Annotated in this window: 48 protein-coding genes, 1 other RNA gene and 1 pseudogene; 24 read left to right on the forward strand and 26 right to left on the reverse strand. The window is 54.1% G+C overall.

The features are described 5' to 3' along the window. The coding region (locus QJQ48_RS24390) for an IS1 family transposase (RefSeq protein WP_346293857.1) at positions 1-310 on the forward strand (310 nt) is incomplete at its 5' end. Here the strand turns inward: QJQ48_RS24390 and QJQ48_RS24395 are convergent. Beyond that, on the reverse strand, positions 254-1,192 hold the full coding sequence (locus tag QJQ48_RS24395) for a P-loop NTPase fold protein (protein ID WP_346293858.1): 939 nt from the start codon (positions 1,190-1,192) through the stop codon (positions 254-256). The two genes, QJQ48_RS24390 and QJQ48_RS24395, sit on opposite strands and share 57 nt — an antisense overlap. A gap of 163 nt (positions 1,193-1,355) precedes the next feature. Continuing rightward, positions 1,356-2,543, reverse strand: a complete 1,188-nt coding sequence (locus tag QJQ48_RS24400) for an NAD(P)H-quinone oxidoreductase subunit H (protein WP_346293859.1) — start codon at positions 2,541-2,543, stop codon at positions 1,356-1,358. 500 nt (positions 2,544-3,043) lie between these two features. Between QJQ48_RS24400 and QJQ48_RS24405 the strand changes: the two genes are divergently transcribed. The 4 genes from QJQ48_RS24405 to QJQ48_RS24420 all read left to right on the forward strand — a co-directional run bounded on the left by QJQ48_RS24405 (position 3,044) and on the right by QJQ48_RS24420 (position 9,327). Continuing rightward, on the forward strand, positions 3,044-5,575 hold the full coding sequence (locus QJQ48_RS24405) for a beta strand repeat-containing protein (RefSeq protein WP_346293860.1): 2,532 nt from the start codon (positions 3,044-3,046) through the stop codon (positions 5,573-5,575). A gap of 99 nt (positions 5,576-5,674) precedes the next feature. After that, positions 5,675-6,241, forward strand: a complete 567-nt coding sequence (locus QJQ48_RS24410) for a hypothetical protein (RefSeq protein ID WP_346293861.1) — start codon at positions 5,675-5,677, stop codon at positions 6,239-6,241. A 191-nt stretch (positions 6,242-6,432) separates the two neighbouring features. Continuing rightward, positions 6,433-7,080 carry a Crp/Fnr family transcriptional regulator gene (locus tag QJQ48_RS24415; RefSeq protein ID WP_346293862.1) on the forward strand — a complete coding sequence of 216 codons (648 nt, stop codon included), beginning with the start codon at positions 6,433-6,435 and terminating at the stop codon, positions 7,078-7,080. Between the two features lie 456 nt (positions 7,081-7,536). After that, entirely contained in the window at positions 7,537-9,327 is a 1,791-nt protein-coding gene (locus QJQ48_RS24420) for a sugar phosphorylase (protein ID WP_346293901.1), read from the forward strand. On the opposite strand, the gene QJQ48_RS24425 is transcribed toward QJQ48_RS24420, so the two are convergent. Then, positions 9,315-9,875 carry a pyridoxamine 5'-phosphate oxidase family protein gene (locus QJQ48_RS24425; RefSeq protein ID WP_346293863.1) on the reverse strand — a complete coding sequence of 187 codons (561 nt, stop codon included), beginning with the start codon at positions 9,873-9,875 and terminating at the stop codon, positions 9,315-9,317. The genes QJQ48_RS24420 and QJQ48_RS24425 overlap by 13 nt on opposite strands. 122 nt (positions 9,876-9,997) lie before the next feature. Here QJQ48_RS24425 and leuD point away from each other — a divergent pair, with 122 nt between their 5' ends. Then, the gene (leuD, locus tag QJQ48_RS24430) at positions 9,998-10,597 is read left to right on the forward strand and encodes a 3-isopropylmalate dehydratase small subunit (protein WP_428843088.1); all 600 of its coding nucleotides are present in this window, start codon (positions 9,998-10,000) and stop codon (positions 10,595-10,597) included. 3 nt (positions 10,598-10,600) lie between these two features. On the opposite strand, the gene QJQ48_RS24435 is transcribed toward leuD, so the two are convergent. From QJQ48_RS24435 to QJQ48_RS24450, 4 genes are all read right to left on the reverse strand, one after another. Continuing rightward, positions 10,601-11,053, reverse strand: coding sequence for a TIGR02588 family protein (locus QJQ48_RS24435; RefSeq protein WP_346293864.1), 453 nt, complete (start codon positions 11,051-11,053; stop codon positions 10,601-10,603). 17 nt (positions 11,054-11,070) lie between these two features. After that, the gene (locus tag QJQ48_RS24440) at positions 11,071-11,982 is read right to left on the reverse strand and encodes a TIGR02587 family membrane protein (RefSeq protein ID WP_346293865.1); all 912 of its coding nucleotides are present in this window, start codon (positions 11,980-11,982) and stop codon (positions 11,071-11,073) included. Positions 11,983-12,083: 101 nt separating this feature from the next. Then, entirely contained in the window at positions 12,084-12,899 is an 816-nt protein-coding gene (locus QJQ48_RS24445) for a 3'-5' exonuclease (RefSeq protein ID WP_346293866.1), read from the reverse strand. A gap of 2 nt (positions 12,900-12,901) precedes the next feature. Beyond that, complete coding sequence (locus QJQ48_RS24450) at positions 12,902-13,432, reverse strand: GAF domain-containing protein (RefSeq protein ID WP_428843091.1); 531 nt, start codon at positions 13,430-13,432, stop codon at positions 12,902-12,904. Positions 13,433-13,595: 163 nt separating this feature from the next. On the opposite strand from QJQ48_RS24450, the gene msrA reads away from it, so the two are divergent. Then, complete coding sequence (gene msrA, locus QJQ48_RS24455; RefSeq protein ID WP_346293868.1) at positions 13,596-14,075, forward strand: peptide-methionine (S)-S-oxide reductase MsrA; 480 nt, start codon at positions 13,596-13,598, stop codon at positions 14,073-14,075. On the opposite strand, the gene hemC is transcribed toward msrA, so the two are convergent. Further along, positions 14,072-15,037 carry a hydroxymethylbilane synthase gene (gene hemC, locus QJQ48_RS24460; RefSeq protein WP_346293869.1) on the reverse strand — a complete coding sequence of 322 codons (966 nt, stop codon included), beginning with the start codon at positions 15,035-15,037 and terminating at the stop codon, positions 14,072-14,074. The two genes, msrA and hemC, sit on opposite strands and share 4 nt — an antisense overlap. A 194-nt stretch (positions 15,038-15,231) precedes the next feature. Between hemC and QJQ48_RS24465 the strand changes: the two genes are divergently transcribed. Continuing rightward, a complete protein-coding gene (locus QJQ48_RS24465; RefSeq protein ID WP_346293870.1) occupies positions 15,232-16,506 on the forward strand; it encodes a tetratricopeptide repeat protein in 1,275 nt (424 codons plus the stop codon). Between the two features lie 85 nt (positions 16,507-16,591). Here QJQ48_RS24465 and QJQ48_RS24470 read toward each other — a convergent pair whose 3' ends face one another. The 4 genes from QJQ48_RS24470 to ndhM all read right to left on the reverse strand — a co-directional run bounded on the left by QJQ48_RS24470 (position 16,592) and on the right by ndhM (position 21,773). Next, positions 16,592-17,185, reverse strand: a complete 594-nt coding sequence (locus tag QJQ48_RS24470) for a hypothetical protein (RefSeq protein WP_346293871.1) — start codon at positions 17,183-17,185, stop codon at positions 16,592-16,594. Positions 17,186-17,287: 102 nt separating this feature from the next. After that, positions 17,288-18,976 carry a CHAT domain-containing protein gene (locus tag QJQ48_RS24475; RefSeq protein WP_346293872.1) on the reverse strand — a complete coding sequence of 563 codons (1,689 nt, stop codon included), beginning with the start codon at positions 18,974-18,976 and terminating at the stop codon, positions 17,288-17,290. 67 nt (positions 18,977-19,043) lie between these two features. Further along, the gene (locus QJQ48_RS24480; protein ID WP_346293873.1) at positions 19,044-21,398 is read right to left on the reverse strand and encodes a PP2C family protein-serine/threonine phosphatase; all 2,355 of its coding nucleotides are present in this window, start codon (positions 21,396-21,398) and stop codon (positions 19,044-19,046) included. A gap of 30 nt (positions 21,399-21,428) precedes the next feature. Continuing rightward, positions 21,429-21,773 (reverse strand): NAD(P)H-quinone oxidoreductase subunit M, encoded by a 345-nt coding sequence (gene ndhM / locus QJQ48_RS24485; RefSeq protein WP_346293874.1) that lies wholly within the window; start codon positions 21,771-21,773, stop codon positions 21,429-21,431. Positions 21,774-21,904: 131 nt separating this feature from the next. Here ndhM and QJQ48_RS24490 point away from each other — a divergent pair, with 131 nt between their 5' ends. Both QJQ48_RS24490 and QJQ48_RS24495 read left to right on the forward strand, forming a co-directional pair. After that, complete coding sequence (locus QJQ48_RS24490) at positions 21,905-22,612, forward strand: histidine phosphatase family protein (RefSeq protein WP_346293875.1); 708 nt, start codon at positions 21,905-21,907, stop codon at positions 22,610-22,612. A 60-nt stretch (positions 22,613-22,672) separates the two neighbouring features. After that, the gene (locus tag QJQ48_RS24495; protein ID WP_346293876.1) at positions 22,673-23,551 is read left to right on the forward strand and encodes a hypothetical protein; all 879 of its coding nucleotides are present in this window, start codon (positions 22,673-22,675) and stop codon (positions 23,549-23,551) included. 44 nt (positions 23,552-23,595) lie between these two features. Here the strand turns inward: QJQ48_RS24495 and QJQ48_RS24500 are convergent, their stop codons facing one another. After that, entirely contained in the window at positions 23,596-24,552 is a 957-nt protein-coding gene (locus tag QJQ48_RS24500; RefSeq protein ID WP_346293877.1) for an RsmB/NOP family class I SAM-dependent RNA methyltransferase, read from the reverse strand. Between the two features lie 3 nt (positions 24,553-24,555). Beyond that, on the reverse strand, positions 24,556-26,235 hold the full coding sequence (locus QJQ48_RS24505; RefSeq protein WP_346293878.1) for an ATP-binding protein: 1,680 nt from the start codon (positions 26,233-26,235) through the stop codon (positions 24,556-24,558). 64 nt (positions 26,236-26,299) lie between these two features. Here QJQ48_RS24505 and QJQ48_RS24510 point away from each other — a divergent pair, with 64 nt between their 5' ends. Next, positions 26,300-26,443: a hypothetical protein gene (locus QJQ48_RS24510; RefSeq protein ID WP_346293879.1), complete on the forward strand. Its 144-nt coding sequence runs from the start codon at positions 26,300-26,302 to the stop codon at positions 26,441-26,443. A gap of 74 nt (positions 26,444-26,517) precedes the next feature. Further along, complete coding sequence (locus QJQ48_RS24515) at positions 26,518-27,087, forward strand: SRPBCC family protein (protein ID WP_428843089.1); 570 nt, start codon at positions 26,518-26,520, stop codon at positions 27,085-27,087. A 77-nt stretch (positions 27,088-27,164) separates the two neighbouring features. Here the strand turns inward: QJQ48_RS24515 and QJQ48_RS24520 are convergent, their stop codons facing one another. Together QJQ48_RS24520 and QJQ48_RS24525 are read right to left on the reverse strand one after the other, a co-directional pair. Further along, on the reverse strand, positions 27,165-27,503 hold the full coding sequence (locus tag QJQ48_RS24520) for a P-II family nitrogen regulator (protein ID WP_346293881.1): 339 nt from the start codon (positions 27,501-27,503) through the stop codon (positions 27,165-27,167). A 172-nt stretch (positions 27,504-27,675) separates the two neighbouring features. After that, entirely contained in the window at positions 27,676-28,299 is a 624-nt protein-coding gene (locus QJQ48_RS24525) for a hypothetical protein (protein ID WP_346293882.1), read from the reverse strand. Positions 28,300-28,473: 174 nt separating this feature from the next. On the opposite strand from QJQ48_RS24525, the gene queF reads away from it, so the two are divergent. Continuing rightward, complete coding sequence (queF, locus tag QJQ48_RS24530) at positions 28,474-28,902, forward strand: preQ(1) synthase (RefSeq protein WP_346293883.1); 429 nt, start codon at positions 28,474-28,476, stop codon at positions 28,900-28,902. A 3-nt stretch (positions 28,903-28,905) separates the two neighbouring features. On the opposite strand, the gene QJQ48_RS24535 is transcribed toward queF, so the two are convergent. Then, a complete protein-coding gene (locus QJQ48_RS24535) occupies positions 28,906-29,775 on the reverse strand; it encodes an aldose epimerase family protein (protein ID WP_346293884.1) in 870 nt (289 codons plus the stop codon). Positions 29,776-29,898: 123 nt separating this feature from the next. Further along, on the reverse strand, positions 29,899-32,241 hold the full coding sequence (locus QJQ48_RS24540) for a CapA family protein (protein WP_346293885.1): 2,343 nt from the start codon (positions 32,239-32,241) through the stop codon (positions 29,899-29,901). A 321-nt stretch (positions 32,242-32,562) separates the two neighbouring features. On the opposite strand from QJQ48_RS24540, the gene QJQ48_RS24545 reads away from it, so the two are divergent. Next, positions 32,563-34,092, forward strand: coding sequence for a YifB family Mg chelatase-like AAA ATPase (locus QJQ48_RS24545; RefSeq protein ID WP_346293886.1), 1,530 nt, complete (start codon positions 32,563-32,565; stop codon positions 34,090-34,092). On the opposite strand, the gene QJQ48_RS24550 is transcribed toward QJQ48_RS24545, so the two are convergent. After that, positions 34,089-34,679, reverse strand: a complete 591-nt coding sequence (locus QJQ48_RS24550) for an HD domain-containing protein (protein ID WP_346293887.1) — start codon at positions 34,677-34,679, stop codon at positions 34,089-34,091. The genes QJQ48_RS24545 and QJQ48_RS24550 overlap by 4 nt on opposite strands. A 51-nt stretch (positions 34,680-34,730) precedes the next feature. Here QJQ48_RS24550 and ffs point away from each other — a divergent pair. The 3 genes from ffs to QJQ48_RS24565 all read left to right on the forward strand — a co-directional run bounded on the left by ffs (position 34,731) and on the right by QJQ48_RS24565 (position 35,823). After that, positions 34,731-34,827: signal recognition particle sRNA small type (ffs, locus tag QJQ48_RS24555), an RNA gene on the forward strand. 103 nt (positions 34,828-34,930) lie between these two features. Next, complete coding sequence (locus QJQ48_RS24560) at positions 34,931-35,308, forward strand: phasin family protein (RefSeq protein ID WP_346293888.1); 378 nt, start codon at positions 34,931-34,933, stop codon at positions 35,306-35,308. 2 nt (positions 35,309-35,310) lie between these two features. Then, a complete protein-coding gene (locus tag QJQ48_RS24565; protein WP_346293889.1) occupies positions 35,311-35,823 on the forward strand; it encodes a hypothetical protein in 513 nt (170 codons plus the stop codon). On the opposite strand, the gene thiD is transcribed toward QJQ48_RS24565, so the two are convergent. From thiD to QJQ48_RS24585, 4 genes are all read right to left on the reverse strand, one after another. Further along, complete coding sequence (gene thiD, locus QJQ48_RS24570) at positions 35,820-36,629, reverse strand: bifunctional hydroxymethylpyrimidine kinase/phosphomethylpyrimidine kinase (protein ID WP_346293890.1); 810 nt, start codon at positions 36,627-36,629, stop codon at positions 35,820-35,822. The two genes, QJQ48_RS24565 and thiD, sit on opposite strands and share 4 nt — an antisense overlap. A 240-nt stretch (positions 36,630-36,869) precedes the next feature. Continuing rightward, a complete protein-coding gene (gene ftsZ / locus QJQ48_RS24575) occupies positions 36,870-38,177 on the reverse strand; it encodes a cell division protein FtsZ (protein WP_428843090.1) in 1,308 nt (435 codons plus the stop codon). Between the two features lie 255 nt (positions 38,178-38,432). Further along, on the reverse strand, positions 38,433-39,293 hold the full coding sequence (locus QJQ48_RS24580) for a cell division protein FtsQ/DivIB (protein WP_346293891.1): 861 nt from the start codon (positions 39,291-39,293) through the stop codon (positions 38,433-38,435). 73 nt (positions 39,294-39,366) lie between these two features. Then, positions 39,367-39,789 (reverse strand): hypothetical protein, encoded by a 423-nt coding sequence (locus tag QJQ48_RS24585; protein ID WP_346293892.1) that lies wholly within the window; start codon positions 39,787-39,789, stop codon positions 39,367-39,369. A gap of 174 nt (positions 39,790-39,963) precedes the next feature. Between QJQ48_RS24585 and QJQ48_RS24590 the strand changes: the two genes are divergently transcribed. The 3 genes from QJQ48_RS24590 to psaK all read left to right on the forward strand — a co-directional run bounded on the left by QJQ48_RS24590 (position 39,964) and on the right by psaK (position 42,383). After that, the gene (locus QJQ48_RS24590) at positions 39,964-41,745 is read left to right on the forward strand and encodes a DUF5942 domain-containing protein (RefSeq protein WP_346293893.1); all 1,782 of its coding nucleotides are present in this window, start codon (positions 39,964-39,966) and stop codon (positions 41,743-41,745) included. After that, complete coding sequence (locus QJQ48_RS24595; protein WP_346293894.1) at positions 41,742-41,966, forward strand: hypothetical protein; 225 nt, start codon at positions 41,742-41,744, stop codon at positions 41,964-41,966. The genes QJQ48_RS24590 and QJQ48_RS24595 overlap by 4 nt, the downstream gene beginning before the upstream one ends. 156 nt (positions 41,967-42,122) lie before the next feature. Further along, a complete protein-coding gene (psaK, locus tag QJQ48_RS24600) occupies positions 42,123-42,383 on the forward strand; it encodes a photosystem I reaction center subunit PsaK (protein ID WP_346293895.1) in 261 nt (86 codons plus the stop codon). A gap of 39 nt (positions 42,384-42,422) precedes the next feature. Here the strand turns inward: psaK and QJQ48_RS24605 are convergent, their stop codons facing one another. From QJQ48_RS24605 to leuB, 3 genes are all read right to left on the reverse strand, one after another. Continuing rightward, a complete protein-coding gene (locus QJQ48_RS24605) occupies positions 42,423-43,247 on the reverse strand; it encodes a prepilin peptidase (RefSeq protein WP_346293896.1) in 825 nt (274 codons plus the stop codon). Between the two features lie 12 nt (positions 43,248-43,259). Continuing rightward, positions 43,260-43,481, reverse strand: a complete 222-nt coding sequence (locus QJQ48_RS24610; protein ID WP_346293904.1) for a hypothetical protein — start codon at positions 43,479-43,481, stop codon at positions 43,260-43,262. Positions 43,482-43,640: 159 nt separating this feature from the next. After that, complete coding sequence (gene leuB, locus QJQ48_RS24615; RefSeq protein WP_346293897.1) at positions 43,641-44,723, reverse strand: 3-isopropylmalate dehydrogenase; 1,083 nt, start codon at positions 44,721-44,723, stop codon at positions 43,641-43,643. Positions 44,724-44,911: 188 nt separating this feature from the next. Between leuB and QJQ48_RS24620 the strand changes: the two genes are divergently transcribed. The 4 genes and pseudogenes from QJQ48_RS24620 to QJQ48_RS24635 all read left to right on the forward strand — a co-directional run. Next, complete coding sequence (locus tag QJQ48_RS24620; RefSeq protein WP_346293898.1) at positions 44,912-45,859, forward strand: ABC transporter ATP-binding protein; 948 nt, start codon at positions 44,912-44,914, stop codon at positions 45,857-45,859. A gap of 78 nt (positions 45,860-45,937) precedes the next feature. Beyond that, positions 45,938-47,989, forward strand: a complete 2,052-nt coding sequence (locus tag QJQ48_RS24625; protein ID WP_346293899.1) for a S41 family peptidase — start codon at positions 45,938-45,940, stop codon at positions 47,987-47,989. Between the two features lie 3 nt (positions 47,990-47,992). After that, positions 47,993-48,664: a YqiA/YcfP family alpha/beta fold hydrolase gene (locus QJQ48_RS24630; protein ID WP_346293900.1), complete on the forward strand. Its 672-nt coding sequence runs from the start codon at positions 47,993-47,995 to the stop codon at positions 48,662-48,664. An 81-nt stretch (positions 48,665-48,745) separates the two neighbouring features. Then, positions 48,746-48,856: pseudogene (locus tag QJQ48_RS24635) on the forward strand (IS701 family transposase); the annotation flags it as partial.

Raw genomic sequence — 48,856 nt, forward strand, 5'->3', positions numbered from 1 at the left:
GGGTGACCATAGTGCTGAAACCTTTGCTCCACTCTGGCAAATCGTGGCTGGCTGGAACTGCTATTTCTACGTCACTGATGGCTGGTCAGTCTATCCAACCTTCATTCCTGATGGCGATCAGATTGTCTGCAAGACCTACATGACTCGAGTGGAAGGCGAAAACACCCGATTGCGGCACTATCTGGCTCGGCTGCATCGCAAAACGCTTTGTTACTCGAAGTCCGTAGACATGCTGGCTCACTCTGTCCGATTGTTACTTCACTACCTCAAGTTTGACGATGTTCCAGTGCCTCCAAGATTCATCTCTTGATTCAGCAACGCCGACTTTCTCGTTAGGTTCGGCTTCAGAATTATGGCGATCGCTCTTACCGTAAAACTTAGCCACCGGAAACAGTCGGGGCCGCACCACTCCGGCTGAGTTCAGCGCTCCTGTCACCTGCGGTTCACGGGTAGCGGCAATCGGGATGGTGAAGACAATACGAAACTGGGGCGAAAATAGCGATTTGATATTGTCTCGATAGATAGTTTCAACTCTCGAAAGATCTAGCTTGTCGAGATCGTCGATAATCACCAAAACGGGCTGCTTCGTGGCGGTTTGAATTGCGGCAGCGAGGCGATCGCACTTGCCAACCAGATCAGAGATTTTCTTTTTAAAGGTTTTCTCTAGCTCTTCCCGAAAAACCCTTTCTTGCTGTAGCTTGGCCGTCAGCAACTTGAATATCTCGAGCCCCAGGCCCAAATTACCTTTAGTCGCCTCGGTCTCCACCTGCTTGCGCAGCGTTGTATTCCAGCCCAAGAGCGTCTCTTGAATCGTCTGAGGCACCGCAATTTGCTTCTTGCTGGCATAGCTCAGCAGCATAATCGCGATCGTATACAGGATGTTGACATGGCTGACGTCGGACATCTCGATCTGATCGGCAATTGAGAAAAAGATGACCGAGTGGTTGGGGTACATCTCTACCGCTAGCCGCTTCAGCAAAGTAGACTTGCCACAGCCCCGGTGTCCAGCAAAGACAAACTTGCCGTTCTTGACAGAGGCATTGATTTCCTGCCTCAGACGCACCAGCACATCCAGGCCATAATCAATCCGAAATTTCTCAATATCGCTTGCTTCGATCAGCGGAAACAGATCGAGGTCCTGATAAGCCTGTTGAAATTGCCGAAGACGCACTTCATCCATACCAGCGGACAAGAAATCAGCCCCTTTATGCTATCTGATTGCTGCCACTGTAACTGAGCCGTTCTCACTAACTCCTAGCCGATCCAGAAACCGAGGTTCTGTCGGGCTAGCTAGAGAGACTTGGGTTGAGCCAAGAACCCCGTTTTTTCAGGTCGGAGTGCGATCGCCCCTACCGCTAACGATCCACTGACCCCATCACCACATCAAAACTCGCTAAAATCGCCACTACATCCGCCAGCTTCACCCCCTTCAGCAAATAGGGCAAAATCTGCAGGTTATTAAAATCTGCCGGACGGATCTTCCAGCGCCAGGGAAACATGCCCCCCTCGCTAATGATGAAAATGCCCAACTCTCCCCGGCCCGACTCCAACCGCACGTAGTGCTCCCCCGCCGGAATCTTAAACGTCGGCGGCAGCTTCTTCGCCAAAAACTGATAGTCAAACTCATTCCACTGCGACTTTGGCCCCTCGGTCACACGCCGCGCCTCCAGGTTTTCGTAAGGGCCACCCGGTAGTCGCTCACAGGCTTGACGAATGATCTTAAGCGACTCCGCCATCTCCTGCATCCGCACCCGGTAGCGAGCTAAGCAATCCCCCGCCGTATCCCAGGCGATCTGCCAGTCAAACTCGTCATAGCACTCATAGTGATCCACCTTGCGCAGATCCCACTTCACCCCTGCCGATCGCAGCATTGGCCCAGAGAGTCCCCAAGCGATCGCCGCCTCCCGGCTCACCGTACCAATCCCCTCGGTGCGGTGAACAAAGATGGGGTTGTCAGTCATGAGGCGATCGTATTCCACCAGGCGATCGCTCAAATAGCCGCAATAGTCCAGGCACTTCTCCACCCAGCCGTAGGGCAGATCCGCCGCCACGCCGCCCACCCGAAAATAATTGTTGTTGATTAGCCGCATCCCGGTCGCGGCTTCCCACAGATCTAGAATCGCCTCGCGATCGCGCATAGCGTAGAAAAAGAGGGCATGGTTGCCTAGATCTGAGATGAAAGACGGCCCCAGCCAGAGCAAGTGATTGGAAATGCGGGTCAGCTCCAGCATGATCACGCGGATATAGCTGGCTCGCTTGGGTACTTCAATATCTGCCAGCTTTTCCACCGCATTGACGGTAATTGCCTCGTTGAACATGCCGCCGTAGTAGTCCCAGCGGCTAACGTAGGGGATATACATCGTCGGCGTGCGGCTTTCGGCAATCTTTTCCATGCCGCGATGCAGATAGCCAATCACGGGTTCGCAGTCAATTACATCTTCCCCATCCAGGGTCAAAATCAGGCGAAAGCAGCCGTGGGCAGAAGGATGGTGCGGCCCCAAGTTGAGAATCATGGGGTCGGTTCGAGTTTGCACGAGTGTCATAGCGTTCTCCTGTAGCGAGGGATTTAGCTATCACTGCAAACTTAAGCCAGAAAAGAGAAGATTTCGAGAAGACCAATCATTTCTCGTCGTTAGACAGCTTAATGGCTCCAAAGTTCTAAAAAGTTTTATCCGCTGCTGTGCAGCCTGAAACTGTCATCAGTAATTTTGGTTATTTTCAAATTTGCGCTTAGTACTGAGATTTTAAAGTTACTTCTACGGCTTTTCCAATTGTTTCAATTGAGACCTGGCCCACTAATCTTCAGCCACGTTTTATAGGTTGTTGAGCTACACGGCTCTGAAATGGCTGAATAGCTTGAGCTTTCACAAATCCGAGTATATTAAGGCTTAACTCTCAAGAATTACCAAGAGTGACTAAAAGCAGCGTCACAAAGTCTATTTGGCTTCAGCAATTCAGAACTAGCAAAAACACTGAGAGCCCTGAAAAATATTTACGGGAACTATCTAGGAGCCTTTGCATCTAAAAGCCCAGAAAAATCCTCATGAAAAGCAAATCGAAGCATCAAAGCTTTAAAAGAATCTTTCTTGCCAAATTTTTAATTGCTGCTGGCCTACTGCAGTCAGCACTGCCTGTACTCGCTCAGTCCACTGCTGTTGGTACCCAAATTACGAACCAAGCAACTGCTCAGTTCAACTATGTCAACAATCTGGGCGTCAATGTGCTCAATAATGCCACCTCCAATACTGTCACAGTGGAGGTAGCGGAGGTTGCCGGTATTACGGTTACCGAGCAGGGTGTCACTGACAATAGCGGTGGCACTGTGGCTCCTGGAGACACCTTAGTTTATGAGTTTGAAGTGGCGAATACAGGGAATGACGCCACTCGCTTTTTCATCCCAGGACAGGTTGCAGTCACGGGAGCCGCAACGCTGACTTCAGTAGCAGTTGACTTAGATGGCGATGGTAATTTTGAAACTAACGTACCGAGTGCGGGTTTGACCACCAATGTCGTAGCGCCTGGTGATACCATTAGCGCCAATGTGACGGTAGAGGTATCGTCGGCTGCTGTCTCAGGTGACACCATTTCTGTTCAGTTTGGTAATACTGCGCCTAACGACAACAGCTCCGATACCCAAAACCAGCCGGACTCTCCTGATAGTGCTGGCTTGGACGAAGTTCGCACTGTCGATGGAGCCAATGGCGCTCTGGGAGAAACCGACGGGGCACCTATTAACGGCGAGCGAGAGGCTAGCGCCGTGCAAACTTCAACCGTTGATGCGGCTCCCCAGGCTTTTGCCACCGTGCTGAATGAGCGCACCAACTACAACAATGGAGGAACTGCTAACACTATCAATGATGACGAAGTGACCTACGGTCTCACCCTAAATGTTGAAACTTCGGCTCCGGCGGGCAGCAGTGGTTTGAATGCTGCCGATTTGGAAGGCACGCCCATCAACTTAGTTGGAGAACTGTTGCCGGTTGATCGCATCTTGATTTCTGCGGCTATTCCTGAGCAGACCAACCTAGAAAGCGTAGCAACCCCTCCCACAGACTGGACAACCGTTTACACAACCGTCCCGACCAGCGTTGATGCAGACGATGCTTTATGGACAACAGTGCCACCGGCTGATCTATCTTTGGTGACTCGTATTGGTTTTATTTACGATGGCACGCTGCCGACAGGAACCAATGAAACGGGCTTTGCCTACACCGTTGAGACGGATAACATTCTCTCTTCCAGCGCCAATATTGAAAATATTGCTCAAGTCTTTGGTGAAACGGTAGGAGAGCCTACCAATCGCCTGGTTTATGACGAGTCCGGTGACCGCAATCCGAGCAACTTCAATGACGATGGTTCGGTTGGCTCGAATACGCCTACCAGCGGTGTTGCCGACGCGGCCACCCAGGGAGAAGACACCAACAACGACAACACGGGAACTGGCCCCGGTGGTGAGGTCAATGTTCTAGAGCTGGTGGGACAAAGCCAAATTCTCAACGGCCCCAATCTCGCCCCTAGCGCTGTTGGTCCTACCGATAATAATGACGACTTTACCAATCAGGTCGCCTTTGTACCGCCCAACACCGATCCAGGAGACACCACAAATCCGCTGCCTGTTGCCTTCACTAATACGATGCGCAACCCCAACACCTCACTGCTCACCAATGTACGAGTAGAACCTACCATTACAGCTAGCACTGCTAATTTACCTGCGGGTACAGAGGTGCTTGTGGCCGATCTCAATGGTGGCCTCGCCGCTTATCGCTGGAATGGTAGCTCTTTTGATGAACTCAGCGTCCTGGGTGATTTGGCGTCTGACTTAGATTCAGCCGTGCTGACAACCTTAGATGCTTCTCTCGGTGGACTTTTAGGTAACGTACTTGGAGCGCTGACCCCGCTTCCTGGCGTTGGCTTTACCCTGGGGGCGGGTCTGCCTGTTAACTATGGCGTTGTGGTGAATCTTCCAGATGGTACTTCTCTCTCAACCGATACGAACACGGCTTTTCCGGTAACGCTACGGGCCTATGAAGATGCCAACAGTAACAATGCCTTTGATACGGGTGAAACTTACAACGATACGATTGATCGGGTTTATAACGGTGTTTTGAGACTGGTCAAGGAGTCTCGTATATTGCAGGGAGACGGGCCAGCTGTAAGCGCTGCCGACGGTGTCTTTAGCACAACGGCTAAGACGCCAGCAACTGGCAACATTATTGAGTATCGGATTACCTATACCAATATCTCTTCGCCTGATCTCGGCAGCAGCAACTCCACCTTAAATCTGACGGGAGTTATCATCACTGATGATGGGACCACCGCTGACAGCAACTGGGGTCTTGATAACGATAGCAACGGCGTGATTGATACCAGTAACGTCGTTGGCTCGGCCTCGGATAATTCTGGTGGACTGGGTTCAGTGATTACCTACTTCAGCGGTAGTGCGGGATTGACTGCCTCGACAGATATTGCTGGTCTCACCGTCGATCTCGATGTGACTCGTTATGTAGACACCGTTCTAGAACCGTTAGAGCCGGGTGAATCTCGTACCTTCACCTTCCAACGTCGCTTGAACTAGTCACCTGTAGCGTAGAGATGCCCTTCTCTGCATCTCTACGCTTGAAATTAGCTTAGAAACTCAAGGTTCAAAACTATTACCCTTTAGAGAGGTCAGTTCATGAAACGGTTTTTGATTGGTTTAAGTGCTTGTGCTGCAGTATTAGCCGCTCCCATCGCAATGGAGCTACCAGTGTGGGCGCAGGTGCAGCGGCTCGGCGGCACGATCGCTCAAAATTTACAGGCAGAAGAAAACCCCATCGTCATGCAGCTAGCCGTCGAGAAAAAAGTGGTTGAGCTAGATGCTCAAGGAGAGCCAGTTACTCAATGGCAGGTTCTCAGCGGCGAGCAGACGCAGGTACAGCCTGGGGATGTTCTACGCTACTGGCTCGATATTCAAAATATCAGCGATCGCCCTGTAGAAGACTTGGTGATTGCGCAGCCCATTCCGGCCAATACAGTGTTCGTGCTGAATTCGGTAGTAGCAGACGAGGCCGTTGCTGTCACATACAGCATTGATGGCGGCTCTCAGTTCGTGGCTGAACCGATGATTGAAGTTACACTCGCAGACGGTTCCGTCGAGATGGAGCCAGCCCCGGCTGACGCCTATACCCATATCAGCTGGGATTTTGGTGACGCTGAGCCGGAAACAGAGCTAACAGCTAACTATCAGGTTGAAGTCCGCTAGAGATAGCGTCTTCCAGCTTCTAGGCCATGAATTGGCGGTCAGTCAGGGCAAATTTCCTTGCCTGACCGCCAGCAGTATTGGCGTCCTCAAGTAATTAGCAACACATTTATTTTCATCGAATCTTAACCTCTACATTTCTTACTTTTAAGCTTGTTCATCGATCATGTCTGCTAAGTATGTGGAACTGACCGATGACAATCAGCCAAACGCAGCCTCGTCCGGACTTTGTTGAAGTGCTTGAGCAGCTGTATCGGGAGCGATCGCTCACCTCGTATGGCGCTGGTCAGTCAATTCCACTGCGTCCCCACGAAGTTCTAGTAGTTTGTCGGGGCGTGATTCAGCTTTTTACCCTGCAGCCTGACGGCAGTGAGACTTTGCTGGGATTAGCAGGTCCCTCATCTCCCATTGGCTTGCCTTTGACCACAGTTGATCCCTACTGGGCTACAGCACTGACCGACATCGATGTTCTGCCGCTTTCAATGACCGAGATTGAATCCTCGCCAGTGCTGATGGCCGGTTTGTTTCGGCAGATGACCCGCCGCCTGCAGCAGTCAGAAGCCTGGCTCGCGCTCTCCGGTAAGCGCTTAGTGGGCGATCGCCTGCGCCACTTGCTGATGATGATTGCGGATGAATTTGGTCAAATCGATGAGTCGGGGATTCGCATCAATATTCGCCTCACCCACCACCAGCTCGCCACCGCCATTGGCACCACCCGCGTCACCGTGACCCGCCTGCTGAAAGATTTTAAGGCTGAGGGCTGGCTGACTACGCGCCAGCGCTTTTTGATTTTGTCCCCTCCCATTTCAGGGTTCAATACCCTCTCACGACTCGTTGGTTAGGTAACAAAACCCAGGGCGATCGCCACAAAAATTAAAACGACGGTGAAGACTGGTTAATACTCACCGCAATTGTCTGCTACTGAGCTAGGGTAGTCGGAATTGATACTGGCACGATCTGTTGCGCAGACCGTGAATGGAGTAAACCGATACGCTTTAGACAAAAATTGCGCCCTATACTGCCTGTAATTCCTGCAATTAAGATTTACGCAGCAAGCTATTTTTAGATAGCTGTCGAGTTTCAGTTCTACCGATTGCTGCTATCTTTAGCCTGTTTACACTCGCTAGATGGCTTCGAGGCGGCTAGCCTGACGACTCGGCCCTCATCTAACATTTTTCCATCGCCCTATGTGTCGCCCATCAGGTGAAGCAGATTACTGTTTCAGACGGTGGGCATTGTCCTCGCAGCAGTCTGCGATCGCGCCGCTCAAGCTTGTCCAGCCAGGAGAAGATGCAACCGTGCTCACCTCTGTCAATAAATACGAAAAGTTTTCGTCTCACATCAAGCCCCTACTGACAATTATTTACGGTTCAGAGGTGACTGAGGCGATCGCCCCTCGCCTGTTTTCACTGCTTGAAGAACACTTTGGCGATTCTATCGACGAGGACTTTCGCAAATGGAGCCAGGATAATGTGTTGCTCATTGCCTATGGCGACAACATCTACAGCCAGGAAGATGAAAAACCTCTAGTCACCCTCGATCGCTTCTTAGAAAAATACCTTAAAGACACGATCACCGGCGTCCATATCCTGCCGTTTTTTCCCTACAGCTCCGACGACGGCTTTGCGGTGATCGACTATCTGCAGGTCAACCCTGAGCTAGGGGAATGGCAAGATATTAAGCGCATTTCCAGCCAGTTCAATCTCATGGTCGATTTTGTGGTCAACCATGTTTCTAGCGAGTGCAAGTGGTTCAAGCAGTTTAAGCAAGGTAAAAAACCGGGCTGCGACTATTTTGTCGAAGTCGATCCCAGAGAAGATCTTTCAGCGGTTGTGCGGCCTCGCAGCACGCCGGTGCTGGTCAAGGTCGATACGGTCAACGGGGAAAAACACGTTTGGGCCACCTTCAGCGAAGACCAAATTGACGTTAACTTCGCCAATCCCGACGTTCTAATCGAGTATCTGGCTATTCTGCTGTTCTATATTCAGGCAGGCGCTCGCTATGTGCGCCTAGATGCGGTTGGCTTTCTCTGGAAAGAGATTGGCACCCCCTGTATCCATCTGCGCCAGACCCACGCCATTATTCGCCTGATGCGGGAAGTGCTGCAGATGATTGATCCGGGCATTGCCATCATCACTGAAACCAATGTGCCCAACCGGGAAAATCTGAGCTACTTCGGCAACCGCAACGAAGCCCACATGATCTACAACTTCAGCTTGCCGCCGCTGCTGCTGAACGCGCTGCTGCAGGGCAAGTCTGAGCACCTGAAGACCTGGATGATGAGTATGCCCCCAGCGCCTCTGGGCTGCGCCTACTTCAATTTCACTGCGTCCCATGACGGTATTGGCCTGCGTCCAGCGGAGGGACTTTTGGCCGAGGACGAATACCATGCGCTGCTGGAAACGATGCAGAAGTTTGGCGGCAAAATCAGTATGCGCAAGCAGCCCGATGGCTCTGAAAGCCCTTATGAGGTAAATATTTCACTGTTTGACGCGCTCAAGGGCACAGTCGCAGGCGAGGACGAGTGGCAGATCGAGCGTTTTATCTGTTCTCAAACGCTGATGATGTCTTTAGAAGGGATTCCGGCGTTCTATATCCACAGCCTGCTCGCAACCCCCAACGACCACGACCACGTCCAGCGCACCGGGCGCAATCGCTCCATTAACCGTCGTCGCTGGGAATATGAGGAATTGGAGGCCCAACTCCAAAATCCCGACTCGACCCATGCCATCGTGCTCAAAGAGCTGTGCCGTCTGATTAAGATTCGGCGCCAGCAGGGCGCTTTCCATCCCAACGCCACCCAGTACACCCTGCACCCGCTTAATCCGGCCCTGTTTGCCTTCTGGCGACAAAGCGTCACCCGCGATCAGAGCATTTTTTCAATTCACAACCTCAGCAAAGAACCCCAGGAGCTACAGCTAGGGCACCTAAACTTAGTCAGTACCGATACCTGGTGCGATCTGATCAGCGGCGATCGCTTTGAGGATTTTGAAGCCGTTCACGTTCTGCAGCCCTACCAGTCGCTGTGGATTACCAATAAGGTAGACACCCAAGAAGAGGTAGATGGCTGGTCGGTCTATTTGTCTTGAATCTGACTCAGCGGCGTCGGCAAGCCGTCAATACTCTGGCTGCCCTTGGCAAGCTGATACTCTTGCAGGCCGCGATCGCCTTTTTTCCTAGCCCAGTTTACGAGAGTGTCTCGCTGCCCTTCATAGGCGTAGAGCGGTACGCCAAAGCCGCAGGAGGTTTGGACGCGGTGAATGTCGGCCAGGATGAGCTGGCGGCCTCCCGGCAGATGGGGAAACTGGGGGGCGATTGCCTGCCAGTCGGCATCGCTGGGTAAAACCACCCGGCCCTGACCGTAGAGCCGCAAAATTTGCGGCGGGCCAGCAAAGGCACAGAACATGAGCGTGATCCGGCCATTTTCCTGAAGATGGGCCGAAGTTTCATTGCCGCTGCCCGTGAGATCCAAATAGCCTACCTGCAAGGGCGATAGCACCCGAAAAGTTTCTAAGCCCTTAGGGGAGAGATTGACGTGTCCCTCAGCAGCAAGCGGGGCAGTGCCGACAAAGAAAAGGTGCTGGCTGGCAATGAACTGCTGTAATTCTGGGGTGATAGTGGGGAAGAGTTTAGCCATTGGAGAGGAGGGTGAGTGATGAGTAGGGGGTGATGGGTAGAGAATCACCATTAGTGAATAACATAGTCGAAGGCGCTAAGATGGGGAAGTTTCGGCAGCAGTTGAGTCAAGCAGTAGTCATTATGAACGAAGTTCAAGCAATCACCGGACGAGCCATTCCCCTCCCAGGCGACGACATCGACACCGATCGCATCATTCCGGCTCGGTTTCTGCGCTGCGTTACGTTTGATGGTCTAGGGGAGCAGGTTTTTGCTGACGATCGGGCTCAGACCAACGGTGAGCATCCCTTCGATCAGCCCCAGTATCAGGGAGCCGAGATTTTGTTGGTCAACCGCAACTTTGGCTGCGGATCCTCGCGGGAACACGCCCCCCAGGCGATCGCTCGCTGGGGCATCAAGACGCTGATTGGCGAAAGCTTTGCCGAAATCTTCTTTGGTAACTGTGTGGCAATGGGCATTCCCTGCGTCACCGCCGATACTGAAACGCTCAAGCAGCTTCAAACTAAGGTTCAGGCCAATCCTCAACAATGCCTAACCTTGGATCTTCAGGAAATGCAGGTCCGCTGCGGCGACTTCACAGCGCCAGTAACGATGAATGAGGGGGCGCGTCAGATGTTTCTCAGCGGTACCTGGGATGCCTGTAGTCAGCTAGTGGCGAATGCCACCGAGATTAAGGCTGCTGCCGCCAAGCTGCCCTACATGAACTGGCAGCAGGCTGGATAAATTTTACGGTAAGCGATAGCTGGCGACGCGGATAATCAGCTCCCCAGCTTGGGGATTGTGGTTAAACACAAAGCTGCCCCGCTTGCGCTCATTGCCAGAGAGGAAGTCAATTTGCTGCTCTCCGGTTTCATCGTCGATGCCGTCGATGTGCAGCTCAGCCGTTACCTGAACTGTCCGCGCAATCCGCCCGCCGGTATTGATTATTTCAAAGGGTACATAGTAGTGACTATCGGTTACCCGCGCCGTCTCGGTGATCTCAACCTGAAAAGCCGGGGGACGATTCTGATTCACCCGCCAGTCATAAACCACTAGACCGACCAAAATTGCCAAAATCAGCGTCGTAACGCCCAGGGTAATCCACTCTGCTAGGGTGCGAGGCGGATCGGCCAGAGCGATAGTATTTTCATGTTCAGAGACGGGCGCTGGCGCTTTTGTAGAATCGGGCGAGTTGGGCATACGCTCAAAACAAAGGCTTAAATCAGAATTCGCCCTGCCGCTCCACCGATGGCCGCTGGCAGCGCTAGAACAATCGTATCGCCTAGCCATTCCTGCCAGGGATCTTGCAGCGTCAACTGCTGGAAGAAAATCAGCATGATGACGGCGGCGAGAAGGGCGACCAGGTAAGCCACCAGGGTTTCTGTGATCGGGCTAATCAGCAGTCCTCGCTGTCGCCGCTCGCTGCGATCGCTAAAGCCTGAAGCAAAGACAATGCCGTAGGAACAGACCAGGGAAGCGGCCATGATGAGTAGCAGCCACAGCGGCGGAATGTCGGCGGCTAGGATGGGGATTTCTTCAGTCGGGGCGATGCTGAAGGCAATCAGCAGCGCTCCAATCAGGGTAGCATCTAGGTCAACTAGGGTGTCCCGTAAGCTTGCCAGGGAGGGATCGGCTAGCAAGCGCGGACGATTGACTTTACGACGAGTTCGATTGTTGAGGCGATCGCGGTTAAGCGTCGAGCGGGCCAAAGCCACGCCGATAGAAAAAGGTACCCCTTCAAAAATTAGCTTGCCCAACGCTTCTGAAAGCGGCGTTTCTAGCGTGATGCGGCGGAGCAGCACCAGGGCGATCGCGGCGCAGACCAGTCCAATTCCCAGGGCTTCGATACTTTCTAAAATTGCCTCTAGCGGATGCAGGGTCAGCGTCCGCCGGAAGCCCTCAATCTCAGTTAGCAGCAGCACGATGATAAAGGTAGTACCGAGAACGCCCAGCAGCAGAGGCGACTGGGCCGCTGAGCCAATTGACCAAACCTCAACCGTATACAGCAGCGGAATACCAAACAAAAAGCTACCGGAAGCTCCTCGCAGTACCGCTTGGAGTTCTTCACGCCAAATATTAATCTGACTGTTTGAGTTGCCTACTTTTGAAGTGTCGCTATCAGCTTTCACACTGCCTATTGGTTTAAGGACATGAGTCAGGTTTGCCGCTCTAATCTTGACATGCTGGCTCACTCAACGTCGATCCGCTACAACTTTGGGTTTGAAGAAACTTACAGCAAAGAAAGCTGCTGCCCCTGCTGACTCCAAAAGACCTGCTCCACGTCGCGGCGGCGATAGAGGGGCTTTTGGCTACGAGACATGCGGTTTTCGGCACCGGCTTGTTCTAGTAGGCTTTGGGTTTCTGATCTGGGGCGCTGCAGCAGCTTGGCCGCATCCTTGAGTCGCATCCACTGCTGGCCAAACTGCCGGAGGATAACCGCCTCTGGCTCCTGCTGAATTTGTCGTAGCAGATAGGCTGCTAAGTACCAGCAGGCCAGCGTGTCTGCTGCCGCTCGGTGCGACTCATCCACCTGAAAGCCAAAATGTTCCACCAGTCTTGGCAGGCTGCGCGAAGGCAAATCCGCCAGCATGAGCCGCGAGAGCAAAACCGTGCAGAGCCTTTCATCCGGCGATCGCTCAAACGTCTGGCCTAGCCGCTCGTACTCGGCCTGTAAGAAGCGATAGTCAAAAGCTAAGTTATGGGCCGTAAGAATGCCCGTGTTGAGGCGAGTATGATATTGCGGCCAAACTTTCTCAGGGGCGATCGCCTGATCTACCATTGCCTGAGTGATACCCGTGACGCGGGTGATCACTTCTGGAATCGGTACGCCAGGGTTGATTAAGTGGGTTTGCTGATCTTGGATGCCCTCTGCCAAACTGGCCTGCAGCACCGATACTTCAATTGCTCTTGCTTTCTCCGGCCGTGATCCGGTCGTTTCTAAATCGACGACGCTGAAATTGGCCTGGCTGAGCTGTCGGTAGTGAGCGAGCAGTTCAGTTGACAGCAGAGAAGATTGCCACCTGGAAGATTGCGAAATTTCAGTCATGCTCAGCCGTCACGCACTGCTGGCGATTGAGCAAGCTGATGAGCGGCCTGTCGAATCGCGTCAAGATCGGCTGCCGTCCAGTGGCGAGGAGAGCGGCAGTGATGGGCAATCAGCAAGCCCCATAGTCCTTTATCCACGAGAATGGGCGCCGCCAAGTTAGCCTTTACCTGTAAGCTACGCAGAAAATCCAGATGACAGGGATGAATACCTGCTTGCTCAATGTCATCAATGGCGCGAATACGCCCTTGGAGATACAGCTCGGCATACTCATCGTTGAAGCATTCATCTGCGCCGGTTGAGCCGTAGATGGAGAGTTCTGGAGCGCTCAGAGACTCAAAAGTGACCTGCCCTTCCCATTGCCGGTAAAAATAGTAAAGCACAACGCGATCGGCGCGATAAAAAGTCTTGAGCCGATCGACCGTTGTTTGTACTAGCTGATCGCGCTTCAGAGTCGTAGACAGACGCTCGACAACCCTTTGTAAGCCTCCGGCCTGTGATGAGTTTTTAACCTGTGGATTTAACACGTGCGGCAGTGATGAGGCAACAGAGAACTAACAGCAGCTTGCTAACTTGCGATTACTGCAAATCTTACTATTCAATTTAAAGGAGTAAAGTCAGCTTTGCCCACCCTTTTAGAAAGTATTAAACTTTCACAAGAGAATATTGTCAATCAATTAGGAATTAGAGTCAAAATTTATGCCAGAACTGCAGAAAGCCACATTCGGAGCAGGCTGTTTTTGGGGAGTTGAAGCTGCTTTTAGGCGACTGAAAGGCGTCGTCTCCACCTCAGTGGGATATATGGGCGGACATTTCGACAATCCTTGCTATTTGGACGTGCTTTCTCGGATTACCGGACATGCAGAAGTGGCTCAGATAGAATTCGATCCGCAGCAGGTCACCTACAGCGAGCTACTAGAGATGTTTTGGCAGATGCACGATCCTACTAGCCTCAACCGCCAGGGAGCCGATCGCGGCGAGCAGTATCGCTCAGCCATTTTCTACCATACGCCAGAGCAGGCGGCGATCGCTCGTCAGTCTAAGCAGCAGCTTCAGGCTTCTAATCGATACGATAAGCCCATCGTCACCCAGATTGAATCCGCTTCAGCCTACTGGCTGGCCTCTGAAGAACATCAGCAGTATTTTGCCAAGCAGAAAGCCATCAGCAAAGATAGCTAGCGATTCAGGGCCGTAATCTCATCTAGAATTTCCTGCGCTCCGTCTTGGCGGAGCTGCTGGGCAAGCTGGGTGCCTAACGCCTCTGCGGTTTCAGCCGGGCCTTGCACCGTGCCGCGAATCATGCGCTGCCCGTCTAGACTGGCCACAATTCCCGATAGCGTCAGCGTTTCAGCTTCTAAAGTGGTATTGACGCCAATGGGAACCTGGCAGCCTCCTTCTAGCTCCCGCAGAAAAGCCCGCTCTGCGTAGCAGCGATGGGCCGTAGGCAAATGCTCCAATGCCTTCAGCAGGGCCAAAATCTCTTCATCCCCCTCACGGCACTCAATGCCTAAAGCCCCCTGCCCGACCGCATGGAGGGAAACATCTGCCGGTAGAACCTGATGAACGCGATCGCCCATGCCCAGCCGCTCCAGTCCGGCCACGGCTAAAATAATGCCGTCATACTGGCCTTCATCTAGCTTGCGCAGCCGGGTGTTGAGATTGCCGCGAATGTCCTTGAAGCTGAGGTGAGGGTAGTGGTGGCGAAGCTGAGCCAGCCGCCGCAGCGAAGAAGTGCCGATGACGGCTCCCGCTGGTAGAGTATCAATTTTCTTGTCTTTATTTTTCTGGTGCACCACGAGAGCATCAGCCGGATCTTCGCGCTCAGTGACGCAGCCCAGCATGAGTCCTGTCGGCAGGCGCGTCGGCAAATCTTTGAGGGAGTGGACGGCAAAGTCAATTTCGCCGTCAATCATGCAGTTTTCTAGCTCTTGGGTGAACAGTCCTTTGTCGCCAATTTTAGAGAGGGAAACATCCAGCACCTTATCGCCCTGGGTGTCCATCGTCTTGACTTCAAAGCTCAGCTCCGGAAAGTGCTTTTGCAGCTCATCTCGAACCCAGTGAGTTTGCACTAAGGCGAGCTGGCTTTTACGAGAGCCGATACGGATGGTGCGAGTAGGCGTGGCAACGGCAGACGTGGACATAGGACTATGGTGATAGGTTCAGGCGAATAAAAAACAGTATCTCAACCAACAAGATCTATAAGGTTACCGTAATTAGGGACAGACCGTGAGCGCTTTCAGCCGCAGAAGCCGCAGAAGCCGAAACTTGGCTACTATCGCCAACGTCGTAGCTAGGTGCTAGATAATAGTTGAGCGATCGCCACTGTAAGGAAACTATGGGTAGACGAGAACACGGGCTGAGAAAAATTCGCCGCGCTTTGCTGGGCGGACTGGCGGGGGGATTACTGGCGATCGCTCCGGCCTGGTCACAGCAGCTAGCTCCAGAGGTGATTGAGCAGTTTCTTGCCGATCCAACCCAGGATCAAGTCCGCGATCCGCTGCTGCCCCAGCCCCCCATTCGTCGCCCCCTCAGTCCGCTAGAAAAGCTGGCCCTAGAGCAGCAGCTTGACCGCCTCAACCAGGAAGCGCAGCGGTTGCTGGCCGCCGGACAGGCAGATGCCGCCTTTGATCTGTGGATGCGAGAAGTGCGACTGCGCCGGACAATCAGCCTGTCTCAAGAGCTAGCGGCGCTGCGCCGCGTTTCGCAGAATATCTGGGAGCAGGGACGCACTTACGAAAATCAGCTTGTTCGCGCTCGCCTGCAACAGCTTCAGGCAGAGGCACTGGCAGCCGAGCCGGTCAATCTACCCTTGCTGGAGACGATCGGCGCGATTTATCTGACTCTGCGCGATCAGCCAGGGGCCGTAGAGCTGTACCGCCAGATTGCAGCCGTTCAGGTGGAGCGCGGCAACCGCCAGGGACAAGTGGCCGCGCTAGAGCGAGTGGGACAGCTCCAGCTTGACTGGTTTGAGCACGTAGCGGCGGCTGAAACCTATCAGGAATTGCTGGCGATCGCCCCGCCGCAAAACGTCAGCGCTATTGAAGCTTACCTAGAGAACATAGTCTACGGCTACAGCCAAGCTGAAGCTGCTGCTGAAGCCATCCCCTACCAGCAGCAACTGATTGAGGTGTACCAGGCTCAGGGCAAGCTGACCGCAGTGCCGCAGGTGCAGCTAGCGATCGCCCGCCACTACCAGGCTTTAGGTCAGCGCAATCAGGCTCTCAGGGCTTATCAGGCGGCCTACGCGACAGCACAGGCCACCCAGCAGTATGACTATGGCAGCCAGGTGCTAAGGGAGCTAGCGACGCTCTACCAGAGTTTAGACCAGTTTGAGGCAGCCTTAGATATCTATCGCATTTTGCTGCAGGTAGAGCGGCAAACCTACAATGCCTACGGCATTATGGAAACCTACGATCGCATCGGCCAGGTTTATCGAACCCAAGGTAAAACCGCCGAAGCGAGAACGGCCTTTCAAGAAGCGCTGATCTTAGCCACCCAGCTTTCTCATCAGGAAAGCTATTTTCAGGCGCAGTTGCGATCGCTGACCCAGGCGCCGCCAGCCGCCGACCCCGCTGCTGAGACTGACTGGCGCTCTGGTTCGACCCTCTAGCCAAAAGCAAAGGCACGACGAATCGCGCCTCCCGTGTAGCTGATATGGCTGAATAGCACCCTGCGGTGTCACCGCTGGTCAAGGATTAGGCCGCGTTATCGAGCTGGCCTAGGGCATAGCGGGCGATCGCCAAGCTCAGGCGAGCCTGCTCCATTTCTGAGAGCGACTGCCAGTCTTCCTGGCGGACTGAGCGCAGCGTTACCTCGACGACTTCACCATGACCGTCTCGCATGGCTAGCGCTAGAGGGCGGGCCATGACCTGTAAATCGGCCTGATCCCAAGCTGCCAGAATGTCCTGTACGCAGTAAATTAGCTGGTTCAGCAAAGACTGCTGCTCTTCTACTGCCTGATGGGCTCGCTGGGCAATCTGCTGCAGGAAAGACAGAGGCACGCGATCGCAGAAACGTCGCTGCAGATCGGTTTCCAGCGAGCCAGCAGCAGGCTCCCAAAGCTCGTCTAGGGCATTAGCTAGCCGCTGCCAGCCAATGTTGCTAATGGTGGCGTCTAGCTCCAGCTGCTGCGCCTCGGCATCGGCCTCTGAATAGTAAGGCTCGACGTCTATCCCGTAGGGATTCCAGGGATAGCTGCGCTGACTATCTAGAACGGTATGGAGCATTTCTAGCTCAGCCTGGGTTTGAGCAGAGAAGGAATTGGGGTTTTGTGATGAGTCCTTAACCATGACGGAATCCATAGAGAACACTGATGGAATAGCGGTGACAGAATCAAACTACACGGTCAATTCAATCAGTTCCGTAACTATGGCTAATTTAAGCCATATAGCTTATGTCTGAGGAGAGGGGGATGTACCTTCAACCACAAATTCCAGCAGTCGCCCTTTGGAGCTACCAAAACGGAGCTGAGTGCCAGGACTTAAAGGAACTTCCTGACGCTGTACCTGTCGCCAGCCGTCGTCACTGCGGTAGAAAGTGCCATTACGCGAAAAATCCCTCAGGAAATAAGCTGTATTTTTAGTTTGGCGCTGTCCGTCCGCTGGCGTGACCGTCCGACGACAGAAAATTTCGGCATGTTTGCTAGAAACCCAGGGTTCTGGAATCACCAAATCATTGTCAGGCAGACGACCGACCCGCATCAGCCCGCCATAGATAGGCCAAACATCTTCGGGGCCGTCCATTGCCCGTAGACTGGCCTGGGGGCGATGGCTGAGGTCAAGATTGGTGTCGCTGGGCAGCCGGGTAATCTCTTCTCGCACCGGATTGAGCAAGTCGCCGTTGAACTCTGGATGCATGTAGAGGACAGGGAGGGTCCAGGCAGGCTGATTAAACTTGTACAGCGTTAAGAGATGCTGACGGGCGATCGCGACTGCCTGATCTACAGGTAATCGCTCCATGAGAGATTGGGCAAAGGCTTGAATGAAGCTGAGCGCCTCCTCATCGGCAATAGAATCTCGCATTGCCACCACTGCCGGAACGCCGTGGTGCAGCAGCACCTCAGCTAGGCTACTGCGCGGAATCGTCTGTTGCAGACTCTGATCGGGCTGAGCGCCCCAGCAGGTATTGAAGACTGCCAGCTTGACATGGCAGCGGGTAAGGACCTGAGCCAGCTCAGTGCCATTGAGCGTCGCCGTGGGCTGCAGAAATAGCAGGCCACCGTCGGCGGCGGGTACGCCATGTCCGGCATAGAAGAAAACGTTGTAGATACCGTTATCTAAGGCTTTGATTAGCTGTCCCGGATCCGGCTGTAGCAGCGTATCCACCTGACAAACCACCGGAGCAGCCGGGCCTACAGGCGTATTCCGAATGCCGGAAGTCCCTCGCTCCAGCAGATCTTTGAGGGCTGCGGCCTCTTCCTGCAGTTTTAGGGTAGGTTTCTGTTCTGGCTGGGGGGCCGTGACATCATTTGCCACCCGCTCATCTTGACCCAAGACCAGCAGCACTCGCAGCGAAGAATCTAGCTCCACTTCCGGCAGCGGATCGACGTCACTAGTGGTACGACTGAAGAAAACCTGCTGGCTGAGTGAGAGAGCCTGTCGTCCGGCCTGCTGCTGCATGATTTCCCAGGGCAGCGCAATTAGGTCAGGATCACGAATCTCTAGCCGCAAGCGCAACGGTCTGTTTTGCCCCATCGCAATGCCTAAGCTTTGGTCAAGGCTACGCTGAATTGGGCCTTCAAACAGCCATTGCCAGAGATTTACACCCAGATGCTGCATCAGGCGGCTGCTGTAGCTACGGGGCTGCCCTGCTGATTCATCTTCTTCCCCCTCCAAAGGTTCAAGCACGAAGCTGGGCACGTAGAGAGAAGGCACGTGGGGCACATCCGGGAGGCCCCGTAGGGAAAACATCTGCTGCCAGCTATTCCAAGCCTGGGTCAGGGCTGCGCTCCAAACACAGTCGTGATGAAAATATCCCCCCGGATGGGGAGACTCTACGACCCAGATGGCATAGTGCTCAGGATCCGCCGTCGTCAGGCGGGCGATCGCGAGTCTAAGGCAAAGGTTGTCGGACGAAGGCATCAAAGCTACCAGCCTGATTGTTCGGTCTAAATATCTAAGATAAGACGCTTAAGCTAACTTTAAGCCATCAGTTGATGCAAACCCCTTGCTGCGACACGTCCAGATTCACCAGCGGGCGAACGGTTGCGGCGATCGCAGAAACCTGAATCCATCCCTCTTCTCCAGGTTGCAGCAAGTCAAGCAGTTCAGCCGGAGCCGGAGGCGCAGGCTGTTCTGGTGCGCCTGTAGACTCACTTGGGCGATCGCCCAGCGTTGCCCCTGAAGGAATAGAACACACTCTCAGGCGCACCCACTCGGTTTGATCGCCCATTACCTGAGCGCCAAGGACTCGAAAAATGCCGCCTGCCGGAATCACTCCCTCTATATTCTCAGGATTAGCAGAAGTGGGTAAAGCGGAATTGCCAGCATTTCCCGGCTGATTCTGTAGCACTAGCGAACTTGGGCCACCAGCTCGGTTACCTGGGTTGATTTGTAAAAAGGTACCTACTTCTATCTCCGCCGCCGCCGGGGGCACATCAGGACTTAGCAGCGACTGTCCGGTCAGGGCGGCTGACCAGTTGGCGCTCTCAAAGGCTGTCACTGGCTCTCTGACTCCAGGCCGCCTAAACGCTGGTACCAGAAATAGGGCCAGTGTCCCAGCGATCGCGCTGACCGCCAGCAGACTAGCCACCAAGCAGCCCATTGACTGACCAGGTGAAGCCTTAGTCGGTTGGGGGGCTTTTGACTCACTGACAGCGGGGGCGGCAGGCGATTTCAAGGGCGCTGTAGTCTCAGCCGTCAACCGCTCAGAGAGGGGATGAGGCGCAGCCAGCGCTGCATCAACGGCAATTTCGGCTTTCTGAGAAACCCCAATCCGCATTAGCCCTACCGTTACATTGTCATGGCCGTTGCGGGTATTGGCGAGCTGGATTAGCTGCCGCCCTGCCTCAGCCACCGAGCGCTGTTCGGTCAGAACGGGCAGCAGTTCAGTTGTCCAAAGCGCCTCAACCTGATCGTTATCGCTGAGGCCGTCTGAGCACAGCAGCAAAACGGCGGCTTCATCTAGCACCCATCGCTGCACGGCCGGATAGAGGCTTTTAGAGGAGGTCATACCCAGGGCTTGCACCAGGGAGCCAGTGCCCGGATGGGCAAGTGCCTGTCGGTAGAGACTATAGCCAAGCCGAGTTTCACGGGCCGCCACGTCATCATCTAGGGTAAGCTGACGACAGCTTAGAGGACTGACGTGATAGGCGCGGCTGTCCCCCACGTGGGCAATATAGAGGTCGTGACCATAGATCAAGGCCATCACCAGCGTTGTGCCCATGCGCTCTTGGGCCTGACGCCCTTCGTTGTCATTGCGACGGGCAATAGCGTCATTGGCTTGGCAAATAGCTTTTTCGATCTCTAGGGCGATCGCCGCCGGAGATTGCTCAGCCGCCTGCGCTAAAAAACTGGTCAGGGTTTGTTCAATCGTGGCGATCGCTAGCTTCGAGGCTACATCCCCCCCCTGATGTCCACCAATGCCATCGCAGACAATAATTAGCGCCGAGGACGGCTTGCCCCCAGCCCCGACAGGCGAAATCACCAACCGATCGACGCTGCCGCTGGCGGGATAACAGGCATCTTCATTCCGCTGACGGGTGGGACCTTTATCGGTGTAAGTAGCCCAGTCAAGGATGATTTGTCGTCCCTGACTGCTTTGCTGAATTGCCTGATTGAGACAGTCAACTAGCTGTTCTGGACTGTGAAAAATACCCTGCTGCAGCTGCTGGCAAAGCTGAGCTAAAAAAGGGGCGATCGCCCCTTGGGCTTGGTTAGTCAGAGGCTGCCAAACTTCACCCAGATCGACTAAAGCAGCGGCACTGGACTGGTTTTCCACGTCATATCGCAATTCTAGAATGCGGAGACTAGCCCCTTCCACCCGCAGCACTGCTGGCAGCATGAGCGTACTTAAAACCCGCTCAGCATGAAACGGCTGCCAAAGCTGAGCAATTTGCCGCAGCCAGTCAAGCTGAACTAAAGCATCTGCTGTTGCCCAAGCGTCAGCTAAAGCTGGCAGCAGCCTAGGAGTCTGGCCTGGCAAATGACCCGCGATCGCAGCTTCTTCTAGCAGCAAAACCGTACGCAGTTCTGACCCCAGGGTCACCGTCTGTAGACTATAAGGCCGTGGAATATGACGCGGATAGATAGAAAGATGCAGGTAGGGAATGACCCAGTCCGGCATCTGCTCACTGACCTCTGGCGGCAATCCCGGTTGAGTATCTAGAAAAATTTGAGCCTGTTTATGCTGGTAGCGATCGCCCAGTAGATCTCCGGCAGGCAGTGATAAATCTGCGCCCACTGCCCATAGATAGCGATGCGGCAGAGGCGTGCGGCAGACCTGACAAAACTGGTTAGCTTCTGGATTAGCGGTCTGACAACTGTGATTAGGGCAGTAAATCACCGGAGCCTACAGATAACGGTTAAAAATTGACTATTCGGCAGCATCAGCGACTACCTGAGGCAGTCCCATACTGTAATTCACGGCGCGGCTTTTAAGGTTATAGCTGATCTGTCCGCCCTGCAACAGTCCGCGAATAAAGTGCTCTAGATCGGAACCAATGCGGCGTAGATTGTAGTCGGTCAGCTCAGCCCCATTGTAGGCTTCAACTAGTCGATCAAACTCCCGATAGACCTGCTGCAGAGACTCTTCCGACCAGTTAAACTCATTGTCGGGATCAATATCTAACGTCAGAACGCTATCACTCGGAATCAGCTCGTTATCTTGAACCTCTGCCGTGTAAATATGGATGTGCCGAGTCGTCGATTTCAGCAGCATTCGTCACCTAATATAAACAGCTACAGTAGTAGAAATTGCCAGCTACAGGCTCAACTAAGCTAAAAGTTACGCTTAAATTGAAACGCCAACTGTCTGTAATTCTAGCGGTAAGCGGCAAAATTCGACCTGCAATGCCCTTTTTGCAACTGCTTTTTATCCGCCACGCCCAGTCTCTAGGGAATCAGACTCAGCAGATGGAAGGACAGGCAGATTCAGCCCTGTCGCCGCTGGGTCAAACCCAGGCCCAGCAGCTTGGCGCCTACTTACTGGCTCACACCGAGCCAGCCACTCATATCTATACCAGCCCGCTGCAGCGGGCCCATCAAACGGCGACAATTCTGCGCTCTCACCTGGTTCAGCCTGCCGTGACGGGCAACGGCGCAGTTTTGCCCATTAGCGCCTCGGCGCTGCAAGAAGGCCATCAGGGGATTTTGCAGGGCTTGACCTGGGTCGAAGCTACAAGTCGCTATCCTGAACTAGCCCAGCGGCTGCTAAATTCGCTAGACTGGCTGCCTATTCCCGGTGCCGAATCCCCGGCGCAGGTAAGGCGACGGGCCCAGGATTTTCTTGACTACTTATTAGAACACCACCAGAATGGCGATCGCCTCTGGATTGTCAGCCATAGCTGGCTCCTGCAGCATCTGGTGGCCTGTGTCCTGGGCTGCGATCGCAGCTGGCAGATTAATATTCCTAACACCAGCCTGTTTGAGTTTTGGATTGATTGCGATCGCTGGGATCGAACCGACCAGACTCGATATAATACTGAACTCTGGCAAATTCACCGTTTCAATGATTGCTTGCATCTCAATCAGTCTTGGTCTAGCTCTCAGACTGACTGATAAAATCAAGCCAATTCTCAAGGGGGGTATCTAACCTCTCTAGCTGCTATAGAGCGGATTATGACTCAATCAATTGACGATATTACTCGGCAGGCCCGCCAAGGGAGTGTAGCCGCCATTATCCAGATTCTCAACGAGCGGCTAGCAGATGACGGCCTTCGGACCAGGGCGATGCTGGCCAATGGTGCCCTCCAGCTCCTCTGTGAAGCCCAAACTGAAGCCCAGCTAGAACAAAGCTCAACTGTCGAGCGGATCCGGCAAATCCTAGAGTCTCTCAGCCCGCGCAATATCAGTAAGGTCAATATCAACGCTCGTATTGTCCGAGAGCAGCAGCTTTTGTGGCTGGAAGAAATTAACCGCGACCCGGATAATCATCTGCTCTGGTCAGAGCTAATTACGCTCAAAAAGCCGCATCTGGTTCAGCGCTGGCTCGAAGATCGGCAGGCCCCTAAGCCGCGATCGCCCCTGCCCCATACGCCTTCCTCCCGCAAAAGCGTTAAGCGCCTGTATTTTTGGCGCGGCTTGCTGGGGGGAGCCAGTCTGTGCCTGTTCTTACTGCTATTGGGCTGGGTTACAAAGGACTGGCTGGGCGATCGCTTCGGCAGCGAGGTAGCTGAGGAAACGCCGACAGTAGCAGTCGATGTTCCCGAAAATTTGCCAGAACCGACTATTGCAGCCGTTGCAGAACCCGCCCCGGATGACAGCGATCCGTTTGTGCAGGCGGTGCGGTTAGCCGAAGCCGCCGCTCTAGACGGCCAGGAGGCTGAAACTGCTGCCGATTGGCTGGATTTGGCAAGTCGCTGGCAGCGGGCTTCTGACTTAATGGCCCAAGTGGCTACCGATGACAGCCGCTACCCTACCGCGAGGGATCGGGTCAATGCCTATCGGCAAAACAGCGAAGCCGCCCTACAGCGGGTCGAGCAGCTCCAAGCCGAATAATTTTCGGCGGGGTATAACCCTGTCCTATCTGTATCCGTCTATCGCTAAGCCGGGTAGATGATTCGTCCTTGCTGAGACAGAAAGTCTGAGGCCACAGGTCGTGCTGCACCCGATTCAGTATTCTGCAGCAGCAGTGTGAAAGCGCCAGCGCCTAACCCCCGCTGAGGCCAAAGGCGGTAGCAGGGCAGCGAGGTCAATTTAGACTGGTAGGCGGCTAGAGGGGGCACCGCAACAGGCTGAAACTGAGGAAATCGCTCCAACAGCCATTCACCCACCCGCTCGTTTTCCGCCGCCGCATAGGTGCAGGTCATGTAAGCCAGATAGCCCTGGGGAGCAACGGTTTTGGCCGCTTCAGCTAGAATCCGCTTTTGCCGATTGGCGTTTTTGTTAATGGTTACCGGATGGAAGCAGCCCAGGGCTTTATCGCCCTTAGCCAGGAGAGATTGACCACTACAGGGAGCATCTACGAGGACTAAATCAGCCGCCTGTGGCATTTCCTGGGCCAACTTTGCCGGATCGAGGCTGAGAGCGATCGCCCCTACGGCTCCGCAGCGTTTGAGATTGGCAATCAGGATACGGACTCGCTTATGAATCACCTCATTGCTGAGTAATTGCTGCGGCTGCAGAGCCACCCAGCCAAACAGGCTCTTGCCGCCAGGGGCAGCGCAGACATCTAGAACGGTGCGAACTGGAGTTGCGATCGCCAACAGCACTGAAGCCGCAAAGACGGAAGAAAAATCGAGGCAGTAGAAAGCTCCTGCCTGATGCAGCGGGTGGCGACCGGGCTGAGACTCAGGCGCGAGCCGATCTACAAACGGTGGCTGCCAGGTTAACGGCGTCAAAGCCTCAAACGGCGAGGACTGAGGCCGCGATCGCGCCCAGAGAATGGCCGCTGGATAAGGCTGAGGCGCAGTCAGGGCAGCCATAAACTTACTTTGCTCCGCCGAATCGGCAAAGAGCTGACGGCTGAGCTTGCGCAGCAGTTTTGACGGCTCCGACATACCCTACTCGATGCTGATACCCTCGAAGGTTTCAGCGACCGGGCGGCGGGCAACGGGCGCTTTTTCGATCTGGCGCGATCGCTGTCGGTGCTTTTGAAAATGGCCCTGCCACGCCTGCGGCGCATTCAGGGTTTCGCCGCCGTGGGTAGTCAGCCGCTGTCGCACCTGACATAAAACGGGGGTATTGATGCAGGCACCTGAAATAATCACCTGTCCCTTGGTCAGAGCGGGCAGTTCCTGGAGCAGATCGCGTCCGGCAGCTTCCACTCCATACTTGAGGCTTTCCTGATCCACTGGGTTGACAATCCGCATCAAAAACTGGCTCATACATTGGGACAGGACATCGGAATCTAGCTTGCCAGGGCGCTGGGTAATCAGCCCCACGCCCATACCGAACTTGCGGCCCTCACTCAAAATGGTGCGCAGGATTTGCTTACAGCGAGACGGTTCATGGGCCGGAGCAAAGCGATGGGCTTCTTCAATCAGAATAAACACGGGATAGGGCAGATAGTTCTCATCTTCGGCACTGAGCTGCTCTTTGGCCGTCCCCAGCCGGGCCTGATAGCACTGCCGCAGCACTGCCGCGCAGATGACCTGCTGCTCCTCCTGGCTAATTTCGCTCATCTGCAGCACCGTCACCTGCCCCGGTTCAAATAAATCTTTGGGCGCTAGGTGATCAACCCGGTGAAAATACTGCGATCGCGATAGTTTTTCTAGCTTCCACTCAATCGCCGGAGCCGAGGATCCCACCTTTTCGTTGCCTTCTTCATCCACGCTGCGATCGGCTTCGTAGACCGCAGAAATCAGATCTTGTACGTCCCAGCGGTACTGGCCACTGCGATGCTTATGCAAGATACTAAAAGCTTTATTTAAGATCGACTGCTGGCGATCGCTCATATCGGGCAGCAGCGTTAGCACGTCGTAGTAGTCCAGTGACGACATGCGAATCCGAATGTCATCCGGCAGCAACACCTGAACTTCCGGGCTGTAGTCGTCATCTGCCTTGAAGCGATCGTGGCCGCGCATATCTGCCAGGGTGCCGTACTCCCCATGCGGGTCAAAAATCAGTACCGCTGCCCGGTTATAGGGACGCAGCAGCTCCTCAATTAGCACGCCAGCGGTGTAGGACTTGCCCGAACCCGTACCCGCCAGAATCGCCATGTGGGTGCTGACCAGCTCTTTAACGTCCAAAGCCACCGGCACCGCATCCCCCGGACGCAGCAGCAGCGAACCGACATGGGCCGCTCCGACTTCTCCCGGCTGGCGCTTGTTAATTACCTGGCGCAGGGCGGCGTCATCACAGAGATAGACCTTTGCCCCTGGATCAGGCGTGATGCGGGGATTGATAAAGCCTAAAGCCCGATGAAAGTAGCCAATCACATCCACCGTAATTTCGTAAATTTCAGGGTTGGGATAGGCAAAGCCCACCAGCGCGGCAATGGTCTCTGGGCTAATTTCGGTATCGGCAAAGATGCGATCAGGCAGATGATCAATCAGACGGCGGGCTGAGATTTTGCCCAGAATGTGTAATGACTCCTCGGTCGCAGCCTCAGCCTGGTAGTAAACAAACTCGCCAATCTTGACCTGACGGTTATTGGCAGTGATAAAAACATACTGATTGCTATTGTCACCGGGGCCTTTCACAGTGCCAATTACAGGGGCGGTGGTGGATAGATCAGCCATAACTTTTACTTGGGTTCTACCCTCAGGCGTCTGAGCGTCATCAAAAATCTAAATTTAGACTGTGATGGTTATCCTAGCTGAGATCAGCGGCGATCGCTGCAAGAAAGGACTGAGTAACCTGACCAATCTAGATCTGATTACTCTGCCGCTAAAGCGGGCACGCTACGCCCAGAACGATATTCATGTTTTTCAGCGCGGTTCGCGCTAAGATGTCTAGCTGACATCTGGATTTGGATCATTCTGCTGGGTATGTATACTTATACAGAGGAGAACGGCTGAGGGATGACCGTGACACAGCAACCAGATCAGCCCGCTAAAGACTTATTGCCGGCATCAAACGCGATCGCCGCCTTGGAAGATGCCGACAGCATAGACATCTTCACTGAGAAACTGCAGGGTCGGCAGCGACGCATTTGCGCCAAAATTTGTATTCCCCAGTCTTTAGAACAGGTATGGCAAGTCCTGACCGACTACGAGCACCTAGCAGACTTCATCCCTAATCTTTCCAAGAGCGTACGGCTGGCGGCTCCGGCTGGCAAAATTTTGCTAGAACAAATTGGCACTCAGTGCTTCCTCAACATCCAGTTTTGCGCCAGAGTCGTTCTTGCTATGGAAGAACACTATCCCAATGAGCTGGGCTTTTCTATGGTGGAAGGCGACTTCAAAACATTTTGTGGCCGCTGGCGGCTGCTGCCGACCGCAGAAGGCGATACAGCCAGCACCTATCTGTGCTACGAGGTGACGGTACAGCCGCCGCTCGCCATGCCAGTAGGGCTGATTGAAAAGCACATGCGGCAAAATTTGATTCAAAATCTAACTGCGATTCGCCAGCAGGTCATGGCTATGGCCTAAAGGTGCGATCGCATTTTGCCAAAGTTCACTGTAGTTAGAGGGAGGACGGCAGCAACCGCCCTCCCTCTAGGTCGTGTCTAAACAGCTTCTAGATTCTTTTCGCCAGTCCGGATACGAACAATTTCGTCAACCGCAGTCACAAAGATTTTGCCGTCGCCAATTTCGCCAGTCCGGGCCGCTGAAATTACTTTCTCGACCACCATATCCACCTGAGCATCCTCGACCACGATCTCTATTTTCAGCTTTTGTAAGAATTCCACCGTGTATTCAGACCCCCGGTAGCGCTCTGTCTGCCCCTTCTGGCGACCAAATCCGCGCACCTCGGAAACGGTCATGCCCACAATGCCTGCATTGACTAAGGCAATTTTGACCTCGTCCAGCTTGAACGGACGGATAATAGCTTCAATCTTCTTCATCGTTAACTCAGAATCTCCTATATCCTGCCGATAGATTGTCCGGCAGCCTTATGTGTAGCGAGGCAGACAAGGTAAAAACAGTATCTTCTGATACGATTTTGCCGCGACTCGATTTCTTCATTGTGACACCTGGCTCAGGCGGTGCCGAGTTCAACCGCTACACAAGCGAGGTTTAGCGCTGGTTGAGCAGCGGTTTCATAATTAAAAAACCTGCTCCAAAAGCTGTGGTGACGATAAAAATAATGGAAACGGCTAGCCACAAACCACTGAGTTCTCGGGGAGAACTCTCCAGATTTCCAGGAGCCGCTGGCCGGGACGGCTGTTCTGTGTAAAGTTTTTCCAGAGCGGCCTGTTTAAGCGGCTGCAGCGCTGATGAGAGAGGCTTAGCTGGAGGCCGTTCCTTAGGAGCCTTTTGAGGCGCTTTCTGGGGCATTTCTGAGGATTTAGCCACTGTCCCCTGAGGTTCTAGCGGCGGCGACCCTGGGGCGGGCAGAGGGGCATTAGGAGCCATCTCTGGCATTGAAGAGGAAGTCTGAGGTGAGACGCCGGCAAACTGCCCCAACTGCAGCGTCGCTTGCACAAAATGCTGTACTTCTTGCTGTAGCTGCTGATTTTGTCTGACTAGCTGCTCATTTCGAGTCCGTAGAGTATCAATCATGGCCTTGGTCGCCTGTAGCTCCGTAGCCAGCTCTCTGTAAACCGAGATGGGCACTGAGGGAGTGTGCCCAGCCGCATGGGCAGGTTCTAAACGAGCGGATGATTGAGAAGACGGATCAGAATAGAGGGGTGGATTCATATTGGTGAGTAGGTAGCGTTGGAAAACTAGAGGCAGTTAAAGGCGTTTCCCAGATTCCATCAGGTAGTTCAAATTAGAACAACCCCGGAACGATTCGTCAAGAAGAAACACAAATCTGTAAAGATATGAAGGATAGTCCTTTTTAGCTGTATTTCTTATTCCAGTCGCAATTTCATGACGCATCCTTCCACTGAACACCCTTTAGCGCCCACAGAATCGAGTTCTGCTTCAGAGGCGAAATATGGTGAGCGCGAGATTCAGGTCGGGAAGCTGATCACTTTCCCGAATCCTCGCGTTGGTCGCCGCTATCATATCAACATTACGCTGCCAGAATTTACCTGTAAGTGTCCTTTTTCTGGATATCCGGATTTTGCCACTATCTATGTAACGTACGTCCCCGACCAGCGCGTGGTTGAACTGAAGGCGCTGAAGCTCTACATCAATAGCTACCGCGATCGCTATATTTCTCACGAAGAATCCGCCAACCAGATCTTAGATGACCTGATTGCCGCCTGCGACCCGCTAGAAGTCACGGTCAAAGCAGACTTTACGCCCCGAGGCAATGTCCATACCGTAATCGAAGCGACCCATGCTAAGGGCTGAAGTCTAGATGATTTCTACCGTCAGCTTCACCTGAAAGGTACGAGTTTCATGGGGGGCTAGCGTCAGTAAGTGGTTGCCCGTGTTCAGCGCGTTGCGGGGGCCAGTCCACGGCTCTAGGCAGTAATAGTCTTTGCCTTTGACCGTCCAAAAAACTAGGACAGGATACGCTTCGCTCCACTCCAGGGTGAGGCGTATTTCCTGTTCGTGATTGGTGACGGTAGCCACCTGGCGCTTGAGATCGAGAAAAGCGATGTCAAGCTCCTCGGCTTCCCAGTCAAACTGGCCGTCAAAGTCGTGAATTTCCTGGGTGTTTTGATCCTGGTAACGGCTAGAGGGGATATCAAACTGGAGCTGAGACTTATCGGTAGTGAGAAAGTAGGGATGTAGGCCGACGCTGAACGGCATCGGCTGGTCAGAACTGTTGGTGACGCGCTGTTCTAAGGTGAGGGTGTTGCCCCGCAGGTGGTAGGTAAAGGCAAGCTGAAAGTTAAACGGATAGTGCTGTAGCGTTTCCTCACTGCTGTTGAGAATGAGAGTGAGATGGGCGCTTTGATCGGTGCCGCGATCGCCAATGCCCCAGGCCAAATCACGAGCAAAGCCATGCTGCTTCAGCGTATAGTCTTGGCCGTTGAGCGTATAGGTATTGCCGGGTAGGTTGCCACAGATAGGAAAGAGCAGCGGGATACCGCCCCGGACTGATTTACTGGCATCGGCGAAGCGCTCGGCATCAAAGTACAGAATATCGCGGCCCTGAAGCTGCCAGTGGGTAGCCAGGCCGCCCCGTTCCGCCACAATCTCTAAGCGGGCGTCTGCAGCCTGATCTCGCAGAACGTAAGTTGGATATTGGGCCTGTTTAAGGGCGATCGCGTACACAGTTGACTCCCTAAATTCAAACGCATCAGTGCTAACTTAGCAGCAATCCCAGAGGAGGGCGGCAAAATTACCAAGTGTTTGCGAATTTTGGGCAAAGTCCTGCTTGACTAGGCCAGCGCTCAGCTACTGGGGGGCCGCCGCCGCTTCATCCGGTAGCTCTGTAACAGGCGGCGGACTGCTGGCTGTCGGCAGGGCTAATACCTGGGTGATTTTGGCATCAGTCGCGGCCTCTGGCGGAGAGAGCTTATCCTGGGGTAGCTTTTGCACAGCCACGGGTTCAGGGACCCCCTGCTCTAAATTGGTTGAGATTGGATTCAAAGCAGGCTCAGGAGCTGATGTAGGGGGAACAGTGCTCAGGGGACCCACGAGGGGTTCGCTGTAGGGCTGAATGGCTTCGACTGCTGGTGAGCCTGTTGTCGTCTCTACAGCAGCGGGAACAGGCTGTGCAGCGGGTTCAGGGGCGTAATAGGCATCTAGTTCGGGAGCTGTCTCTGAAACAGGCTCAGCGGTGAGTTTAGGGGTAGGCACTTCTATCAGCAGGTCAGCGTCAGGTTCGGGGGTAACTGCAGGTTCCGGGTAGGGTGACTGCTTCGGTCCCCACTGATCTAGTTCACTGGGAGCCATTTCAAACAGCGGCGTTTCCGCCTCGGTTTCCAGATCTGGCTCAGCTAGGGGCACAGGTTCTGACATTTCTGGACTAGCTGTTTCAGACTCTAGCGGAGCGACAAAAGGATCTGCCATCTCATCTGCAGCTTCAAGCTGGGGCGATCGCGGCGCTTCCCGCAGAGAATCAGAGGGATCTAGCTGAGGTGAAACACTGGGTTTGGGCTGAACCGTCAACGTGACTGAAGACTTCATAGGCTGCTCAAAACCTGCTGAAGCCTGCTCTACCGCCTGCAAAATTGCCTGGGCTTTGCTGCCTTCCGCTAGCTGCGGCTGCGCCTCTTTAATCACGACTGGCAACAGTTCAACCTTCATCTGATTGTCTCGAATTGCCACCTTCAGCATCGCTGTATCGTGGTCTTCGTAAGGCGTTCCACCAAAGATAAAGTCGCCAAGCGAGTAGGCAATCGGACGCCCTTTATAAATTTCAGCTCCTTGAATCTGCTGCGGATGATGGCCGACTACCAGATCGGCTCCTTGATCCACAGCCAGCCGGGCAATATTTGTCTGCCAGTCTGCCGGACTCTCTGGCAGATCTTGGCTCCAGCGGTAGTTAACGACAATCCAGTCCACTTTGTCTCGCAGACTGCGAATATCTTCGACCACCTGCTGCTTGCCTTGGGCGTTGACCCCAGCCGCTTGGTCATAGGCCGCCGCCAGCTCGTCCTGGGTATAGCTCAGATAGGCAATACGCTGGTTCTTCACGTCTAAAATTTCGGGTCGCCGGGCTTCGCGACTGTCCCGTCCGGCCCCTACGCGGTAAATCCCGGCGCGATCGAGGGTTTCGAGAGTTTCGACTAGCCCCTGTTCGCCAAACTCCATAGTGCGATCGCTGCTGAGATTGACCAGATCAATGCCGCCACTTTTCAATACCGCTGCAGCATCAGGGCGCGTGCGGTGAAAAAACTTTTCCTGCGTTGTTGTCGCTGAGGTGGCTAAAGGATCTCCCAGGGTCACCACGGCCACGTCTGCCTCCTGATAGTCAGCTAAGCTGCCTAGAATCTCCTGATCGCGGCTCACTTCTCCGTAGGGCAGACTGTCTAGATCAACCTCACCGCCGAAGACGAGGGTAACTGTAGGATCGCTTAAGTCCTTGACGCGGTTGTGTTCAATCACAGCTACGGGTTCTAAAGCTGCTTCTACAATGCCGGGGCGATCAATTTTTGTCTGCCTGAACGTGACCGGAATCGCCTGTTCCGAAACCGAGGGAGAGGGAACTAAAGCCTGAGAGCGCGGCTGCGCCTGCGCAAAGATAGGCAGCGACGGCCCAGAACCAGAAAGAACAAGTTCGAGCAGACAGCCAAAGATAAAAGCGGCAGCGGCAGATCCGCTAAGTACAAAGGCGCGAATCAGCTTGAACTGTTGGGGGCTACGCGGTGATTTAGCCGCGACGGACCTGAGATTGGGGGGAAGTTCAGCCCGCTTATTGGCATTTTGAGGAGAAGCTGGCTGCTGCGCCTGCCGCCGATTGGCGGGCGTCAAGATGCGGACGCGCTCCTGCCAGAGGCTGCGTGCATTGTCGGCCTGCCGAGCGACAATGTGGATACCTTCAATAATGTCGGAATTGAGGTGCCAAATGCGATGGCAAACGAAGCGCACTAGGCGATCGCGATGGGGTACTTGCTGAAACTCCAGCGTGATTTTGAGACAGCCGGGCTGGGCCGCTTCTACCTGGGCAAATATCTGCTGCGGCACCAGATGCTGATTGAGCCACAGAGCGATCGCCCTAAAGCTGCCTGCAGCGGCCTCCTGCCGCAGCAAGTCAGAAGCGGTCTGAGAATGTTGCACTGCCACACTAGCCATCTTCAAAGTACCTATCTGTTCGCCAAACTATCTCAATCAGATGCGCCTAAAACTTGTATCCTGCCGAAATCTAGCAGCTATTTCGGACTGAATCAACGCTAATGACGATAGCAATGAATCTAGCAGAGATGGTTACATTGTCAACATTTACTTAAGTGTTGATGCCTAAGCCGTCGATTTATCGGCTCAATATTCTGAGTGACATTTTGCGTGGCATTTGGTTTAGCCACGTTTGCCTAACAGGCTATGGGCTTTTAGCGGCTTTGTTTCCTGACTGACGGGGACGGGCATCCTGAAGGCAAACACTTTTGATAGATTGCTATGCTGGCACGGATTTGGAGTGCATCGCTGGTCGGAATTGACGCGGTTCGAGTGGGGGTGGAGGTAGATGTTTCCGGGGGGCTGCCCGCCATCGTGCTGGTGGGGCTGCCTGATACCGCTGTGCAGGAGTCGCGGGAGCGGGTGCGGGCAGCGCTGAAGAACTCTGGCTTTGCCTTCCCCATGCGGCGAATTGTAATCAACTTAGCCCCGGCTGATCTGCGCAAGGAAGGGCCGAGCTTTGACCTGCCAATCAGCATGGGCATTCTCGCCGCTTCTGAGCAAATCAATGCTGACCTGCTGGGAGATCACTTATTTTTAGGAGAAGTTTCTCTAGACGGTTCGCTGCGCCCTGTCACGGGCGTCCTGCCAATTGCCGCTGCCGCCGCCAAACTCGGCATGACCGGGCTGGTAGTGCCTGCCGACAATGCCAAGGAAGCGGCAGTGGTGCCGGGTCTAAAGGTTTACGGCTTCAAGCATCTCAGCGAAGTAGCCGAGTTTCTCAATCAGCCAGAAAGTTGCCGCCCGCTAGATCTCGACGGCGAAGTAGAGCTAGCCAAAGCCGCCCGCAACGGTCTGGATCTCAAAGATGTCAAAGGACAGATGCAGGCGCGACGGGCCTTGGAGATTGCGGCCGCAGGCGGACATAATTTAATCTTCGTGGGGCCACCCGGCAGCGGTAAAACTATGCTGGCGCGGCGACTCCCCGGCATCTTGCCGCCCCTTTCCTTTGCCGAAGCCCTAGAAGTTACCCAGGTGCATTCAGTTGCGGGGCTGCTGCGCGATCGCGGTGCTTTAGTTAGCCATCGTCCTTTTCGTAGCCCGCACCATTCCGCCTCAGGCCCTTCTTTAGTCGGCGGCGGCAGTTTCCCCAGACCGGGGGAAATCTCGCTGGCTCACCGAGGGGTCTTATTTTTAGACGAGCTGACGGAGTTCAAGCGTGATGTTTTAGAATTTCTGCGCCAGCCCCTAGAAGATGGCTACGTCAGTATCTCTAGAACCCGGCAGTCTGTAGTCTTTCCGGCCCAGTTCACCCTGGTTGCCAGCACCAATCCCTGTCCCTGCGGCTACTTTGGCGATTCGATCCAGCCCTGTACCTGCACCCCGCGCGGACGTGAGCAATACTGGGCTAAGCTCTCTGGGCCGCTAATGGATCGAATTGATTTGCAGGTGGTGGTCAGTCGGCTGAAGCCAGAGGAAATGACCCAGCCAGTAGTGGGAGAGCCGTCTGAAGCAGTTAGGCAGCGAGTACAACAGGCGCGGCAGCAGGCCCAGCAGCGCTTTCAGCCAGAGCCGAGCCTACAGTGCAATGCCGACATGCAGAGCCGTCACCTGAAGCAGTGGTGTCCTTTAGATGACGACAGCCGTAAGCTCTTGGAAAGCGCTGTCCGCCAGCTAGGACTCTCTGCCAGAGCCACCGATCGCATTCTCAAGGTTGCCCGTACTATTGCCGATTTAGAGAGCAATCCGACGCTGCAGTCCCATCACGTAGCCGAAGCAATTCAGTATCGCACCATCGATCGGATGCACTAGGGCCGCAGCCAGCCCGCCGCCACGCAGTCATCAATTGCCCCCACTGTCCAGTCCCATAGCGCCGGAGTTCCCGTCTTGAGTGGTGCCATCCGCTGCATCACCTGCTGGCGAGAAATGCCGTATTTTTTCCAGGTGCCCCCCTGGGTCTGCTGGTTGTGCAGGAAAGGCTGGAGGCGATCGAGGGCAGCAGCAAACTGAGCGGTTGGGGTTTCACTGGCTTCAAATTCATCCCAGAGCGATCGCAGTTCTGCCGCCTGCGGCTCAGGCAGCAGGCCAAAGATGCGCGTGGCGGCCTCTGCCTCCCGCTGAGCTTTGTCAGTGTGAGCGGCAGCGTCATAACAGAAGACATCCCCAGCATCGATTTCTACAATGTCATGGATCAGTACCTGCTGAATGGCCCGAAACAGGTTGGTTTCTGGAGGAGCATACTCTGCTAGGGCGATCGCCATCAGGGCCAGATGCCAGGAATGTTCAGCGCTGTTCTCCTGCCGGGACTGGTCGAGTAGCAGCGTTTGCCGCTGCACCTGCTTCAGCCGGTCAAGTTCTAACACAAACTGCAGCCTTTGGTTAAGCAGCAAGTTATCCATATCTCTGGTTTTCTCCGTGTAGCTAGCGTGAGATGGTGTTATTCTATAGATGACTCGGAACCATGCGATTACAACGCCCAAACTTTGTCAGGACCGGAAGGTAGCAGCAATACGGGATGCTTGTGATAGGCGTGGTCTCCGGGTCGCTTTTTTTTCGGGTTTTACACACCTGGTGAGGCGGTGATCTAAACTGGTCGCAGACATGAGGTTGCGCCTATGCTGGAAGCAACGAGGCGCAAGGAGCCGCAATCATGGCAGGTTTCGGAGATTTAGTTCAAAAAGCTTTTTATTTAGGGGTCGGTATTGCGTCCTATGCTGGAGAGAAAGCAGGCGGGACCCTAGGGGAACTGCGAGGACAGGCGCAAAAACTGGTAGATGAGCTGGTCGAGCGGGGGGAGATGACCACCGAAGAAGCCCAACGCCTGATTAACGAAATGATGAACCGAGCCCAGCAGGTACCGCCGAACGCTCCCGGATCTGCGTCATCGGCCTCAAAGCAGCCGCGTCGTATTGAAATTATCGAAGATGACGACGATAGCGCTCTGGCAGAGAGGCGGCAAGAAGAGGTTTTACGCCAGCAAGTGGAAGCCCTGCGGCAAGAGTTGCAAAATCTAAAGCGCAAAGATTAGTTATGGAAGAGTGGTCTAAGCAGTTTTGGCAAGCTGTCGAAGAGATTGCCCAGGAAACCAGCCAGTTTTTTGAGGCTGTCAGCCGTCAGGCAGCCGAATCTGCTGCCGAATTTTCTGAAGCCTTCAACGAGCAGGTGGATCAGGTCGAGCAGGCGATCGCGCCAGAACTTGAGAGCCTGCTGCTCCAAATTGAGCGGGCTGTAGAGCCGATTGAAGCCAGGATGACACCTCAGCTAGACGACATGGCTGATCAGCTTAACGCCACGCTAGAACCGCTGATAGCCTCGCTGTTTGTCGATTTAACCGAGTGGACTGAGCAGATTTCGACCCCGGTTTCTCAAACCATCGATCCATTCCTGCAGCAGCATTCCACCTGCGTCGGCTGCCGCAACTACCACGGCCAGGTCTACAACGGCGAACTGTTGGTGTGCGCTATTTATCCCTACGGCCCTGACGAAGAGAAGTGTCCCGATTGGGAATCCACCTGGGGCAGCTCTGATACCTCTGATTTCTAAGCTTTTTCAAGTAGGGTAAAGAAATGACCTACGGGGCCTTGGCCCTGACCGATACGCAGAGAAGATTTTAGGGCTGTTGTCACATAGTCTTTAGCCTGGGTTACGGCCAACGCAGCGGTTTGCCCCTGAGCTAAATTAGCAGCGATCGCGGCTGAGAGCGTACAGCCCGTGCCGTGAGTATCCTCAGTTCCAACCGTCTCAGTTTTGAGCACCTCTAGGCGATCGCCATCAAACCACACATCCACCCCCCGCAGCTCGCCCGCCATCCCGCCGCCTTTGACCAAAACAGCCTTTGGCCCAAGCTGATAAATTCGCTGGGCGGCCTGTTTCATATCAGCGAGAGACTGAATTTCAAGCTCGCTGAGAATTTGCGCTTCGTAGCGATTGGGAGTCAATACCGTGGCTAGGGGAATTAGTGTGCGCCGCAGAACGGCGATCGCCTCATCGTCAATCAGTTGCGCCCCGACCCGCGACACCATCACCGGATCTACCACCAAATTTTTAAGCTGTAGAGACTTTAGCTGCTCAGCGATCGCTGTCATGATGTTTGAGTTCAGCAGCATTCCCGTTTTGACTGCCTGCACATCCATATCGCTGACGACAGCTTCAACCTGAGCGACAACGGCCTCCGGTGATAAGGCATCGACCCGGTTGACGCCCTGGGTATTCTGAGCCGTAACACAGGTAATGGCGCTGGTACCGTGGACGCGATGAAAGGCAAACGTCTTCAAGTCAGCCTGAATACCGGCCCCGCCGCCGCTATCAGAACCGGCAATGGTCAGGGCAATCGGAGGAGAAGTTGCCATTTCTACAAAACATTAGAAGTTACGCAGTTCAGAATTGGGGACACTAGCGGAAGGGACAAGATCCCCCTTGCCCCTTAGTTAAGGAGGGTGATGATAGCCGAGGAGATCTCGCGGGTCGTTAAAACTCGTTAAGCGCGTCAGCCCTAATTCTTTCCCCTCCAGTCAGGGGAAAAGGCTGCAGCGCGAAATCCGCTTTTGGCAGCGCCAAACCCAACTACGGTAAAATCCTAAGCCCGTTCTCTAGCGAGAGGGCCGCCGCCGCTGTAAAAACTCAGGAATATCTAGACCACCGCTTGCAGAAGAGGAGCCAGATTCACTGGGAGCAGGCGCGACAGGATTACTAAAAGCCGATCGTTTTAACGGCGTCACCCGCGCGCTTGGCGTTTCTACAGAAGCCTTAGCCTCAGCGTTAAACCCCGTAGCAATTACCGTAATGCGAACCTCACCCTGGAGCCGCTCGTCAATTACTGCGCCAAAAATAATATTGGCATTGGGATCAACAGCCTCGTAGATAATCTCAGCCGCGGCATTGACCTCGTGCAGCGTTAAATCGCTACCGCCCGTAATATTGAATACGGCCCCCGCCGCGCCGTCGATAGAAGCTTCTAGCAGCGGGGAGGAAATAGCGGCGATCGCGGCTTCTCTAGCTCTGGACTTCCCTGAACCCACACCAATACCCATCAGGGCGGAGCCAGCGTCGGCCATCACCGCTCGCACATCGGCAAAATCGACATTGACCAAGCCGGGAATGGTAATGATATCTGAAATGCCCTGAACGCCCTGTCGCAAAATATCATCAGCAACGCGAAAAGCTTCCTGAACCGGCGTTTGCTCCGAAATGACGGAAAGCAGCTTGTCATTAGGGATGATGATTAAAGTATCTACCCGGCTTTGCAACGCGGCGATTCCCTCTTCAGCTTGGCCGGTACGACGCCGACCTTCAAAGGTAAAGGGGCGTGTTACCACACCGACCGTTAGCGCTCCAGCTTCTTTGGCCACCTCAGCCACCACAGGCGCGGCACCAGTGCCCGTACCACCGCCCATACCGGCAGTAATAAAGACTAAATCAGCTTCATCAAGGCAAGCCGCAATCTCATCTCTAGATTCTTCGGCGGCTTTTTGACCAATGGCCGGATTTCCCCCGGCCCCCAAACCTCGCGTGAGCTTCTGTCCGACCTGCAAGCGGTTTGTCGCGGAAGCATTGGTGAGCGCCTGAGCATCAGTATTGACGGCCCAGAACTCTATCCCTGACAAACCACTATCGATCATGCGGTTGACGGCATTGCAGCCACCCCCGCCAACACCAATTACTTTAATTTTGGCTACGCTACCCGGCACAATTTCACCGCCCTGCGACGCTTCTGCTGACATAACCCTGAGATCATTGGATTGTTTCACGCCTAAACCTGCCTGATGGAAAGGATTAGCGTGAGAACCAGAGTCGTTAAAAGATTCCCCTGACCAAACAGTCGCCGATTGACCATTGTCGTGCGCTGCTGCTTGCGGGTGAGCCAATTGACTATCGGGAGGCGTTGGGACTGCTGACATAGATTACAAAATAGGCGATCTTGACTCGACTCCAGACTTTTAGCGAACTCCGGGCAGTTTCAGACAACTATAAAATAACGTGTCCAAAAAACCAAACAGAATCAACCCAACAAGATTATGACAAATAATCTTGGGACGCTATGGTCAACAAATATGGCTTATTTAACCTCAGAATGCAAACAAATGCATCGCAACCCAGAAAGAATTCAGAAAAAGCAAAACAACCGGACCAGATGATTTTGAAATCTGATGGTTTTAATCATAGGGCACTGCGGCGGGATCAACCTGTTGCGCCTGTAGCATCTGAATTACGGGTTTTTGGGGACTGCTCAAGTCAATATAGGCAATTTCTTGGGTAGCTAAGCGCTGATCGAGATGGCGTAGCTGGGCGAGGGCCGTTAACTGTGACTGAAAGCGATCGCTATAGGCACCGACATGAACAGTTCCTAATTCAGTCTGTAAGACTAAATTGTTAGGCTGGCGCCAGTCCACTTCGTAAACTTTGATCGCGCTTCGACTAATCGCCTGATAGAGAGCAGGCCAGTCTGCCTGATACTGCGCCTGCATCCCTCTAACTTTGAGCTGCGGCAAAGCGGCGGCCTCGTTGAAAGCGGCAAAACTGCTGTGGGGCAGCCAGGTGCCACTGGCATCCAAAAGTCCTACCTGATGCTGGGGATCGCTCAGATCTTGATCCTCAGCGGCGACGGTATCTGGCAGCGCGATCGCTACTGGCTGCCGCTCCTGCACCTGAATTACAAGCCCCGGCGGGAATAATCGCCGGGTGATGATGGCCTCAGAAATTGGCACCTGGGTTTCCAACTGCTCTGCGATCGCGCTGGGACGCAGAACTAGCAGCGACTGGGGATAGTCAATCTCTAAGGAACTATAAATAGCGGCCTCAGACAAAATTTTATTGCCCTGGATCTCAATCTGCTCAGGCGTGTGAATCAGCCATTTAGGCAACGTTGTTGACCACACCACACCCGCCGTTAACCCTAGCAGAGCGGCATTACGCCACAGAGACTGCAAAACACGAATTTGGCGCTGCCGCCGTAGCTGCTGGCGACGGGCAGCTAGAACCGTGGGAGAAACCGCAGGTAAGAGTTCATCGGTCATAGTCGGAGGAGATTAAATGCTGCTGAAAGAGAGGTGGTTATTTCCAGAGCCAATTTTGATTGGAAAAACTGTCTCAGGCAGATGAGAGATGGCTAATTTGCCGCTGTAGATACTGCAGCCACTGAGCCGCCAGATCTATGTCAGTAAAGGGAATTAGGACTTGGCGATCGCCTTTTAGCTCAAAAGCCAGTTCCGGCCTGTTAGCCTTACGAGGACGATTTTCCACATCCACGGTTTGCCGATCGACCTGTAGAGTCAGGTTTTCTACGTCGTGCAGTGAAAAGCTGTCTAGGTTAACCGGGCCGCGCCGCGTAGGTTTCCCCCAGGTGAGTCTGCTGCCCTGCTGTCCCAAGACGGCGTAGATATCGTATTTGGCTTTATCAAACTGATCGGCCCAGGTGTTGTAAGCCTCTAGTTTTTGATACTCATTCCAACCCGCCCAGCCTAGGCCAATAAAAACCATGAGCAAGGGCAACCACAGTAAACCGCGTTCCATGATTTGCGCCGTTGTCCTCTTAGTAAATCTTAATGCAATGGACAGCGCTGACAAGGACTAAGCAAATTCACTGCGCCACCCAATCTACTGCATTCTAGGCTGGCTGGGGACTGCTGATTTGAAAATCCTTGGGCTATGGTAGTGGGATCGAGTCAATTGAATTAGAACGCCGCCATGAAACGCTTACTGTGGACAGGGCTATTCTTGCTAGGAATTTGGCTAGCCATTGCTCAATTTTCGGGGCTAGCGGGCCAGGGTACGTTTAACAGCCTGATTATTGATTTTGGTGACGATCTGACACCAGCCCAGGTGCAGGCTGAACTAGAGAAGCTGCCGGCGGGCGTCAGCGCCACCCCCAACAGTGAGTTCTCTGGGCCAGAAAACCTATACGTCCTTGAGGGCGATCGCCAGCTGCTGAAAACGCTGCGGCGCTCCACCCTAGCAAAATTCACTGAGCATATTGAGCCTAACTACATCTACAGTGCCGTTCTTGTTCCTAACGATCCCGACTATGGCAAACAGTGGAATCTGCGCAGCATCAACGCCGAAGCCGCCTGGGATCGGGCCACGGGGAAAGCCGTTACCGTCGCCGTCATTGACACGGGGATCGCGCCTGTGCCAGATCTCAAAGGCACCCGTTTAGTCAAAGGCTATGACTTTGTCAACGACGTGGCTGAAGCCAAAGACGACAACGGACACGGTACCCATGTCGCAGGTACTCTGGCTCAGGCCACCAATAACCGTCTAGGCGTTGCTGGAGTAGCCTTCGACGCTGCTCTAATGCCGCTGAAGGTTTTAAGTTCTAGCGGCGGCGGCACGGTAGCTGATATTGCTGAGGCCATTCGCTTTGCGGCTGATCACGATGCCCAGATCATCAACCTCAGTCTGGGCGGCGCGGGTGACAGTCAGGTACTCAAGGACGCTATTGAATATGCGCATCACAAAGGCGTGTTTATCGTAGCGGCAGCGGGCAATGCCAATCGCAATGCAGCTGACTATCCGGCTCGCTACGCCCATGTGATGGCCGTGGCGGCAACTGGGCCAACCGGCGAAAAAGCCCCCTACTCTAACTATGGCGCTGGCGTAGATATTGCGGCTCCCGGTGGCGCTACGCAGCCTGACTCGACCGCCGGCGGCATTTTACAAAACACTCTAGATCCCCAAACAGGCAAACCAGTCTTTTTGGCGCTGCAAGGCACTAGCATGGCTTCACCCCACGTAGCGGGGGTAGCCGCGTTGGTGCGCTCAGCAGGCATTGAAGATCCCGATCAAATCGGGGACATTCTGCGCCAGTCTGCTCGAAAAGTAAACGAGGATGCCCTCAATCACTTTGGGGCCGGACAGCTAGATGCCGCCGCCGCTGTGACGCTGGCTGAGCAAAGTTCCCTCAATTTCCAGGATTTTTTCCGCTGGCTGCGGGAAAACGGCTACCTCAATCCCAAGTTTTGGATAGACGGCGGCGTGATTGCCCTTTGGCCTAAAGTGCTGATGGTGCTGGGGTCTTATCTATTGGCCTGGGTATTGAGAGTGTATTGGCCCTTTGCCTGGACCAGTCCGCTCAACTGGGGCTTGATTTTGGGTAGCTCTGGCCTGTTTGTTTTTAAGGGACTATACGTTTTTGACCTCCCTCAGTGGCCGCTGCGCCTAGTGGGTAGCTCGGTAGCAGAATTGGGCACTGCCGTTCAGGGTAGTTCGTTGCTCAACCCCATCTTTGCCAGCATTCTGATTCCTTTCTGCCTAGTGGCCTTGCTGCTAAGCCATGCTTCGCTGAAATGGTTTGCCATTGGCACGACAGTGGGAATGGCTGCCTGCTTGAGCATCAGCGCCCTTAGCGATCCCGGCCTAGTTTGGCTAGGACAGGGGCTGGGGGCGAGGGTATTCCTCTTGATAAATGCCCTGCTATGTTATGGACTGGCATACTTAGCCACTAAAGCAGTTGAGGCGAGAACCCCATGAGTATGACGGTCAAAGGCACAGTACAGCAGGTGGCGGTAGGACTCGGCGGTTGGAGCCTAGTCACGGCGGATCAAACCTACGAAATTCACCAGGACAGCGCCCCTTCTGGTCTACTCAAAGCGGGATTAGAGGTTGAAGTACAAGGCACCGTCCGCGACGATGTGATGACTATTAACATGATTGGCCCGGTGCTGGCGGTGGAGTCGTTTGAGCCTATCTGATTGTTAATTCTTACAACAAGGAATTAAACAGCTTTACGTTTTGATGAAAGATGAGGGCTAAGGTTAAGCAGGGCGATCGCGGTGGGGCTGTACTATCTAGCCCGCTGATGATCTAGCTGTCTAACCGTGTTGAGATTGTCTAAGGAGACCCCTAAGTTGACCTACCTATCTCTGCTAGCGGCTGTACCCCCTACGCCCGAATGGAGTCCGAAAATTGCCATCGTCATGATCGTCTGCAACATCATAGCGATCGCTATTGGCAAGCTAACCATCAAATATCCCAGCGCTGACCCCCAGCTTCCTTCCCCCGAACTTTTTGGCGGCATGGGGCTACCGGCTCTGTTAGCCACTACTAGCTTTGGTCATTTGCTCGGTGTAGGTGCCATTTTGGGCCTCACCAATGCTGGTGCCCTCTAAAGTTTCGGCTAAAGGCGTGCGGCTGTAGGCTGTACGCCTTTAACTCCAGCCTAGCGGCAGAAAGATTTGGAGATAGGCCGCGATTAGGCGATCGCCCCAGAGCAGCGCGATCGCGCCACTAACGGCTAAGAAAGGGCCGAAAGGCATGGGCTGACGCCGACTCAGCAAGCCCAGCGCGATCGCCCCACCCCCAACAAACGCCCCCAGCAAGCAGGCCAAAAACGTACTCAGCAGCAAGCCGCCCCAGCCTAGCCAAGCCCCCAGCAGCGCCGCTAGCTTGCTGTCCCCCCAGCCCATCGCCGTCTGCCCTAAAAAAGCGGCCCCGGCAATCGAAATTCCGTTAAACAACCACAGCCCCAAAACCGCCCCCAATAGGCTACTGACAAAGGCATCTAAGGCGTGGGCAATAGCCGATTCAGGGGCTGTGAGATAGACCCAAGTAGCTGGCAAAATCAGTCCTAAAACCAAGCCAGAGCGAGTCAGGCTTTCCGGCAGCGTCAGGGTATCAATATCAATGAACGTCAGAGCCACTAGCCAGCTCAGCAAAATCCAGGCGCTCAGAGTTTCGTGATCCCAGCCAAAATGCCAAAAAGCGCCTAAAAACACAGCCCCAGTGAGCAATTCAACTAGCGGATAGCGAACTGAAATTGGCCGCTGGCAAAAGCGACAGCGCCCTCTCAGCCACAGCCAGCCTAAAACCGGAACATTGTCATAAAGCCGGAGCCGCCGCTGACATTTAGGGCAGCGAGACGGTGGATACAGCAGCGAAATGCCCGCTGGCAGGCGGTAGATCACTACGTTGAGGAAGCTGCCAATGGACGCGCCAAAAAAAAAGATCAGCAGCGAGGGAATAAGAATGCTCACAGCGTCCTGCTATCAGTTCAGGCTTGGCTCAATCTGATTTAGGGGAATGAAGCACTCATGGGGCAGCAGAACCGGTTTACCGTTAAAGATTAGCTTGCCACGACGGCTATTACGGCTAATTGCCACCCCTAGAGGGCGCTGGACTTCATCAGGATGGACTTCGTAATAGGTGCGATAGATGTGACGGGCCGAGCGCAGCAGCGCCGGATCGAGCAGGGGAGGTACCGGCTTCAGGTCGAGGCTGGGTGGCCCCGGCGGTGTAAAACGCTCAGCTGGCTGTTGTAAGCTCTGCACGGTGATTGGACTCCCCTCTCTCGACTTCTAAAATTGCTTTGGCTTGGACTGTTGCCTGCAAATATAACCTGCTGCTGCAGCGATCGCACGGATATATTTTTAGTCTAGCGCCTGCATTAGCGCATCACCCATTGCCTTACAGCCTACGGGAGTCATGCCCTCAGACATAATATCTCCCGTGCGATAGCCCTGATCGAGGACTTTAAGCACAGCCTGCTCCATCAATGCTGCCGCTTCTGGCTGATTGAGGCCATAGCGCAGCATCATGGCGGCACTGAGCACCTGAGCGACGGGGTTAGCCTTATCCTGCCCGGCAATATCGGGCGCTGAGCCGTGCACGGGTTCAAAAACGCCGGGACCAGATTCCCCCAGGGAGGCCGAAGGCAACATGCCAATACTGCCTGTGAGCATGGCGGCGGCGTCTGAAAGAATATCACCAAACAGGTTGCCCGTCACAATAGTGTCAAACTGCTTGGGCCAGCGGACAAGCTGCATAGCGGCGTTGTCTACATATAGATGGGATAGCTCTACGTCGGGATAGTCAGCGGACAGGGCAGAAATGCGATCGCGCCATAGCTGGGAAACTTCAAGCACGTTGGCTTTGTCTACAGAACAGAGGCGTCCCTGTCGCTTTTGCGCCGTTTCAAAGGCCACCCGGCCAATGCGATCGATTTCTGAGGTGGTATAGGCCATCGTATTGACGCCGCGCTGTTCGCCCGATTCCGCCTGGAAAACCCCTTTCGGCTCGCCAAAGTAGATGCCACCCGTCAGCTCCCGTACCACCATAATGTCCACCCCTTCAACCACTTCTCGCTTCAGGGAAGAGGCGTCTACAAGCTGCGGCAAAATGGTAGCGGGGCGCAAATTAGCAAACAGCCCCAGTCCCGCTCGCAGTCCCAGCAGTCCGGTTTCAGGCCGCAGATGGCGTGGCAGGGTATCCCACTTATAGCCGCCGATCGCCGCCAGCAAAACCGCATCACTTTCCCGACAGCGAGCAAGGGTTGCTTCTGGGAGAGGGCTGTCTGTTTCATCGATGGCCGCGCCGCCAATTAGCGCCGTTTGAAAGTCAAAGGCCAAATCTAGCTTTTTGCCGACCTGCTGGAGGACATCCACCGTCACGGCCATGATTTCAGGGCCGATACCGTCGCCGGGAAGTAGGGTAATGCGAAAGCGTTGTGTCATGGGGGATGCCTAAAAACGAAAATATTGTCCGAGAGCAGCAAAGGCTTTTCGGCTCCACATCATACCCCAGAACTTCCCATCGTAAAACGACGATACAGATCTCGTCGGGTTGGTTTCAATTTGCGAAATCCCTCGCCAATAACCTGTAGTTCTGGCTAAGCTTGGCCTAATATTCTGCCACATCGGTTATGCCACAAACTCCAGCCGTCAAAACGCAAAACTTGACTAAACGTTTTGGCCGTCACATGGCGGTCAATGATGTGGATTTGGAAATTTATCCAGGGCAGGTCTATGGTTTGATCGGCCCCAACGGCGCGGGCAAAACCACCTTGATCCGAATGCTGACCACAGCCGAAGATGTCTCAGCCGGGGAAATTTTTATCAACGGGGAGAAGCTCAGAAGCGATCGCCCCCAACCCTACATTAAGCGGCAGCTCGGCTATCTGCCAGATGACTATCCCCTCTACGACGATCTCGGCGTCTGGGACTATCTAGACTATTTCGCCCGTCTCTATCACCTGCAGGGACGGCAGCGCCAACGGCGGCTGCAGGAGGTATTAGAACTGGTTAACCTAGAGCACAAGCGCCACAGCCGCATCACCAGCCTGTCACGCGGGATGAAGCAGCGTCTAGGCTTAGCCCGAACTATTCTGCACAATCCCACCCTGCTGCTGCTAGATGAACCAGTGTCCGGCCTCGACCCCATCGCCCGCCAGCAGTTTCGAGAGGTGATCAAGACGCTGCAGAGCCTAGGCATGACCATTTTGATCTCATCTCATGTCCTCAGCGACCTGGCTGAGCTGTGTACAGCTATCGGCATCATGGAGCTGGGTTTTCTAGTGGAGAGCGCTCCTCTGCAGGAGCTTTATCAGCGGCTCAGCCGTCAACAAATCTGGATTTCAACCCAGGATGATTCGCAGCGAGTGGCAGCTTGGCTATCCCAGGCGGCCAGCGTCGCAGGCATTGAGATTGATACCGCCAGTTCGCTGAGAATGCAGTTTTCTGGGACTCAGGCTGAAGCTGCAGAACTGCTGCGATCGCTCGTTGAAGCAGGTTTCTCAATCTACGATTTTCGCTGTGTTCAAGACAGCTTAGAAGATATTTTCTTCAAAGTAGGGCATCAACAGTCTTCTTAAACAGCTTAGGGACGCGGGGCGTTAAGTCTACGCCCATACCATTCACGCGATTACACCTTTAGTTCTACCTTCGCAACCATGCTTAACGCTCTTTTCGATCGCCTTGGCAACTGGAACCCTCAGCTTCTGCGAGAGCTGAAGGGGCGGCTGCGCCCCCGCAATCTCATCGCGGCGATCGCAATCTCTGCTATCAGCCAGCTCATTTTGCTCTCCTTCTTTGGCGCTCAGCTCCCCCCTCAATTCAATCCGCATGAGCATCTAAGGCTCACAACCCTACCCGAAATCAACTTCACCTTTGGTACCAGCGACATCCCCAACTACCCTCCCAATCTCAGGGTGGAAGGTCTGAACTATAAAGTTGGCAATATTTATCAGGGCGGCACAGAACCTGCAGAGAACGAGCGGCTAGAGGTCAGAGATCGAATTTGGGAAATCAACGGTCAGACCATTGATACCTTCTACGACAGCTACGAAGAGGTTAACAGGGCTCTGCAAGGAATAGCGGCTAATCGCCCTGTGCTCAACAGCAGCGCTGTAACCGAGGACGTTACGCTGCGAGTCGAGCGGCCCGGTGTAGGGCAGTTGACCCTGCAGATCCCTCGCGCCGCGGTGCTGGACACTTACAGTCCTTATTGCATTCCTGATTCTGCCGCCAACGTCGATCCCTATCATTATCGAGGTTCCTACGGCTCCAATCTCTGTCAGCTCAACTCAGAAAAAACTGCTTTTGTAGTCAACTGGTCAGCCTGGCATCAAGATGTCTTCCGCTGGTCGAGCCTGATGCTGGTTGTTGGCCTGCTAGCGGCAGGTAGCTTTGTCCTGATTCAAAACCTTGAGCGAGAGCAGCGCCGAGGGACGCTAACGTTCATTCGGCTCAGTCCCCGTTCTAGTCTCAACATCTTGACCGGACAGATTTTGGGCGCGCCGATCGCTATTTACATTGCCGCCGCCCTGATGCTGCCGCTACATATTGTATCGGCGCTGCGATCGGGAGTCTCTGCGATAGAACTCGTAGCCTTTTACAGCCTATTAGGCGTAGCTGGCTGCTTTTTCTTCAGCCTGTCGCTTTTATTGGGTTTAGTGAGCAAGGGACTGGGCGGGCTTTTAGCCTGGCTAGTAGCGGCTGGTATCTTTCTGCTGCAGCTCTTTTTAGGGATTGCGGTGAGTGAGGGCAACTTGGGCAATCCCTTCACGCTGCACTGGCTGATTTTGTTTTCACCCGCATCGGCTTTGCACTTTTTGCTGGGCTTTGCGGAAAAGTCCTCGTCTCAAGAATTTCAGTTTGCCACTCATAAGCTGACGCTGCTGAGCTTTGTAGGACTGTTTTGGGTGAATGGGGTGGCTTGGAGTCTCTGGCTGTGGCACGCCCTCAGACGTAAGTTTGTCAATCCGCAAGTGCCGCTGCTGCAGCGACGCTACAGCTATTTGATGACCGTCTGTTTTGAAGTTTTTCTGCTGGGATTTGCCGTTAGCAGTGGCTACTATCAGGAAGACATTGCCCTTGTCGCCTTTCTCAATGTGCTGTTTTTAGGGTTGCTGATTGCGGCGCTACAGCCATCTCGTCAAACACTGGAAGACTGGGCCAGATTCCGGTTATCTGAGCAGCGATCGCAGCGGCAGCCCCTGATTAAAGATCTAGTGCAGGGTGAAAACAGTCCGGCAATTTTGGCGATGGGGCTGAACATTGCGATCGCGCTAGGATTCATGACTATCTGGACAGCTCATAACGAGACATTTTCTCTCTCCTACGAGTTACTGAGCTACATCGCTTTAGGCGGTCTGCTGCTAATTTACGCCAGCATCAATCAGGTGTGGTTCCTAACGCCGGTCAATCGGCCTGAAGTTTGGTCGCTGGGCACCCTGCTGGTGCTGATGATTGCGCCGCTGTTTGCGCGGCTGCTGCTAGAGGAAGTTGCGGCTCTAACCAGCGTTCAGTTTTTAGAGGCGGTAGCGGTTCCCTGGATGATGAACTCTGCGATGGGGAGTTATGGCTGGGCCATTCTTAGTCAGTGGCTGCTAATTTGCTTGCTCAACCTGGTAACGCTGCGTCAGCTCCGCAAAGCGGGAGAATCTGGCTCCAAAGATCTGCTAGCCCCGTCCCGGACAGCCCTGCCGTCAAAAGCTCGCTAGCAGATGCGTCCTCAGGCGCCTACCTACGTCTACTTACACGGGTTTGCTTCTGGCCCCGGCTCAGCTAAAGCGCAGTTTTTGCGATCGCGCTTTCATGAGTCGGGGCTAACGCTGCAAATTCCCGATCTCAATCAGAACGATTTCAGTCACCTGACGCTGACGCGGCAAATCCAGCAGGTCTTGGCGCTGGTGACAGCGGCTGAGCAAGTCGTTTTAATCGGCTCTAGTCTGGGCGGCCTCACCGCTGCTCTACTAGCCGAGCAGCCTGCCCTAACCCAGAAACTGCAGCAGCTAGTGCTGCTCGCGCCCGCTTTTGACTTTTTGACCCACTGGCTACCGCAGCTAGGTCCAGACTCGCTACGCCGGTGGCAGCAAACAGGCTGGCTGGATATCTATCATTACGGTGAAGAACGTTTGTTGCCGCTGAGCTATAAGTTTGTCATTGATGCTCAGCAATATGCCAGTTTGCAGCTGCAGCCAGCCGTTCCCACGCTGATTCTGCATGGCCGCCAGGATGAAGTTATTCCGGTTCAGGCCAGCCGTCAGTATGCCGTAGCCCGAGCGGGGGTCAGCCTAGTTGAACTAGAGAGCAATCATTCTTTGACAGATGTCCAGAGCCAGATTTGGCTAGCAATCCAGAATTTTCTGGCCGTCACGACGCCCAGCCCGCCTTAAATTCTATAAAACAGGACTTACGCATTGACAGTTGAGTAAATTTGTGGGTTGAAATTCAAAGGTGTTGCATCCCTTAGTCCTTTGCGTATTCTCACTAAACCCTCCACCGCTCATTGCACGCTCAATCTCTATGTGCGCTATCTGCTGGCCCAACCACAAGGGTCTGGCTGTTGCGAACTGGCTGAGATCCTC

This window comes from Sphaerothrix gracilis Ecp01 (genome assembly GCF_030405905.1).
Taxonomy (GTDB): Bacteria; Cyanobacteriota; Cyanobacteriia; order Phormidesmidales; family Phormidesmidaceae; genus Sphaerothrix; species Sphaerothrix gracilis.

Coding starts and splice junctions, on each gene's coding strand:
- QJQ48_RS24400 (WP_346293859.1), bottom strand. CDS start 2,543: ATGACACTCGTGCAAACTCGAACCGACCCCATGATTCTCAACTTGGGG.
- QJQ48_RS24405 (WP_346293860.1), top strand. CDS start 3,044: ATGAAAAGCAAATCGAAGCATCAAAGCTTTAAAAGAATCTTTCTTGCC.
- QJQ48_RS24410 (WP_346293861.1), top strand. CDS start 5,675: ATGAAACGGTTTTTGATTGGTTTAAGTGCTTGTGCTGCAGTATTAGCC.
- QJQ48_RS24415 (WP_346293862.1), top strand. CDS start 6,433: ATGACAATCAGCCAAACGCAGCCTCGTCCGGACTTTGTTGAAGTGCTT.
- QJQ48_RS24425 (WP_346293863.1), bottom strand. CDS start 9,875: ATGGCTAAACTCTTCCCCACTATCACCCCAGAATTACAGCAGTTCATT.
- leuD (WP_428843088.1), top strand. CDS start 9,998: ATGAACGAAGTTCAAGCAATCACCGGACGAGCCATTCCCCTCCCAGGC.
- QJQ48_RS24435 (WP_346293864.1), bottom strand. CDS start 11,053: ATGCCCAACTCGCCCGATTCTACAAAAGCGCCAGCGCCCGTCTCTGAA.
- QJQ48_RS24445 (WP_346293866.1), bottom strand. CDS start 12,899: ATGACTGAAATTTCGCAATCTTCCAGGTGGCAATCTTCTCTGCTGTCA.
- msrA (WP_346293868.1), top strand. CDS start 13,596: ATGCCAGAACTGCAGAAAGCCACATTCGGAGCAGGCTGTTTTTGGGGA.
- hemC (WP_346293869.1), bottom strand. CDS start 15,037: ATGTCCACGTCTGCCGTTGCCACGCCTACTCGCACCATCCGTATCGGC.
- QJQ48_RS24465 (WP_346293870.1), top strand. CDS start 15,232: ATGGGTAGACGAGAACACGGGCTGAGAAAAATTCGCCGCGCTTTGCTG.
- QJQ48_RS24470 (WP_346293871.1), bottom strand. CDS start 17,185: ATGGTTAAGGACTCATCACAAAACCCCAATTCCTTCTCTGCTCAAACC.
- QJQ48_RS24475 (WP_346293872.1), bottom strand. CDS start 18,976: ATGCCTTCGTCCGACAACCTTTGCCTTAGACTCGCGATCGCCCGCCTG.
- ndhM (WP_346293874.1), bottom strand. CDS start 21,773: ATGCTGCTGAAATCGACGACTCGGCACATCCATATTTACACGGCAGAG.
- QJQ48_RS24490 (WP_346293875.1), top strand. CDS start 21,905: ATGCCCTTTTTGCAACTGCTTTTTATCCGCCACGCCCAGTCTCTAGGG.
- QJQ48_RS24495 (WP_346293876.1), top strand. CDS start 22,673: ATGACTCAATCAATTGACGATATTACTCGGCAGGCCCGCCAAGGGAGT.
- QJQ48_RS24500 (WP_346293877.1), bottom strand. CDS start 24,552: ATGTCGGAGCCGTCAAAACTGCTGCGCAAGCTCAGCCGTCAGCTCTTT.
- QJQ48_RS24505 (WP_346293878.1), bottom strand. CDS start 26,235: ATGGCTGATCTATCCACCACCGCCCCTGTAATTGGCACTGTGAAAGGC.
- QJQ48_RS24510 (WP_346293879.1), top strand. CDS start 26,300: ATGGTTATCCTAGCTGAGATCAGCGGCGATCGCTGCAAGAAAGGACTG.
- QJQ48_RS24515 (WP_428843089.1), top strand. CDS start 26,518: ATGACCGTGACACAGCAACCAGATCAGCCCGCTAAAGACTTATTGCCG.
- QJQ48_RS24520 (WP_346293881.1), bottom strand. CDS start 27,503: ATGAAGAAGATTGAAGCTATTATCCGTCCGTTCAAGCTGGACGAGGTC.
- QJQ48_RS24525 (WP_346293882.1), bottom strand. CDS start 28,299: ATGAATCCACCCCTCTATTCTGATCCGTCTTCTCAATCATCCGCTCGT.
- queF (WP_346293883.1), top strand. CDS start 28,474: ATGACGCATCCTTCCACTGAACACCCTTTAGCGCCCACAGAATCGAGT.
- QJQ48_RS24540 (WP_346293885.1), bottom strand. CDS start 32,241: ATGGCTAGTGTGGCAGTGCAACATTCTCAGACCGCTTCTGACTTGCTG.
- QJQ48_RS24545 (WP_346293886.1), top strand. CDS start 32,563: ATGCTGGCACGGATTTGGAGTGCATCGCTGGTCGGAATTGACGCGGTT.
- QJQ48_RS24550 (WP_346293887.1), bottom strand. CDS start 34,679: ATGGATAACTTGCTGCTTAACCAAAGGCTGCAGTTTGTGTTAGAACTT.
- QJQ48_RS24560 (WP_346293888.1), top strand. CDS start 34,931: ATGGCAGGTTTCGGAGATTTAGTTCAAAAAGCTTTTTATTTAGGGGTC.
- QJQ48_RS24565 (WP_346293889.1), top strand. CDS start 35,311: ATGGAAGAGTGGTCTAAGCAGTTTTGGCAAGCTGTCGAAGAGATTGCC.
- thiD (WP_346293890.1), bottom strand. CDS start 36,629: ATGGCAACTTCTCCTCCGATTGCCCTGACCATTGCCGGTTCTGATAGC.
- ftsZ (WP_428843090.1), bottom strand. CDS start 38,177: ATGTCAGCAGTCCCAACGCCTCCCGATAGTCAATTGGCTCACCCGCAA.
- QJQ48_RS24580 (WP_346293891.1), bottom strand. CDS start 39,293: ATGACCGATGAACTCTTACCTGCGGTTTCTCCCACGGTTCTAGCTGCC.
- QJQ48_RS24585 (WP_346293892.1), bottom strand. CDS start 39,789: ATGGAACGCGGTTTACTGTGGTTGCCCTTGCTCATGGTTTTTATTGGC.
- QJQ48_RS24590 (WP_346293893.1), top strand. CDS start 39,964: ATGAAACGCTTACTGTGGACAGGGCTATTCTTGCTAGGAATTTGGCTA.
- QJQ48_RS24595 (WP_346293894.1), top strand. CDS start 41,742: ATGAGTATGACGGTCAAAGGCACAGTACAGCAGGTGGCGGTAGGACTC.
- leuB (WP_346293897.1), bottom strand. CDS start 44,723: ATGACACAACGCTTTCGCATTACCCTACTTCCCGGCGACGGTATCGGC.
- QJQ48_RS24620 (WP_346293898.1), top strand. CDS start 44,912: ATGCCACAAACTCCAGCCGTCAAAACGCAAAACTTGACTAAACGTTTT.
- QJQ48_RS24625 (WP_346293899.1), top strand. CDS start 45,938: ATGCTTAACGCTCTTTTCGATCGCCTTGGCAACTGGAACCCTCAGCTT.
- QJQ48_RS24630 (WP_346293900.1), top strand. CDS start 47,993: ATGCGTCCTCAGGCGCCTACCTACGTCTACTTACACGGGTTTGCTTCT.